At 73.8% G+C, this 55,800-nt stretch carries 59 protein-coding genes, 1 other RNA gene and 1 pseudogene (1 of these 61 only partly in view); 36 read left to right on the forward strand and 25 right to left on the reverse strand.

Annotated elements, in window-relative coordinates; genetic code table 11:
- Positions 1–126: 126 nt before the first annotated feature.
- The 4 genes and pseudogenes from ACI780_RS01545 to ACI780_RS01560 form a co-directional block, all read left to right on the forward strand.
- Positions 127–522: pseudogene (locus tag ACI780_RS01545) on the forward strand (IS982 family transposase); the annotation flags it as partial.
- A 384-nt stretch (positions 523–906) separates the two neighbouring features.
- The gene (locus ACI780_RS01550; protein WP_457000508.1) at positions 907–1,839 is read left to right on the forward strand and encodes a hypothetical protein; all 933 of its coding nucleotides are present in this window, start codon (positions 907–909) and stop codon (positions 1,837–1,839) included.
- Positions 1,840–2,018: 179 nt separating this feature from the next.
- Positions 2,019–2,840, forward strand: a complete 822-nt coding sequence (locus ACI780_RS01555; RefSeq protein WP_457000509.1) for a hypothetical protein — start codon at positions 2,019–2,021, stop codon at positions 2,838–2,840.
- A 115-nt stretch (positions 2,841–2,955) separates the two neighbouring features.
- On the forward strand, positions 2,956–3,192 hold the full coding sequence (locus ACI780_RS01560) for a transposase (protein ID WP_457000510.1): 237 nt from the start codon (positions 2,956–2,958) through the stop codon (positions 3,190–3,192).
- Positions 3,193–3,205: 13 nt separating this feature from the next.
- Here ACI780_RS01560 and ACI780_RS01565 read toward each other — a convergent pair whose 3' ends face one another.
- The 3 genes from ACI780_RS01565 to ACI780_RS01575 form a co-directional block, all read right to left on the reverse strand.
- Positions 3,206–4,474, reverse strand: coding sequence for a DNA cytosine methyltransferase (locus ACI780_RS01565; RefSeq protein ID WP_457000511.1), 1,269 nt, complete (start codon positions 4,472–4,474; stop codon positions 3,206–3,208).
- Between the two features lie 521 nt (positions 4,475–4,995).
- Complete coding sequence (locus ACI780_RS01570) at positions 4,996–5,904, reverse strand: HNH endonuclease (RefSeq protein WP_457000512.1); 909 nt, start codon at positions 5,902–5,904, stop codon at positions 4,996–4,998.
- Between the two features lie 523 nt (positions 5,905–6,427).
- A complete protein-coding gene (locus tag ACI780_RS01575) occupies positions 6,428–7,636 on the reverse strand; it encodes a hypothetical protein (protein ID WP_457000513.1) in 1,209 nt (402 codons plus the stop codon).
- A 632-nt stretch (positions 7,637–8,268) separates the two neighbouring features.
- Here ACI780_RS01575 and ACI780_RS01580 point away from each other — a divergent pair.
- On the forward strand, positions 8,269–8,589 hold the full coding sequence (locus ACI780_RS01580; protein WP_457000514.1) for a hypothetical protein: 321 nt from the start codon (positions 8,269–8,271) through the stop codon (positions 8,587–8,589).
- A gap of 284 nt (positions 8,590–8,873) precedes the next feature.
- Here ACI780_RS01580 and ACI780_RS01585 read toward each other — a convergent pair whose 3' ends face one another.
- The gene (locus ACI780_RS01585) at positions 8,874–10,304 is read right to left on the reverse strand and encodes a recombinase family protein (RefSeq protein WP_457000515.1); all 1,431 of its coding nucleotides are present in this window, start codon (positions 10,302–10,304) and stop codon (positions 8,874–8,876) included.
- Positions 10,305–10,327: 23 nt separating this feature from the next.
- On the opposite strand from ACI780_RS01585, the gene ACI780_RS01590 reads away from it, so the two are divergent.
- The 6 genes from ACI780_RS01590 to ACI780_RS01615 all read left to right on the forward strand — a co-directional run bounded on the left by ACI780_RS01590 (position 10,328) and on the right by ACI780_RS01615 (position 14,058).
- Positions 10,328–11,113 (forward strand): CpaF family protein, encoded by a 786-nt coding sequence (locus ACI780_RS01590; protein WP_457000516.1) that lies wholly within the window; start codon positions 10,328–10,330, stop codon positions 11,111–11,113.
- Positions 11,110–11,967, forward strand: coding sequence for a type II secretion system F family protein (locus tag ACI780_RS01595; protein ID WP_457000517.1), 858 nt, complete (start codon positions 11,110–11,112; stop codon positions 11,965–11,967). Before ACI780_RS01590 ends, ACI780_RS01595 begins: the two co-directional genes overlap by 4 nt.
- Positions 11,964–12,905, forward strand: a complete 942-nt coding sequence (locus ACI780_RS01600) for a type II secretion system F family protein (RefSeq protein ID WP_457000518.1) — start codon at positions 11,964–11,966, stop codon at positions 12,903–12,905. Before ACI780_RS01595 ends, ACI780_RS01600 begins: the two co-directional genes overlap by 4 nt.
- 28 nt (positions 12,906–12,933) lie before the next feature.
- Positions 12,934–13,140, forward strand: coding sequence for a hypothetical protein (locus ACI780_RS01605; protein WP_457000519.1), 207 nt, complete (start codon positions 12,934–12,936; stop codon positions 13,138–13,140).
- Positions 13,141–13,207: 67 nt separating this feature from the next.
- Positions 13,208–13,594, forward strand: a complete 387-nt coding sequence (locus ACI780_RS01610; protein ID WP_457000664.1) for a TadE/TadG family type IV pilus assembly protein — start codon at positions 13,208–13,210, stop codon at positions 13,592–13,594.
- The gene (locus ACI780_RS01615) at positions 13,591–14,058 is read left to right on the forward strand and encodes a hypothetical protein (protein WP_457000520.1); all 468 of its coding nucleotides are present in this window, start codon (positions 13,591–13,593) and stop codon (positions 14,056–14,058) included. The genes ACI780_RS01610 and ACI780_RS01615 overlap by 4 nt, the downstream gene beginning before the upstream one ends.
- A 9-nt stretch (positions 14,059–14,067) precedes the next feature.
- Here the strand turns inward: ACI780_RS01615 and ACI780_RS01620 are convergent, their stop codons facing one another.
- From ACI780_RS01620 to ACI780_RS01635, 4 genes are all read right to left on the reverse strand, one after another.
- Entirely contained in the window at positions 14,068–14,478 is a 411-nt protein-coding gene (locus ACI780_RS01620; protein WP_457000521.1) for a type II toxin-antitoxin system VapC family toxin, read from the reverse strand.
- Positions 14,475–14,717, reverse strand: a complete 243-nt coding sequence (locus tag ACI780_RS01625) for a FitA-like ribbon-helix-helix domain-containing protein (RefSeq protein WP_457000522.1) — start codon at positions 14,715–14,717, stop codon at positions 14,475–14,477. Before ACI780_RS01625 ends, ACI780_RS01620 begins: the two co-directional genes overlap by 4 nt.
- Before the next feature lie 69 nt (positions 14,718–14,786).
- Complete coding sequence (locus ACI780_RS01630) at positions 14,787–15,308, reverse strand: hypothetical protein (RefSeq protein ID WP_457000523.1); 522 nt, start codon at positions 15,306–15,308, stop codon at positions 14,787–14,789.
- Between the two features lie 303 nt (positions 15,309–15,611).
- Positions 15,612–16,124, reverse strand: a complete 513-nt coding sequence (locus tag ACI780_RS01635) for a DinB family protein (RefSeq protein ID WP_456869710.1) — start codon at positions 16,122–16,124, stop codon at positions 15,612–15,614.
- A 161-nt stretch (positions 16,125–16,285) separates the two neighbouring features.
- Here ACI780_RS01635 and ACI780_RS01640 point away from each other — a divergent pair, with 161 nt between their 5' ends.
- The 4 genes from ACI780_RS01640 (at position 16,286) to ACI780_RS01655 (ending at position 21,850) form a co-directional block, all read left to right on the forward strand.
- Positions 16,286–16,468: a hypothetical protein gene (locus tag ACI780_RS01640; protein ID WP_456869711.1), complete on the forward strand. Its 183-nt coding sequence runs from the start codon at positions 16,286–16,288 to the stop codon at positions 16,466–16,468.
- Between the two features lie 533 nt (positions 16,469–17,001).
- Positions 17,002–18,786 carry a glycosyltransferase family 2 protein gene (locus ACI780_RS01645; protein ID WP_457000524.1) on the forward strand — a complete coding sequence of 595 codons (1,785 nt, stop codon included), beginning with the start codon at positions 17,002–17,004 and terminating at the stop codon, positions 18,784–18,786.
- Positions 18,783–20,768 carry a galactose oxidase-like domain-containing protein gene (locus ACI780_RS01650; RefSeq protein ID WP_457000525.1) on the forward strand — a complete coding sequence of 662 codons (1,986 nt, stop codon included), beginning with the start codon at positions 18,783–18,785 and terminating at the stop codon, positions 20,766–20,768. Before ACI780_RS01645 ends, ACI780_RS01650 begins: the two co-directional genes overlap by 4 nt.
- The gene (locus tag ACI780_RS01655) at positions 20,765–21,850 is read left to right on the forward strand and encodes a glycoside hydrolase family 6 protein (protein WP_457000526.1); all 1,086 of its coding nucleotides are present in this window, start codon (positions 20,765–20,767) and stop codon (positions 21,848–21,850) included. The genes ACI780_RS01650 and ACI780_RS01655 overlap by 4 nt, the downstream gene beginning before the upstream one ends.
- A gap of 16 nt (positions 21,851–21,866) precedes the next feature.
- Here ACI780_RS01655 and ACI780_RS01660 read toward each other — a convergent pair whose 3' ends face one another.
- From ACI780_RS01660 to ACI780_RS01675, 4 genes are all read right to left on the reverse strand, one after another.
- Entirely contained in the window at positions 21,867–22,094 is a 228-nt protein-coding gene (locus tag ACI780_RS01660) for a hypothetical protein (protein ID WP_456869715.1), read from the reverse strand.
- Positions 22,095–22,225: 131 nt separating this feature from the next.
- The gene (locus ACI780_RS01665; RefSeq protein WP_456869716.1) at positions 22,226–22,822 is read right to left on the reverse strand and encodes a YdeI/OmpD-associated family protein; all 597 of its coding nucleotides are present in this window, start codon (positions 22,820–22,822) and stop codon (positions 22,226–22,228) included.
- 2 nt (positions 22,823–22,824) lie between these two features.
- Positions 22,825–23,946, reverse strand: a complete 1,122-nt coding sequence (locus ACI780_RS01670; protein WP_457000527.1) for an epoxide hydrolase family protein — start codon at positions 23,944–23,946, stop codon at positions 22,825–22,827.
- Between the two features lie 140 nt (positions 23,947–24,086).
- Positions 24,087–24,323, reverse strand: coding sequence for a hypothetical protein (locus tag ACI780_RS01675; RefSeq protein ID WP_456869718.1), 237 nt, complete (start codon positions 24,321–24,323; stop codon positions 24,087–24,089).
- Between the two features lie 50 nt (positions 24,324–24,373).
- Here ACI780_RS01675 and cutA point away from each other — a divergent pair, with 50 nt between their 5' ends.
- Positions 24,374–24,700 (forward strand): divalent-cation tolerance protein CutA, encoded by a 327-nt coding sequence (gene cutA, locus ACI780_RS01680; protein ID WP_457000528.1) that lies wholly within the window; start codon positions 24,374–24,376, stop codon positions 24,698–24,700.
- A gap of 25 nt (positions 24,701–24,725) precedes the next feature.
- Here cutA and ACI780_RS01685 read toward each other — a convergent pair whose 3' ends face one another.
- Both ACI780_RS01685 and ACI780_RS01690 read right to left on the reverse strand, forming a co-directional pair.
- Positions 24,726–25,625 carry an NADP-dependent oxidoreductase gene (locus ACI780_RS01685; RefSeq protein ID WP_456869720.1) on the reverse strand — a complete coding sequence of 300 codons (900 nt, stop codon included), beginning with the start codon at positions 25,623–25,625 and terminating at the stop codon, positions 24,726–24,728.
- 67 nt (positions 25,626–25,692) lie between these two features.
- Complete coding sequence (locus ACI780_RS01690; protein ID WP_456869721.1) at positions 25,693–25,980, reverse strand: DUF6343 family protein; 288 nt, start codon at positions 25,978–25,980, stop codon at positions 25,693–25,695.
- A gap of 61 nt (positions 25,981–26,041) precedes the next feature.
- On the opposite strand from ACI780_RS01690, the gene ACI780_RS01695 reads away from it, so the two are divergent.
- From ACI780_RS01695 to ACI780_RS01735, 9 genes are all read left to right on the forward strand, one after another.
- Entirely contained in the window at positions 26,042–26,461 is a 420-nt protein-coding gene (locus ACI780_RS01695; RefSeq protein WP_457000529.1) for a hypothetical protein, read from the forward strand.
- Positions 26,462–26,510: 49 nt separating this feature from the next.
- Positions 26,511–27,623: a peptide chain release factor 2 gene (gene prfB / locus ACI780_RS01700; RefSeq protein ID WP_456869723.1), complete on the forward strand. Its 1,113-nt coding sequence runs from the start codon at positions 26,511–26,513 to the stop codon at positions 27,621–27,623.
- Positions 27,624–27,759: 136 nt separating this feature from the next.
- Positions 27,760–28,449, forward strand: a complete 690-nt coding sequence (ftsE, locus tag ACI780_RS01705; RefSeq protein ID WP_089404684.1) for a cell division ATP-binding protein FtsE — start codon at positions 27,760–27,762, stop codon at positions 28,447–28,449.
- A gap of 47 nt (positions 28,450–28,496) precedes the next feature.
- The gene (gene ftsX, locus ACI780_RS01710) at positions 28,497–29,381 is read left to right on the forward strand and encodes a permease-like cell division protein FtsX (RefSeq protein WP_456869724.1); all 885 of its coding nucleotides are present in this window, start codon (positions 28,497–28,499) and stop codon (positions 29,379–29,381) included.
- Between the two features lie 67 nt (positions 29,382–29,448).
- Entirely contained in the window at positions 29,449–30,498 is a 1,050-nt protein-coding gene (locus ACI780_RS01715; RefSeq protein WP_457000530.1) for a hypothetical protein, read from the forward strand.
- Between the two features lie 9 nt (positions 30,499–30,507).
- Complete coding sequence (smpB, locus tag ACI780_RS01720; RefSeq protein WP_089404687.1) at positions 30,508–30,984, forward strand: SsrA-binding protein SmpB; 477 nt, start codon at positions 30,508–30,510, stop codon at positions 30,982–30,984.
- On the forward strand, positions 30,984–31,907 hold the full coding sequence (locus tag ACI780_RS01725) for an NADP-dependent oxidoreductase (RefSeq protein ID WP_457000531.1): 924 nt from the start codon (positions 30,984–30,986) through the stop codon (positions 31,905–31,907). Before smpB ends, ACI780_RS01725 begins: the two co-directional genes overlap by 1 nt.
- Positions 31,904–32,797, forward strand: coding sequence for an amidohydrolase family protein (locus ACI780_RS01730; RefSeq protein WP_457000532.1), 894 nt, complete (start codon positions 31,904–31,906; stop codon positions 32,795–32,797). The genes ACI780_RS01725 and ACI780_RS01730 overlap by 4 nt, the downstream gene beginning before the upstream one ends.
- Positions 32,798–33,178: a VOC family protein gene (locus ACI780_RS01735; protein WP_457000533.1), complete on the forward strand. Its 381-nt coding sequence runs from the start codon at positions 32,798–32,800 to the stop codon at positions 33,176–33,178.
- A 7-nt stretch (positions 33,179–33,185) separates the two neighbouring features.
- Here the strand turns inward: ACI780_RS01735 and ACI780_RS01740 are convergent, their stop codons facing one another.
- Positions 33,186–33,506 carry a GYD domain-containing protein gene (locus tag ACI780_RS01740; protein ID WP_456869729.1) on the reverse strand — a complete coding sequence of 107 codons (321 nt, stop codon included), beginning with the start codon at positions 33,504–33,506 and terminating at the stop codon, positions 33,186–33,188.
- A gap of 166 nt (positions 33,507–33,672) precedes the next feature.
- Here ACI780_RS01740 and ACI780_RS01745 point away from each other — a divergent pair, with 166 nt between their 5' ends.
- The 6 genes from ACI780_RS01745 (at position 33,673) to ssrA (ending at position 39,743) form a co-directional block, all read left to right on the forward strand.
- The gene (locus ACI780_RS01745) at positions 33,673–34,680 is read left to right on the forward strand and encodes a GNAT family N-acetyltransferase (protein ID WP_457000534.1); all 1,008 of its coding nucleotides are present in this window, start codon (positions 33,673–33,675) and stop codon (positions 34,678–34,680) included.
- Positions 34,681–34,690: 10 nt separating this feature from the next.
- On the forward strand, positions 34,691–35,575 hold the full coding sequence (locus ACI780_RS01750) for an SCO6745 family protein (RefSeq protein WP_457000535.1): 885 nt from the start codon (positions 34,691–34,693) through the stop codon (positions 35,573–35,575).
- Entirely contained in the window at positions 35,572–36,105 is a 534-nt protein-coding gene (locus ACI780_RS01755) for a carboxymuconolactone decarboxylase family protein (RefSeq protein WP_457000536.1), read from the forward strand. The genes ACI780_RS01750 and ACI780_RS01755 overlap by 4 nt, the downstream gene beginning before the upstream one ends.
- A gap of 45 nt (positions 36,106–36,150) precedes the next feature.
- On the forward strand, positions 36,151–37,764 hold the full coding sequence (locus ACI780_RS01760) for an SLC13 family permease (RefSeq protein ID WP_457000537.1): 1,614 nt from the start codon (positions 36,151–36,153) through the stop codon (positions 37,762–37,764).
- Between the two features lie 300 nt (positions 37,765–38,064).
- Positions 38,065–39,204 (forward strand): magnesium and cobalt transport protein CorA, encoded by a 1,140-nt coding sequence (locus ACI780_RS01765; RefSeq protein WP_456869734.1) that lies wholly within the window; start codon positions 38,065–38,067, stop codon positions 39,202–39,204.
- Between the two features lie 163 nt (positions 39,205–39,367).
- Positions 39,368–39,743: a transfer-messenger RNA gene (ssrA, locus tag ACI780_RS01770) on the forward strand.
- Positions 39,744–39,791: 48 nt separating this feature from the next.
- On the opposite strand, the gene ACI780_RS01775 is transcribed toward ssrA, so the two are convergent.
- The gene (locus tag ACI780_RS01775; RefSeq protein ID WP_457000538.1) at positions 39,792–40,403 is read right to left on the reverse strand and encodes a GNAT family N-acetyltransferase; all 612 of its coding nucleotides are present in this window, start codon (positions 40,401–40,403) and stop codon (positions 39,792–39,794) included.
- 152 nt (positions 40,404–40,555) lie between these two features.
- Between ACI780_RS01775 and ACI780_RS01780 the strand changes: the two genes are divergently transcribed.
- Complete coding sequence (locus ACI780_RS01780; RefSeq protein WP_457000539.1) at positions 40,556–41,623, forward strand: alpha/beta fold hydrolase; 1,068 nt, start codon at positions 40,556–40,558, stop codon at positions 41,621–41,623.
- Between the two features lie 39 nt (positions 41,624–41,662).
- Here the strand turns inward: ACI780_RS01780 and ACI780_RS01785 are convergent, their stop codons facing one another.
- Together ACI780_RS01785 and ACI780_RS01790 are read right to left on the reverse strand one after the other, a co-directional pair.
- Complete coding sequence (locus ACI780_RS01785) at positions 41,663–42,796, reverse strand: hypothetical protein (RefSeq protein WP_457000540.1); 1,134 nt, start codon at positions 42,794–42,796, stop codon at positions 41,663–41,665.
- Between the two features lie 169 nt (positions 42,797–42,965).
- Complete coding sequence (locus ACI780_RS01790) at positions 42,966–43,349, reverse strand: YybH family protein (protein ID WP_456869738.1); 384 nt, start codon at positions 43,347–43,349, stop codon at positions 42,966–42,968.
- Between the two features lie 147 nt (positions 43,350–43,496).
- Between ACI780_RS01790 and ACI780_RS01795 the strand changes: the two genes are divergently transcribed.
- A complete protein-coding gene (locus ACI780_RS01795; protein ID WP_456869739.1) occupies positions 43,497–43,673 on the forward strand; it encodes a hypothetical protein in 177 nt (58 codons plus the stop codon).
- Between the two features lie 19 nt (positions 43,674–43,692).
- On the opposite strand, the gene ACI780_RS01800 is transcribed toward ACI780_RS01795, so the two are convergent.
- From ACI780_RS01800 to ACI780_RS01820, 5 genes are all read right to left on the reverse strand, one after another.
- Positions 43,693–44,736: a potassium channel family protein gene (locus ACI780_RS01800; RefSeq protein WP_456869740.1), complete on the reverse strand. Its 1,044-nt coding sequence runs from the start codon at positions 44,734–44,736 to the stop codon at positions 43,693–43,695.
- 83 nt (positions 44,737–44,819) lie between these two features.
- Positions 44,820–46,562 (reverse strand): class I adenylate-forming enzyme family protein, encoded by a 1,743-nt coding sequence (locus tag ACI780_RS01805; protein ID WP_457000541.1) that lies wholly within the window; start codon positions 46,560–46,562, stop codon positions 44,820–44,822.
- 160 nt (positions 46,563–46,722) lie between these two features.
- Entirely contained in the window at positions 46,723–48,294 is a 1,572-nt protein-coding gene (locus tag ACI780_RS01810) for a long-chain-fatty-acid--CoA ligase (RefSeq protein ID WP_457000542.1), read from the reverse strand.
- Between the two features lie 70 nt (positions 48,295–48,364).
- Positions 48,365–49,198, reverse strand: coding sequence for a class I SAM-dependent methyltransferase (locus tag ACI780_RS01815; RefSeq protein ID WP_457000543.1), 834 nt, complete (start codon positions 49,196–49,198; stop codon positions 48,365–48,367).
- Between the two features lie 34 nt (positions 49,199–49,232).
- Positions 49,233–49,877: a TetR/AcrR family transcriptional regulator gene (locus tag ACI780_RS01820; protein ID WP_457000544.1), complete on the reverse strand. Its 645-nt coding sequence runs from the start codon at positions 49,875–49,877 to the stop codon at positions 49,233–49,235.
- A 108-nt stretch (positions 49,878–49,985) separates the two neighbouring features.
- Between ACI780_RS01820 and ACI780_RS01825 the strand changes: the two genes are divergently transcribed.
- From ACI780_RS01825 to ACI780_RS01835, 3 genes are read left to right on the forward strand one after another with little or no spacing between them, the layout of a single operon-like run.
- Complete coding sequence (locus ACI780_RS01825; RefSeq protein WP_457000545.1) at positions 49,986–51,206, forward strand: acyl-CoA dehydrogenase family protein; 1,221 nt, start codon at positions 49,986–49,988, stop codon at positions 51,204–51,206.
- The gene (locus ACI780_RS01830) at positions 51,203–52,195 is read left to right on the forward strand and encodes an acyl-CoA dehydrogenase family protein (RefSeq protein WP_457000546.1); all 993 of its coding nucleotides are present in this window, start codon (positions 51,203–51,205) and stop codon (positions 52,193–52,195) included. Before ACI780_RS01825 ends, ACI780_RS01830 begins: the two co-directional genes overlap by 4 nt.
- Entirely contained in the window at positions 52,192–53,088 is an 897-nt protein-coding gene (locus tag ACI780_RS01835; protein ID WP_457000547.1) for an enoyl-CoA hydratase-related protein, read from the forward strand. Before ACI780_RS01830 ends, ACI780_RS01835 begins: the two co-directional genes overlap by 4 nt.
- Positions 53,089–53,115: 27 nt before the next feature.
- Here the strand turns inward: ACI780_RS01835 and ACI780_RS01840 are convergent, their stop codons facing one another.
- Positions 53,116–55,590, reverse strand: a complete 2,475-nt coding sequence (locus tag ACI780_RS01840) for an FtsX-like permease family protein (RefSeq protein WP_457000548.1) — start codon at positions 55,588–55,590, stop codon at positions 53,116–53,118.
- Positions 55,591–55,593: 3 nt separating this feature from the next.
- On the reverse strand, positions 55,594–55,800 hold the 3' end of the coding sequence (locus ACI780_RS01845) for an ABC transporter ATP-binding protein (RefSeq protein WP_456869749.1). It continues 567 nt past the right edge of the window; the window shows 207 of its 774 coding nt (coding positions 568–774); its start codon lies off the right edge, out of view; its stop codon occupies positions 55,594–55,596.

Consider the following 55,800-nt stretch of genomic DNA (forward strand, 5'->3'; position numbering starts at 1 on the left):
AGCTACATCGAGGGCTTCTACAACCCACGGCGCCGGCACAGCCGGCTGGACAACCTCAGCCCGGCCGACTTCGAGAAGATGCTCACGACACAGAACGAGGCGTCCGCCTGACGGGGGTCACTTCAGAAGATCGACGAGCGCCAAGTGCTCCTCTGCGTGCTCGACGCCGACGCCGACCTGCTCGCCGCCCGGCCGGGACTGCTGCTGATCGCTGACAAGGGCTATGTCTCCGCCGAGCTCGACGACTACCTCCACCGGCGCGGCGCGGACCTGCTGCGGCCCTCCTACCGCAACCGCACGCCTCGGCCCGGACAGGCGCTGCTCGCGCCGATCCGGCAGCTGATCGAATCGGTCTACGACACCCTCAAAGGCCAGCTCGACCTGGAACTACACGGCGGTCGCAGCCTGACCGGGGTGGCCACTCGCGTCGCTCAGCGGCTGCTGGCGCTGACCGCCGCGATCTGGCACAACCGCGCCACCGGACAGCCGATCACCCGATCCCTGATCGCCTACGACCACTGATCGGGTTCGGACTTACTCATCTAGGGCTATGACAATCCGCGGGTCGCTGGTATCTGCGCCGCCGCGGCATCACCGCGCTGGCCCGCCTGGCCGTCACCCTCATCTGCGCCCGACGACTCCCGACGAACTCATGCAACGCCTTTTTGCGCCACCGGGCGGGACGTCACCCCGGTGGTGGCTCCCAGGTCTCAAGCGGACGCGGACCAAGTGTAGCTGGACGCGGTGGTGCCTCGGTGACGCAACGGTGACGGCCGCCTGCGAGCCTGAGCCCATCCGGTGGACGGTGGTCGGTCCCGTGTCGAGGAGCGCGCGTCATCCCCGTGTCCGGTGAGGTGAACACGGACAGCGCCTGTCGACCGCGGGGTCGCCGTACGAGGAGGCTCGATGCGCAGGATCTTCGAGTTCGGCGGCCGTTACGGCCGCTGGGCACTCATCGCCGCCTACGCCGCGTTGAGCGCCGTGGTGCTCCGCCTCAGGATCCGACCGATCAGGACCCGCAGGCTGCGCCGACCCGGTCCGTCGAGCGCCGCCGACCTGCTCGCGGCAGCCGTCACCATCGCCGCGGGGACGGGTGTTCTCGCGGCGTCCCTGGTCGAGGTGGTCAAGCGTCTCACGGGCGTGCGGGGTCGTTACCACGAGTACGAGCTGCGCGAGTACCTGCGGGAGACGGCGGAGCGGCAGGCCAGGCCTGTGGCCGGCCCAGCGGGTGCGCCACCCGGTGAGGAGGGCCGGCGCGGGGATCCGTGGAGACAGCTGGAGAGCGCGCTGGGGAACGTCTGGCCCACGGAGGAGGAGCTGGCGGAGGAACGACGGAGGCTCAGCCGCGGTGGACGCTTCGTCGCCCACCCCCGGAGGGATCCCCGGTACTTCTTCGATCTCCCGCTGGAGCAGCTTATGGGGCAGATCGCGGCAGCCCTGCAGGTGGCGCTCGCCACGCCGCAGCGCTACGTCGAGTTGCTCCGCTGCTTCGCCGGGACGGCCTTGCCCCCCGATGAACGCGACGAGGACGAACTCGAGATGCTGCTCCGTCCCACGCCTCCGACCGGCGACGAACTGGTCGCGGCGCAGGCGGTCGTGCACGAGCGGATGCAGCGGAGCATCGACGGGGTCCAGGTGATCGTCGGACACCGGTGGCGCTGGTTTGTCCGTGGCAGCGCGACCGGCGTCTGCGGGATCCTCGGGATCCTCGCGGTCAAGGCGGCGGGGACCCGTGGGAGTGCCCGGGTCTTGGTGTGGCTCCTCTGCGCTGGTCCTGGTTCGGCCTTCGCCTGGCTGGCGCGGGATGCCGCTGCGGTCGTCGAGCGCTGGCGGCGATGAGGATGGCGCTCTTCCTTCGGCCTCCCGGGCGCCCCGCGTCGGTGCGCGGGCGGGCCGTCGGCAGCATCAACGTGCGCCGATGGGGCGGTCTGCGCATGCGGTCCGCCGCCGAGGTGGGGATTGTGCCCGGGGGTGATGAGCACGGGGTCTTGGGACGCCCGGAGCTCCATCGGCGCCTCGTGCTCTTCGTCCACGGCTACGCGAACAGCGAGAGGACCGCGACGGCGAGCTACCGGAGCATGCTCGACCACCTCGGCGAGATGCTGGAGATCCCCAACGCCTGGCTCGGTGACGTCTTCCTGGTCTACTGGCCCGGTGACCTGCCCCTGCGGGGTATCTCGCAAGCGAGCTACCCTTACCAGATCGGACGCGCCACCAGAGCAGGCGAGGTCCTCGCCGACGTCCTCATCCGCTTCGCCGCGTCCGGTGGCGTGACGCGAGAGGTCGTTTTCGTCGCCCACTCCCTGGGGTCCCGGGTCGTCCTGGCGGCCACCGACCGGCTTCGACGCGTCCGGCAACAGGAGGTCGCGGCCGGCGTGACGGATCCGAAGGTCCCGCAGGTGCTCGGCATCGTGCTCATGGCCGGCGCGGTGCCCGAGGCCGAGTGTGAACCGATGCAACCGTTCGCCCGTGTGGGAGGAATCTCGGGATACCCGACCGAGATTATCCTTCACTCCGCTGACGATTGGGTGCTCGCCCGCACTTTCCCCGCGGGGCAGACGTTCCGGGTGGACCAGGTGGCACGGCCGTTCTTCCCGAGGGCCGTCGGGTTGCTGGGTGGTCCCGAGAGGCGATGGCTGGACACGCACAAGTTCGACATGAGGCCGTTCGGGCACAGCGACTACTGGAAGGGACGGTCGTCCGCAGACCGGGTCTCCGGGATGTTCGGCAGGCCTCCCGAGCGTTCGCTCAAGGAGCGGACGCCACCACAGTGGATCCACGAGCCCGGCGGCCGCCCTCTCGTCGAGCCCAACGTCGTGGATGAGCGAACGCTCTACTAAAGATCATCAACGGCGGGGGTACAGGAACGGTCCCCTAGATGTACTGACCGGAGACGTTGCGGAAGTGGGTCCTCGGCTCTGTCCGCCCCCGAGGCATCGGCACAGGCTGTGGCACATGTCGTCGTCGGCGTCTGCCCCGCCGCCGCGGCTGATCAGTGACGAGCTGTGGGCGCTGGTCGAGCCGCTGATCCCGCCACGCAAGCCGGCCGTGCACGGCCGCACCGGCCGGCCACGGACCTCCGACCGGGACGTCCTCGAGGGCATCGCGTTCGTGCTCTTCACCGGCATCGGCTGGGCCGACCATCTCATTCAGCGATGGGCGCCGACATCTACGTCTCGGGGTTCGACGTGAGCTTGCTTTCGCATTAGCTGATGCGTGCGCGCACTGATCTATCGGCGAACGCCTCGTGCCGTTCGTGGTCGTCCTGCCCGGTGAACGCCTTGAACGCCCCAAGCTTGTAGGCGGGACCGGACTTGGTGTCCTCAATGTCGATGGCGAAGTCCTTGCTGAGGTGGGCGATGCGCCGTTCGAGCTGGATGGGGTCATAGGTCACCGGGAGCTTCCTCAGGATGGCCGCCGCAGTGAGGGAGCCGTCTGCTTCCTTCAGCAGGCGGTACACGGGGTCGTGCATGGTGGCGCCTGCCAGTTCCGGCATGTCATGAGGTTGGCCGTCATGCTTGAGCGCCCGCATGATCGCGCTCGCTACACCCTCCGCAACGGGTGGCGGAAAGGCATTGCCCACCTGGCGGTACTGGGCGGTCTTGCGGCCGGCTAGCCGCCAGCCCCATGCCTCGTCGAAGCCCTGAAGCCGGGCGACCATCGGCACGGTGAGCTTGGGGAGCTTCACGTCCGGATGCGGGCTGTCTGGACCCGGTGCCTCGTCGGCAACCCCGAGTGCGTCAACGCCGAGCTCTCGCCAGGCTCTCTTGGCCCGGGTGGGGCCGAGGTCGGCGCCACCGTGCTTCTTGCTGCCACCAACGAGGGTGGGGGCGATGTCGTTGGCCAGCTTGACCCAGTCGTCGACGTACGGCCAGCCGTTGGCTCCCATGTGGTCACGCAAGGTCTCACCAACGGTCATGTGAGACGACGTCGTCTTCTCCGGCCATGAGAAGTAGGGAGCGTCGTCCTCCTGCAGAGCAACAAGGACGAAGCGCGGACGCAGCTGTGCAACGCCGAAGTCGGAGGCCTGCAGGAGCCGCCAGTCACCGACGTAGCCGGCCGAGGCCAGCCGGTCCAGCACGTGCTGGCGGTAGGCGGCGAACCGGGGCATCGACAGGCCGCGGACGTTTTCGAGCATCAGGACCCGGGGCTTGATCTCGGTGGCGCAGAGCTCGACGGCCCAGGCGAAGAGATCGCGCTCGTCGCTGGCACCCAGCTGCTTGCCGGCGATGGAGAACGGAGGGCAGGGCACGCCACCGGCGAGCAGGGACACACCTTTGTAGTCGGCGGGGGTCCAGAGGCCGCGGTCGGCGACGTCGCCTTCCAGGACCTTCCACTCGGGGCGATTCTGGCGCAATGTCTGGCAGGCGTAGCCGTCGAGCTCGATGGCCAGGGCGTGGCCGAAGCCGGCGCGCTCCAGTCCGATGGCCTGGCCTCCGGCGCCGGCGCAGATCTCGACAACCTCGTGGGTCACGGGGCGGGGAGTCGCAGGGGAGGGATCGAGCGGGGGCATGCATGGCTCCTGGGGGCTTGGGAGGAGAAGGGTAGGAGGGTTGGGGCTACTGCCTCACCGGGGCATCCCGGGATGCCAGGGTGTCTTCGGCTGCGCAGTGCTCTGCAGGTGCTGGAGCTCGATGACTGTGTCGGGGGAGGGCAGGAGCCCCAGCGTGTCGGCCGTGCGGTGACTGGCGCAGAGACGGCTGAGGGGAAGGCAGCGGCGGCGGATTGCCAGGTTCAGGTACCGGAAGGCCCGGAGCCAGGCGTCCACGGCCCGTAGGACAACTGCAGTCACCGACAATTCCAGTCCCGGGCGTGGCGTCTTGGCTGCTCTCAGGGCTGTGGGATGGGGGTATGACCCCTGCGAGGCTGTGACGTAGATCGCCCGTGCTCAGCAGCCGAGACTCCGCCACGGTGCCAAAGTCGATCAACCTCGAAACCGTGGTAGAAGCCGGGCCTCACCTTCGTGCGGCCGGGGCCCGCACGAAGGCCTGTGGCCTACTCGTCTAGGTCTGGATCGGCTGGCTCGGCCGGTATCGCGGTGATCAGGGGACGACCGCCGGGCCTCTCGCGCGGCACCTCCTGCAGTCGGCTGGCCAGCCAGTAGGCCAGCGGGACGAGCGGGACGAGCGGGACGACGGAGGCAACCGGTTGCTCGGGCGCCACCACCGGCTCGCGCCCGGCCAGCGCGGCACGAGCTTCCTCAGCGGACCGGGAGCCCTTGACCGCGTTGCAGTAGAGGTGGGCCAGGCGCACGTTGTCCAGCGTGTGGGCGCCGCCCTGCTGGATCGGGACCACATGGTCGAGCGTGGCGCTGGCCGGTTGCCCGCCGTCGTCGAGGTCACCGATGGTGGGGAGCCCGCAGAGGTAGCAGTGGCCGTTGTCGCGCTCGTAGACGTCCTGGAGCGTGAACGTCTCAACCGCCGCTCCGAAGCCCGCTTCGCGGACCCGCTGCGCGCCGACATGCAGCCGGGTCGCCAGGGCCTTTCTGGCTTGGCGGCACTCGGGGCGCTGGCAGTGGGTGTCCTGGCGCCTGAGGAGGAACAGGTCGCCGCATCGCCAGCACACCGCCCAGAGTTCCGAGCGGGCGTCGTACTCCCTGTCCCGTTTCGCTCGTGCGCGTTCCCGCGCGGCGCCGTTGCGCTTGTCCCGGTCGCGATCCCGGCGCGCTCGCTCCCGGCACAAGTCGCTGCACCACTTGGCTTGTGGCCGCCTGCCGGGCATGGCCTGCCCGCAGCGCTGACAGGAGTGCACTGGTCGTTCCTGCTTGCGCTTGTCCCGGTCGTGGGCGTCGTCGCAGGCCCGGTTGCAGTAGCGGCGCCGTACGCCGGCGGTCTCCGGCAGTGGTGTACCGCAGTACAGGCACTGCCAGCCCCGTTCCCGTTCCTGCGCGGTCGTCGTGGTCACTGGCGGCTGTGCTCCTTCCGGTCTGGTTCATGGGTTTGGATCCGGTCCCGGGCACGTCGGTCCTTTCGTGCCTATGGGCAAGGGCTGCAGGGGTGGCTATGACGGGATCAGGTGCAGACGATGGCGGAGGTCTGGGGCAGGACCCCCCCGCCGCGTGACGACCGCCCCTCCACCCACGCTTCTGGTCAGGCGTGGTCATTCATCCGGCTTCAGGCATGTCCCCGGCCAGGCCCTGTCCCTGGTGGTCAGGTCGTAGCCCAGCGAGGCGAACGCTGGGCAGTACGCCGACGAGAGTCGACCTGTTCACTTGCCCTGTAAGCGCAGCTGACTGGCTGGGGGAGTAGGAGGTTGGGAAATGCCCTTGACCGGCTCAGATGAGCTCTGAGGGCGTTTATGAGCCCCTCTGAAGGGGTGGCTGAATCCGAGATCTCCAGGAAGGCTCTTGTTCAGGAGGCGGTAGGCCGGGGTCGACGTGCCGAGGTCATGACTTTCGGATCAGGTGGCTCTTGGTTCTCCGGGGAGCTCAGATTTCCTTTCCATCGATCGTCAGCTCGTAGTTGTTGCAGTGGGACTTCCCACTGCTCCACGTCCCTGAATTCTGGTGGACTCGCACCGCCTTGTGCCTGGTCTGCATGATCTTCAGGACCCGTCCCACGTAGGACCGGTCGTGGCCGATGTTCCTCGCTGCCCTCATCTGACTCACGAGCGGCCGGGTGCTGTTGGTGACGATGGCCTCAAAGGCCAGCTCGTTGGCGATGTCCAGCATCACCCCGGAGAAGACGTCCTTGTGTGCCCCCAGCCAGACCTGCACCCGCTCGTACACCTCGGTCTCGGGGCGGTAGTCGAAGTCGATGTCGGCCTTGGCCTGGGCAATGGTGGCCCGCACTTCCGGGGGTTTCAGACCGCTGTCGATGGCTGCCTCCGCCAGGGCTTCCAGGTCACCACCGCACCGGTAGACCTCCAGGGCGTAGCGGTGGCACAGCTTGTTGCGAGAGCCCTCGGGCGTGTTCCGCATCTGCGCGGCGTAGGTCTTGGTGATCGTGTCCACTCTCAGGTCGAAGCCCAGTGCTGCCAGCTTCTCCCCGTAGTACACACACTCTCTGTTCTCACTCTCTGGCAATACTCCCTGGGTACAAGCTCTGGCGACATTCCCTGTGCCCACTATCTTCAAGGTAGAAGTAGACGTACAAGTACAGGCGCTAGTAGAAGTGCAAGTACGAGTCCTTGGGGCAGGGGCCTTCAAAGTCTGTCCTGACAGAGATGACAGCCAGCTCCAGACTGTTGCCGGGTCAGTGAAGGCTGAGGAGATGAACTTCTTGCCCGGGCCGGTGAAGATGGCGTAGCCGCCAGTGCCCAGGATGTCCACCCCTGTGACGGAGCTGCGCTGCCGGCGTTCTCCCTGCCAGGGGAGCCAGATGTGCCCGCCTTTCTCGGTCGTCACGTTGAAGGGCACCGGCGGGGTCAGGTCAGGCTTGTCGATGTCCACCACGACGACGCCGGACCGTTCGCCGTTGATGATTGCCAGACCCGCCCACGTCCCGATGAGCTGATTCAGGTCAACGCCGTTGTTGAACTCCCGGATGCCTGCGGCAGGCTTCTTGTCCGCCTGAACGGGCAGAATCGCCCGGTTGTTCAGCAGGTCATGACCAAGCGTTTCACCGAGCAGCTTGATGGTCGTCTGCGCTACGGCCGCCTTGCTCCCGATCCGCTCAGCGTGGGACAGCTCGCTCACCGGGGTGGCCGCCGGTCCCCGAGCCGCCCCGAGGCGGCGCGTCCGTGCGGCGCTGCCCGGACGGGGGGTGATGCCTTCGGTGCCTCGTCGCTGAGGTGCAAGCCGGGAGCCCCTCGTCTGGCGCCCTGGCGATCTGGCGCGAGTGCGCGTGCCGGCAGTGTCCGGTGCGAGAGGCCCACGATTCCCCCTTGTCTCGTACTGGTCCGGGGCCGGTGGACTGCCACCGTCGGCCCGGGGAGCAACATAAGACTACGCCTGACAAGGTCGACCCTGACAACTCCGGTCGTACGTGAGCTGGGTCACCACATGCCGCGTTGTCTTGCCCTCAGGTCCCCCGGGTGGCGGTTCATCGCGTGGGCTTGCTTGGCGTTGACTGGACGTCCGGTCAAGCTGTGCCCATGCCTGGTACTCCGCGCAGGGCCAGCAAGCCCCCCGCGACACTTCCCGCGGTCAGGCCCGAGCCGGACTGGTCGGTGGAGGTCCACCGGAGCGAAGCCGGCTGGCAGATCGCCGCCCGATGGTGGGGGCACGCCGACGATCCGCCAGGGGAAGTCCCTGGACCGCGTGAGGTGCTGATCCGGCCCAGTGAGGACATCAGGCCCGAGGTCCTGCGGCGGGGAGTGACGACTGGCGTGATGCGACGCCTGGAGCGGCACCTCGGCGACATGGCCGAGGAGTTCGCCGCCATGCGGGGCGAGCAGGCAGACCGGGAGTACGTCGACACCCTCGCCGCAGCCCTGGCGCAGCTGCCAGCAGGGCCCCGCTCGGCGCCGAACGTGGAGGCCTACTACAAGGCACTACTGCACCTGTTCGAGACCGTCGCTGCCACCCACACCGAGCCGCTCAACGTCCTCGCCCAGGCGATGGGCGTCCCCAGGAGCACGCTCAACAACCGCCTTGTCACCGCTCGCCGACTGCGCAACCGGAACCATCACGGCCGCGACGCGGGCTGAGTAGCGGGCGGGAGCCCGCCGTTCCTCAGCGCCCTGCGCCCACCTCTTGGCCGCAGCGCGCAGCGCTCCTTCAAGGTCCAGGGGCTGAAGGGTGCGACTCCTTGGCCGACGCAGGACGAGACGGACGTCGTCCGGGCGAGCTGCAGACTGCGCGGTCCTTTGGCGCTCACCCACTGTTGAGGAGGCAAGGGAGCCACTCTATCGAGCCGTGCTGAGCGACGGGTGCAGAGGCGGCGGACGACGCTGCTCCGGTGCTCAGGCTGGTTCCAGATGGCTGTCGACTGCTAGTGAATCGACCCAGCAGGGCGGATCTCGACCTTCACGCACTCGGGACTCAGCTGCTTCGTGCCCTTGGGGCGGGGGTGCAGGCTTACGCGCTCGACGATGGCTCGGATCAGTGCCCGGCGTTCGTCCTGGGTCATGTTCTCGATCTGCTCGTGAACGTAGTCGGCATCTCCGAGCATGGATGACAGGTCGTAGGTGTTGCCGATCCGGGTGAGCTCTTCCTCGATCTCTGCTAGTCGGCTACGTGTCTTCGTGGTGATCGTTCTGGCCTGGTCTCTGGTGAAGATGCCGGCCGCGTAATCCTCGGCTGCGTCCGTGAGCCTCTGGCGTAGCTGGCGGCTCTCGTCCTGCAGGGCTGCGATGTCGGCTTCCTCGGCCGGTCTCTGGTCGGTCCATGCGGCGTGGAAGGCGGGATCGGGCAGTGCCTTGGTGACGGCTCGCCAGACGCGGCCATCGACGTACTCCACGGGTACTGAGGCGCAGGACCGGTCCTTGCAGACATAGACGGCGTAGGACTGGTGCTTGTTCTTCCAGTGGTAGCGGCGGTTCTGCTTCACCTCGCCGCCACACACGCCGCAGGTGGCGATGCCGGTCAGCAGGGCGGCGGCGGCTGGGCCCTGGCCGCCCTTGCCCCGCGCGGGGTTGGTGAGAATCCGTGACGCGGCGCGGAAGACGTCCTCGGTCACGATGGCCGGCCAGGAGGCTGGGCCGATGACCTCGCCGTCGTAGGCCCGCAATCCTGCGTTCCTCGGGTTGAGCAGGACAGGGCGCAGGGACGCCGGTCCCCAGGCCTTGCCGAAGGCCGTGACATGCCCTGCCGCGTTGAGGCCGCGAGCCAGCCTGGCGACCGACTCGCCAGCGAGCACTCCGGCGTAGGCCTCCCGCAGCGCATCGGCTTCGGCTGCGCGGTGAGTGCCGTCCCTCTCGAAGCCGAAGGGGCGAGAACCCCACCAGGCCTTGCCCATGCTGGCGCGTTGCCGTCCGGCAGCCCGCTGCCGCTCGCCCTTGTGCTCGCTCTCGTACTCGGCGAAGTTGACGATGTTGCGCGCGTTCAGCCTTCCGCTTGGCGTGCTGAGATCTATCAGCCCGGCAGTGACGGCGTGGACGTCACATCCGAGGTCGATGACCCGGGCGAGGTCCGCGGTCCGCCGGACGAGGCGGTCGATGTGCCAGACGACGATGAACTCCGGGGCAGACGCCAGGAGTGCCTCGAACTGCGGTCGGCGACGACCGGAGTATGCGGACATGTCGTTGTCCACGAAGACGGCGGCCACCTCCCAGCCATGCCGCTCACACAGCTCCCGGCACGCCTGCTCCTGCCGCTCGACCCCGAGGCCCTCGCCTGTGCTGTCGAGGGAGATGCGGCAGTAGATCGAGGCCCGCAGGGGACCGGGTGAGGAGCCGGAGGGCCGCTGTTGCAGTGCGTACACCTGTGCATGCTAACCGTGACATCTTGCCCGACATCACCCGCCGGCACATGGCGGTCAACATCCGCAAGTTCGTGCTGCAGGCGCACTCCCTCGACGAACTGGTCGCCACCGGCACCCTGACCGCCCAGGCCGCCCGGTTCCTCGAGGCCGCCGTCGCCTCGGGGCTGAACGTGCTGGTCTCCGGCGGCACCCAGGCCGGCAAGACGACGCTGCTCAACTGCCTGGTGGCCGCGGTCCCCGCGCGCGAGCGGGTCATCACCTGCGAGGAGGTCTTCGAGCTGCGGGTGCCGCTGCCCGACGTGGTGGCGATGCAGACCCGCCAGCCCAACCTCGAGGGCGCGGGGGAGATCCCGCTGCGCCGGCTGGTCAAGGAGGCGCTGCGGATGCGGCCCTCGCGGATCGTCGTCGGCGAGGTGCGGCAGGAGGAGTGCCTGGACCTGCTCATCGCGCTCAACAGCGGCCTGCCCGGCATGTGCACGCTGCACGCCAACAGCGCCCGCGAGGCCGTGGTGAAGATGTGCACCCTGCCGCTGCTGGCCGGCGACAACATCGGCCACGCCTTCGTCGTCCCGACCGTGGCCGCCAGCGTCGACCTCGTCGTGCACGTGGCCACCGAGGCCTCCGGGCAGCGGCGGGTGCGCGAGGTCGTGGCGGTGCCCGGCCGGGCGGAGGACGGCGTGGTGGAGCTGGCCGACGTCTTCACCACCCGCGGGGGCCGGCTGGTGCGCGCCGAGGGCTTCCCGCCGCACGCCGAGCGCTTCGCCGCGGCCGGGTTCGACCTGCCCGCGCTGCTGGAGGCCCGCTCGTGACCGGTGCCCTCCTCGGGCTGCTGCTCGGCGTCGGCCTGCTGCTGGTCTGGCGCAGCGGCCCGCGCGCGCCGCAGCGCCCCTCCGGTCCGCGCCCGCCCGGCCGCCGGGCGCGACTGCTGGCCGAGGCCGGTCTCACCGGCACCACCCCCGCCCAGCTGGTGGCCCTGCAGACCCTGCTCGGGCTGCTGGCCGCCGTCGTCGTCCTGCTGACCACCGGCACGGTCACCGTCAGCGTCGCGTTCGGCGTCTTCGGGTTCGTGCTGCCGCACGTGCAGGTGCGCCGGCTGGCCGCTCGCCGCCGCGCCGATCTGCGGGAGGTGTGGCCGGAGGTCGTCGACAACCTGGCCTCCGCCGTGCGTGCCGGGCTGTCGCTGCCCGAGGCGCTGGCGGCGCTGGCGGTGCGCGGGCCGGAGGTGCTGCGCCCGCCGTTCGCCCGGTTCGCCGCCGACCACCGCTCCAGCGGCCGCTTCGGCGACAGCCTCGACCGGCTCAAGGCCGACCTCGCCGACCCGGTCGGCGACCGCATCGTCGAGACCCTGCGCGTCGCCCGCGAGGTGGGCGGCTCCGACCTGGGCCGGGTGCTGCGGACGCTGGCCGGCTTCCTCCGCGAGGACGCCCGCGCCCGCGCGGAGCTCGAGACCCGGCAGGGCTGGGTGGTGCAGGCCGCACGGCTCGCCGTCGGCGCGCCGTGGGCGGTCCTGCTGCTGCTGGCCACCCAGTCGACGACGCTGGCCGCCTACGACTCCCCGCTGGGCAGCGCGATCCTGCTCGGCGGCGGCGTCGTCTGCCTGGTGGCCTACCGGCTCATGATGCGGATCGGGCGGCTGCCGCAGGAAGTGCGGGTGCTCCAGTGAGCGCCTCGCTGGCGGGCATGCTGCTCGGGCTGGCGGCCGCCACCGGCCTGCTGCTGGTGGCCACCTTCGCGCCGCCGTTCCGCTCGGTGCGGCTGGTCGACCGGCTCGCGCCCTACGTCCACGACACCCCGCCGCCGTCGCGGCTGCTCGGCACGGCCACCGAGCCGGGCCTGCTGGTCGCCGTCCGCCGGGTGCTCGGCCCGCTGGTCGCCGACGGCGCCCGCCTCGTCGACCGCGTGCTCGGCGGGCGCGCGGCCGTCCGGCGCCGGCTCGACGCCCTCGGTGCGGAGCAAACCGTGGAGGACCTGCGCGTCGAGCAGGTCGTGTGGGGCGGCCTCGGGCTGCTCGGCGGAGCGCTGCTGGCCGGCGCCTCGTCGCTGGTCTCCGGCGGCGTCGACGTGCTGTCGGTCGCGCTGGTGTGCCTGGGCGGGCTGCTCGGCGGCGTGCTCGGCCGCGACTGGTGGCTGACCCAGCAGGTGCGCCGTCGGGAGGAGCTGCTGCTGGCGGAGTTCCCGGTGGTGGCCGAGCTGCTGGCGCTGGCCGTCACCGCCGGGGAGAGCCCGACGGCGGCCATCGCGCGGGTCTCCCGGCTCTCCGGCGGCGAGCTCGCCCGGGAGCTGGGCGGCGCGCTGGGCCGCGCCCGCGCGGGTGTGCCGCTGGTGGCGGCGCTGCAGCAGGTGGCCGACCGGACCTCGGTCGACGCGCTCGCCCGCTTCGTCGACGGCCTGCTCGTGGCCATCGAGCGCGGCACCCCGCTGGCCGAGGTGCTGCGCGCCCAGGCCGCCGACGCCCGGGAGGCCGGCAAACGCCGGCTGCTCGAGGCCGGCGGCCGGAAGGAGATCGCCATGATGGTGCCGGTCGTCTTCCTGGTGCTGCCGGTCACCGTCCTGTTCGCCCTGTTCCCGGGGCTGATCAGCATCGTCTCGCTGGCGCGCTGAGCGCCGGCACAACGGAGGAGGACGACGGATGCGGGCACTGGCCTGGCTTCTCACGCTCACGGCGGCGCTGGTCGCACGGCTGCGGGACGACGACCCCGAGCGGGGCGACGTGCCCGGCTGGGTCATGATCACCGTGATGACGGCGGCCCTGGTGCTGGCCATCCTGGTGCCGTTCCGCGAGGCGATCGTGGCGGCGGTGCAGAACGCGCTGGCCTCCGTCACGAACGGTGGGTGAAGGACCTCGCTGCCCCCCACCGCTCGCAGGCTCGCGGCGGGCCCCTGCAGCGAGGCCGTTCCATCACCTGACCGCCGAGAGGGGCGGTGCGGTCGTCGACTTCGTGCTGGTGTCGGTGCTGGTCGTGGTGCTGCTGCTGGCGGTGCTGCAGGTGGCCGTCTACGTGCACGTGCGCAACGTGGTCACCGCCGGCGCGCAGGAGGGCGCCCGGTACGCGGCCAACGCCGACGTGCCGACGTCGGCGGCCACCGGCCGGGCGCTGACCACGGTGGCGCAGGCGACGTCGACCGGCACCGCCGAGGGGCTGGTGTGCACCGCCACCGAGGAGGTCGACCCGACCGGGCTGGTGCTGGTGACGGTGCGCTGCGTCGGCGCGGTGCCCACCCTGCTGGCCGGGCTGGGCGACCTGCTGCCGATGGACGTGACCGGCCGCGCGGTGGAGGAGGCCGCGTGAGGTGGCTGCGGGCCCGGCTCGGGCAGGTCCGGGGCGAGCGCGGGTCGGCGCTGGTGGAGTTCGTGTTCATCGCGCTGGTGGTGTTCGTGCCGCTGGTCTACGTGGTGGCCGGGTTCTCCGCGGTGCAGCGTGGGGTGCTGGCGGCGACGGCGGCCGCGCGGGAGGCCGGCCGGGCGCTGGCCACCGCGCCGGACGCGACCTCCGGGCTGGCGCGGGCCGAGCGGGCCGCGCAGCTGGCGGTGGCCGACCAGTCGGTGGAGGCCACCGACGTGCGGCTGGCCTTCGCCCCGGCCGGCGCCGACTGTGCCGCGGCGGGGAGCTACGCGCCGTCGCTGGCGCCGGGGGAGGAGTTCTCCGTGTGCGCGACGGTGACGGTGCGGATCCCGCTGCTGCCGGAGTTCGTCGACGCCAACACCGCCACCGGCCAGTTCGTCGTCGAGACCGACCGCTACGTCGACCGCTGAGGAGGGCGATCAGCGGTCGAGTGCCTGCTCCGGGTTGAGGACCGCGCAGCGCGGACCGTCGGCGCGGCGCAACCGATCGTCCGCGGTGACCAGCGGTGCGCCGAGGGTCTCGGCCAGCGCGACGTACCAGGCGTCGTAGACGGTCACGTTCTCGCGCAGGTCCCACACCCGCTCGAGGAAGGGCTCGAACGGGTAGCGCCGCGCGCGCAGCCGTGAGGCGCGCACCGCGGCGATGCGGGCGTCCCCGGCGCTCAGCCGGCCGCGGAGAGCCATGCTCCGCAGCGCCGAGGTGATCTCCGCTCCCGCCACCGCCGGCAGGTGCAGCCACGACTCGTCGCGGACGAGGCGGCGGGCGCGGTCTCCGGTGGGCCCGGCGACGGCCATGGCGTCGATGACGACGGACGCGTCGAGGACCCTCACCGGGAGTCGCGGTCGGCGCGGACGACGTCGACCGAGGACGACCCAGCGAAGCCCTGACCGGCACTCCGCTCCAGGTGCTGCTCGACCTCCGCCACGACCTCGGCCGGGGTCTGGGCGCGCGCGCCCTCGACCAACTCGCCGAGCAGGTACTCCTGCAGGCTCATGCCGGCTTCCGCAGCCCGCCGCCGGTAGGTCCGGTGGACGTCCTCAGGGACATCGCGGACCTGGATCGTCGCCATGCATGCACTCTAGCGCTGTCAGCGCTGGGTCGACGCCGACCGCCCGGGCACCGGCGGCGCCGTCCGACGTCAGCCCGCCAACTCCGCGCAGACATCCGTGGAGCGGCCGTTCAGCCGGTAGCTGGTCGTCTGACCGTTCTCGTCAACGGTCAACCGCACGCGCCCGGTGGTGTACGCGAGGGGCAGTACTCCGGCGGGTTCGGTGTTCTCCACGGTTGTCCAGAAGAGGTTCGGGCCGGCTGCGTCGATGGCGAAGGAGCCATCGGGGAAGACGGTCTGCGTTCCTGGGCCGCTGACGTTGTAGGTGATCGACTCGCCCGTGTCGGCGTTGGTCACGATCGCTTCCGCATGGCCGGTGAAGCGGAACGCCGTGGCACCGTCGGGCAGCGTGGTCGCTGTGACCTGTTGGTCGCTGAAGAACTCGATGGTCACCGGGAACGGGCAGTAGCCCGCGTCGCCATCGGTGTCGGTCCCCGGCAACTCGATGGTCTGGGGCTCCGTCGGTAGCGGATCGGCCTGCGCGGGTCCAGTCGCGGCCACCAGCCCGGCGGCGGCCGCGACGATGACCACGGACGTGCGCGTCGTCTTCATGACTCCTCCTCGAGGACGGTGACGAGGCAGTCGCGCAGCAACACGTTGCGGAACGGGATCGTCAGCCGCCAGAGGTTCTCGCCTCGTCGGTCGCAGGTCCGGGCCTGGACGACGCGTCCTCACCCGTCCTCGGTCACGTGCCCACGCTGGGTCAGTACGGCAGGCGCGCGGTCGAGTCGAGCACCTCGTGGGCTCGGGGGACGAGCGTGTGCGCAGGAGCCGGGTCCCGCGGCATCGTCTGCGGCGTCGGCGCACACGCTCGGGGGCGGGGTTGCTCGATCGGGGCGCGTGCCCGAACGGAGGTCAGCCCATCGTCTTCTGGCCGTCGATCGACTCCCGCAGGATGTCGGCGTGGCCGGCGTGCTGGGCGGTCTCGGCGATCACGTGCAGGAACACGCGCCGGACCGACCAGCAGGCGCCCGGCTCGAACCAGGGTGCCTCCGGCAGCGCGTGCTCGGCGTCGAGGTCGGGCACGGTGGCGACGAGCTCGTCGGTGTGCCGGGCGACCTCCTCGTAGTGCGCCAGCACGCCGGCCAGCGTCTCCCCGGGCGCGAGGTGCCAGTGCCGGTTCGCGGCGTCGGGGCCCCAGTTGCGGTTCATCGCCTCGGCGCCGCCCTCGGCGAACCGCACCCAGCCGGCCTCCGTGGCCGCCACGTGCTTGATCAGCCCGGCCAGGTTCAGGGCACTGGCGGTCGGCCGCCGCGTCGCCTGCTCGTCGGTCAGGTCGCGGACGGTGAACCGCAGGAACGCGCGGTGCCGCCGCAGCGACTCGATCAGGTCGGCGCGCTCGCGGGTGAGGGTGGTCGAGCCGGTCACGGGGTCCCCTTCGGTCGTCCTCCGGTGGGTCGGCGCCGACGCTAGGGGGAGGGAGTGCCGGACGGAACGGATCGGCACCTGCCGATGATCCCGACGTATCAGAACCGTCACACCTGCGTCCTAACGTGCAGCTCACAGGCACCGTTGGCCAGGAGGTCGTCATGGGTCCGACCATCACCAGCATCGACCGGCTCGACCTCGACATCGCGGTCGCCTACATCGCCCTCGGCGTCGCGCGCAGCGCGTGGGACCGGTGCCCGAGCCCGCAGAACGCCTCCGCCGTCGACGAGGCGGAGGGCTCGGTCAACCGCCTGCTCGAGGAGCGGTTCGCCGCTCAGCAGTGACGAGGCGACACCCGCCGTCGGCGGCCCGGTCCCGGTGGTCGATGCTGGAAGGGGTCTGAGGGGCCTCTCTCGTATCGGAAAGTGACGAGAGTCACTCTCGTGACCTCAGTGATGGTCACGGACAGTCATCACGGACCCGCGAGTCGTGCCCGACACACCGCGTCGTCGGCGCCATGGTGCAGGTTCCCCCGATCGGTACGACATCCGACGAGCGCGCGTGCTTACCGTGCGTCAGGCACCCGGCCGGGTGCTGACCGAGAGGACCCGATCGGCTCCCCCCGATCCCGCGCACCGGCGCGCGGGTGCGGGACCGGACCGCCGGAGCCTGCCGCGACGCCGGCAGCCCCGGACGGCCCCGTTCCCCGGGTCCTCCGTCCTCGCCTGTCCACCGGCGGCGCGCACCCGCGTGCGTGCCGTTCCGCTCGACTGTCGAATGGGTCCCGCCTTGCTCGTAACCGCTCTGCCCTGCCGCGCGCCGTCGGCCCCGTCGGTCGCCTCCCGGGAAGGAGGCAGCCTCCCGGTCACGTCCCGGTGTGGCTGACCGCACCCCGGCCGCGACCTACCCCTACGCCGACTTCAGCGAGCTCGCCGGTCCCCTGCAGGAGCCGACGACGGACGGCCGCGTCCAGTTCCGGCTGATCACCCGAGGCTGGGCCCGGTTCCGCGCGCGGCTGCTGGTCCTCGGCGCCTTCGGCTTCGAGCTCGGCTTCCTCGTCTGGCTGCTGCTGCCCTCCCACCACGCGCAGTACGTCGGCGACTGGCGCTCGGTGCTCGCGTACGTGCTGCTCGGCAGCGTCGCCGTGATCGGCCTGCTGCAGATGGTCAACGTGATCACCCTGGCGCTGGCCACCCTCAACGCCCGCGACCCCGTCCCCATGACGCCGCTGGCCGGCCAGCGGGTCGCCTTCATCACCACGATCGTCCCCGGCAAGGAGCCGCTGGAGATGGTCCGGGCCACCCTCGAGGCCGCCTGCCGCATGCACTACGACGGTCGGCTCGACGTCTGGTTGCTCGACGAGGGCGACGACGCGGCCGTCCGGACGATGTGCACCGAGCTCGGCGTCCGGCACTTCACCCGCAAGGGGATCGAGCGCTGGAACCAGCCGACCGGCGGCTTCAAGGCGCGCACCAAGCACGGGAACTACAACGCGTGGCTCGACGCACACGGCGACGACTACGACCTGTGGGTCTCGGTCGACACCGACCACGTGCCCCACGCGAACATGGTCGAGCGGCTCGTCGGCTACTTCCGCGACCCCGACGTCGCCTTCGTCGTCGGTCCGCAGGTGTACGGCAACTACGACAACGTCGTCACCAAGGGCGCGGAGTCGCAGCAGTACATGTTCCACAGCGTGCTGCAGCGGGCGGGCAACCGGCTCGCCTCGGCGATGTTCGTGGGCACGAACAACGCCGTCCGCATCACGGCCCTGCGCGCCATCGGCGGGCTGCAGGACTCCATCACCGAGGACGCCGCCACGAGTCTGGTGTGGCACTCCTCGCGCAACCCGGAGACCGGCGCCCGCTGGAAGTCGGTGTACACCCCCGACGTCCTGGCCGTCGGCGAGGGGCCGGGGACCTGGCGGGACTTCTTCACCCAGCAGCACCGGTGGGCCTGCGGCGCGGACCAGACGATCCTGCAGCAGTACCGGCGTCACTTCCGGCAGCTGTCGTGGGCCGGCCGGGCGCACTACACGATGCTGCTGGCCTACTACCCGTCCGCGGCGGTCAGCTGGGTGCTCGGCGCGCTGAACCTCAGTGCCTTCATGCTCACCGGCGTGGGTGGCCTGGTGGTCACCGCGCAGCTGTGGCTGATGCTCTACGTGAACTCCGCGGTGCTCCACCTCGGCGTCTACTTCTGGAACCGCCGGCACAACGTGAGCCCCCACGAGCAGGAGGGCTCCTCCGGCGTGGCCGGGATGGCGATGTCGGCGATGTCGGCGCCGGTCTACGTCCAGGCGCTGCGGCAGGCGGTGCTCCGGCAGGAGCCGGGCTTCGTCGTCACCCGCAAGGGCGCGGTGTCCGGTGACCACCTCGGCGTCTTCCGGCGTCACCTGGCCTGGGGCGGCCTGTTCGTCGGGGTGGTCGTCGCCTCCGTGCCGCTGGGCCACGTGCACCCCGCCGTCCACGCCTGGGCGGTGCTCAGCGCCCTCATGTGTCTCTTCCCCGTCGCCTGCTGGCTGACGACCACCGCCGCCCGTCGCCAGGCGGCGCCCGCCTACCGGATCGAGGACAACGTCATCCCCGACACGCCTGCCATCGCCTCCGCCGTCGTCGCCCCCGTGCAGCTCGCGCGCGTCCCGCAGGAGAGCCTCCGATGAGCCGTCGGGTGGCCGGACCGCTGCGCCGGCTGCGCAACGCGGCGCTGGTCAGTGCCGCCGCCACGGGTGTCGTCGCGGCGAACGGGCCGGTCGTGGTCGACGTCGCCGAGCGCCTCCACTACGAGTACCAGCGCAACCAGGAGGACTACCAGGCGCAGAACGGCTTCTGGGAGACCGTCGAGCTGCCGGAGGAGTACCGGGTCTCGGCGATCCACGCGGCGCTGCTGTCCACCGGCAAGGTGCTGCTCATCGCCGGCTCGGGGAACAACGCGGAGCGGTTCGAGGCGGGCTCCTTCCGCTCGATCGTCTGGGACCCGGTGACGGGCGACACCAAGGAGGTCCCCACCCCCGAGGACCTCTTCTGCGGCGGGCACGCCTACCTGCCCAACGGCAACCTCCTCATCGCCGGCGGCACCCGCCGGTACGAGCGGCTCGACGAGCAGGTCGACCGGGCCGCCGGCGTCCTCACGATCACCAACGACCACGAGGAGGCGATCACCCTGCCCGTGGGCACGGAGTTCACCTCCAGCGGCCTGACCTACACCTCCACCGAGGAGGTCACGGTGCCGGCCTGGCACCAGATGCCCGACGGCTCGCCGATGAGCGGCGTCGCCGACGTGTGGGTGGAGGCCGAGGGGACCGGCGACGAGTACGTCGCCGAGGAGGAGCGCTCCTACGGGGTGCAGGGCCTCCCGGCCGCCCAGCGGGCGGAGCTGTCCATCCGCGGCGCCGGCGTGACCAAGCAGAAGCAGAACTTCCAGGGGCTCGACGCCTCCTACGAGTTCGACGTCGCCACCGAGACCTACCGGCCGACCGGCCGGCTGGACGAGGCCCGCTGGTACCCCACCCTCATCGGCCTCGAGGGGGGCCGCGTCCTGGCCGTCTCCGGTCTGGACGAGTACGGCCGGATCCTGCCGGGCGACAACGAGATCTACGACCCGGCCACCCGAACCTGGACCGACCAGCCCGACCTCTTCCGGTACTTCCCGACCTACCCGGGGCTGTTCCGGCTGGCCGACGGCCGGCACGTCTTCTACAGCGGCTCCAACACCGGGTACGGCCCCGCCGAGGCCGGGCGCCAGCCCGGCATCTGGGACGTCACGGACAACTCCTGGCAGGACGTCCACGGCCTCGAGGACCCGGAGTACAACGAGACCAGTGCCTCGTTCTTCCTCGCCCCGGTGCAGGACCAGCGGGTCGGCATCGTCGGCGGCGGCCTGGTCGGCGACAGCCCGGAGTCGACCGACCGGTTCAACGTGGTCGACCTCGACGACGGGGTGGCCCCGCGCTACGAGCCGGCGCCGGAGTACCCGAGCCCCGTCCGCTACCTCAACGCGGTCACGCTGCCCGACGACACGACGCTGCTCACCGGCGGCTCCGTGGACTACCGCGGCAACGAGGAGAGCGACCTGAACCTGACGACCCTCTACGACCCGGCCACCGGCACGCTGCGGGAGGTGGCGCCGAACTTCATCGGCCGCAACTACCACGCGACCGCGCTGCTGCTGCCCGACGGGCGGGTCATGACGATGGGCTCGGACCCGCTGTTCGCCGACGCGGAGGAGACCCGCAGCGGCACCTTCGAGACGCGGATCGAGATCTACTCGCCGCCGTACCTCTTCGCGGGGGACCGGCCGGAGATCACCGGCGCCCCGGAGGAGATCACCCGCGGGAGCAGCTTCGCCGTCACCACCGACGGCGCCGAGGTGGCCGAGGCCCGGCTGCTGCGGCCGAGTGCCGTCACGCACCAGACCGACACCGAGCAGCGGTCCGTCGCGCTCGAGGTCTCCCCGGGCAGCTGTCCCGAGGACGGCGGGGCGCACGCCGCGGCCGGGCACTGCCCGGACGGCTGCTGCGGGAGCGGGACCGTCGAGCTGACCGTCCCGGAGGAGGAGGGGCTGGCGCCGTCGGGCTGGTACATGTTGGTCGTGCTCGACGACCAGGGTGTGCCCTCTCCCGCCCGCTGGGTGCACGTCGGATGACCGCACCCACCCGCCGTCGGCGGTGGCTGCGCGGTGCGGTGCTGGGCACCGTCGCCGCCTCCACCGTCGCCTGCGGGGGTGGCGGGACGCCGGACACCGCCACCCCCGAGGAGAGCCGGGCCGGGAGCAGCGAGCCCACGACGGCGACGCCGACCGAGGACCCGAGCGACAGCCGGCTCGCGGGGCAGGAGCTGTGGCTCGACCCCGAGGGGCACGGTCCCGTCGCGGTGGAGCAGGCTCGGGCCGAGGGGCGCACCGAGGACGCCGAGGCGCTCACCGAACTGGCCGAGCAGCCGACCGCCGTCTGGATCGCCTCGCCGGAGAACCCGTTCCCGAGGGTGGAGCAGGTGTCACTGGCCGCCGCGGAGGAGGGCGAGCTCCCGGTGCTGGTGGCCTACAACGTGCCGGGGCGCGACTGCGGCCTGTACTCCAGCGGCGGCGCCTCCGACGCCGACGCCTACCTCTCCTGGATCGGCAGCTTCGCCGCGGCCCTCGGCGACCGCCCCGCCGTGGTCGTGCTGGAGCCCGACGCCGTTCCCCAGGCGCTGGTCGGCTGTCCGGGCGTGGACCCCGCGGCGCGTTACGAGGTCCTCTCCCAGGCGGTGGCCATCCTCGACCGGCAGCCCGGAGCGCGCGTCTACGTCGACGCCGGCAACGCCAGCTGGGTCCAGGACCTGCCGGCGCTCGCCGACGCGCTGCGCCGCAGCGGCATCGACGTGGCCGACGGGTTCGCCCTCAACGTCTCCAACTACGAGACGACCGAGGCCAGCACGGAGTACGGCACCGAGCTGTCCCGCGTGCTGGAGGGCGGTGCCCCCGAGGGGGCACCGCCCGCCCACTTCGTCGTCGACACCAGCCGCAACGGTGCCGGCCCGCCGGAGGACAGCGGCAGCGAGGAGGGCCGCTGGTGCAACCCGCCGGGGCGGGCGCTCGGCGAGCCGCCGACGACCTCCACCGACGTCCCCCGGCTCGACGCGCTGCTGTGGGTCAAGCAGCCCGGCGACTCCGACGGCACCTGCGGTGGCGGGCCCCCGGCCGGTCAGTGGTGGCCCGAGGCGGCCCTGGAGCTGGTGGCCGGCTGACGCACCGGCCGGTGCGTCAGTCGCCCCAGGGGATGTAGTTCGACCCGCCGCCGAGGGCGGTGAGCACGAGCATGCCGGTGAAGGCGAGCACGATGAACGCCACCACGACGGCGAACAGCAGCCATCGGCGGTCCTCGATGCCGGGCTTGCTGCTCTCCTCCGGGGCGGCGGGTGCGTTCGTCGCCTCGGTGGGCGGTGGGGGTTCCTCGGCCGCGGCGGGCGGCCGGTCGACGGGAACGGTCATGACGACTCCCTGACGTGGGCGTCCCGGGCGCCGGGTGGTCGGCGTCCGGGGACGACGCTAGGACGGTCACGGGTCGCCGGAACGGGTCGGAGGTCCCTGCTCCGCGGGCCCGAGGACACGCCCCCGGCAGGTCAGCGGGCGGTGCCCGGCTGCCGCCACTGGTTGGCCCGCTCGCCGCGCGCGGCCCGCTCGACGGTCTCGGTGAGCCGGCGGTCGCGGGTGTCCTCGGTCCGGGCGGCGAGCAGCCACTCCAGGACGGCCCGCCGCGTGCTCCGCGGGAAGGCGTCCCAGGACCGGCGCGCCTCGGGGACCGCGTCGAGCCGGGCGGCGAGGTCCGCGGGCTCGACCAGCTCCTCGACCTCGTCGAGCGCGCTCCAGCTGCCGTCGGCCTGCGCGGCGCGCACCGCGGCCAGGCCGGCGTCGGCCATGAGCCCGGCGTCGGTGAGCCGCGCCACCCGCTCCTTGTTCTTCCGCGACCAGTTGCTGCCGGGCCGGCGCGGGGTGAGCAGCAGCTGGCTGCGCCGGTCGTCCAGCGACCGCGGCCGGCTGTCCACCCAGCCGAAGGCCAGCGCCTCCTCGACGACGGCGTCGTAGTCGACGTGCGGCTCCCCGGAGCCCGTCTTCCACGTCACCAGCCAGATGCCGGGGGAGGTGGCGGAGTGCTCGGCGAGCCACGCCCGCCACTGCGCCCGGCTGGTGACCAGGACCTGCTCCCGCTGCGGCGCCACGGTCAGCGCAGCGGCTCGAAGAAGGCCCGGATGTCGGCGGCGAGCAGGTCGGGGACCTCGTGCTCGGCGAAGTGCCCGCCGCGCGGCAGCTCGGTCCAGGAGTCGACCCGGCCGGTGCGCTCGACCCAGGAGCGCGGGGTGCGGAAGAAGTCCGCCGGGAGCATCGCGTAGCCGGTGGGGACGTCGATGGTGCCCCAGCCGCCGGCCGCGTGGAGGTTCTCGTAGTAGAGCCGCATCGACGAGCCGATCGTCCCGGTCACCCAGTAGACGGTCAGCTCGGCGAGGATCTCGTCACGGGTGAACGCGTCCTCGACCGACCCGTCGTTGTCGCTCCAGGCGCGGTACTTCTCCACCAGCCAGGCGGCCAGGCCCGCGGGGGAGTCGTTGAGCGCGACGGCCGGGGTCTGCGGCGTCGTCCCCTGCAGGAGCGCGTAGGCGAAGTGCCGGTCCCGGAACGCCCGGGCGTCGTCGACCATCTGCCGCTCCTCGGCGGTGAGGTCGGCGGGCAGGGAGTCCAGGTCGGTCCACGGGTTGCTCCCGCTCACGTGCAGCCCGACGACCGCCTCGGGGTGGGCCATGGCCATCGCCGCGGCGACCCCGGCGCCGATGTCGCTCGCCCGCACGCCGTAGCGGGCGTGGCCGAGCTCCTCGGTCATCAGCCGGTGCAGCGCCTCGGCGACCGGCCCGTTGCTCACCCCCGGCGCGGTGGGCCGCGCGGAGAACCCGTAGTCGGGCAGGGACGGGACGACGACGTCGAAGCCCTCGGCGGCCAGCAGCGGGGTGATCTTGCGCATCTGCAGCGAGGTCATCGGCCAGCCGTGGAGCAGGAGCAGCGGCAGGCCCGGGGCGGTGGCGCTGCGCCCCCGCACGACGTGCAGCCCGAACCGCCCGGCGGGGGTGTCGACGTCGGCCCACAGCTGGTCGGCGTCGTTGAGCGCCTTCTCCTCGGCCCGCCAGTCGTAGCCGTCCCGCCAGTACGCCACGAGGTCCTGCAGGTAGCCGACGTCGGCGCCCCGGTCCCAACCGGGGGCCACGCTGTCGGTCCACCGCGTGCGGGCCAGGCGGTCGCGGAGGTCGGCGAGGACGGCGTCGTCGACCGCGACGGTGTAGGGACGCGTCGGCACCGTCGACCTCCGTCCGGGACGTCGGAGTGGCGTCCCCAGGGGGGCGACTGGGGACGCCGTGCCGGAGCGTCGCAGGCCCGCGCCGGGTGAGGCCAATGCCGACGGTGATGCGCAGCCGGCATGGCCCCTGCCGCCCCGGGTCAGCCGCCGCGCTCGACCTCGGCCTGCACGATGCCGCCGATCGCCGTCTGCAGGGCGGGGTTGGCCGTGTCGCCCTCGGCGAGCGCGGCGCGGGCGTCCTCCGGCAGCAGGGCCGGGTCGACCTCGTCGAGCCACCTCACCTCGCCGCCCACGCGGCGGCCGACCTGCAGCCCCTCGGTGCTCTGGCGGAGGACGTACTGGTCGCCGTCGATGTCGATCGTCAGGTCGTCGGTCATGGGCGGCCCCTACCCCGCGCGCACCCGGGCACGCCCCGCAGGATGGCGGCGTGGACACCGAGGTGGTCGAGGTCGTCGTCACCGGGCCGGACGCCGGCTGGCTGGCCGGCTACACGCGGACGCTGGTGGAGGAGCGGCTGGCCGCCTGCGGGCACCAGCTCACCGCGATCCGCTCGGTGTACCGGTGGGAGGGCGCGGTGCACGACGAGCCGGAGACCCGCGTGGCGCTGCACACCCGCCGCTCGCTGGTCCCGGCGCTGGTCGCCCGCACGCGCGAGCTGCACCCCTACGACGTGCCGTGCGTCCTCGCCGTGCCGGTGGCCGGCGGTGACCCCGACTACCTGCGCTGGGTGCTCGCCGAGACCCGCGAGCCCTAGACCTGCGAGCGCTGGACCCGCAGCGCTAGGGGGTCAGCACCAGCTTGCCGCGCACGTGCCCCTCGCGGCTGCGCCGCAGCGCCTCGGCGGCCCGCTCCAGGGGGTAGGTGTCGGCGACCGGCAGCCGCAGCCGGCCGTCGGCCGCCAGCCGCGCGACCTCGGCCAGCCGGGGCGCGGCGCCCTCGCTGCTGGTGGTCACGTGCACGCCGAGGTCGCCGGCACCGAAGTCGGCGACGGTGACGACCCTGCCGGGGTCGCCGGTCAGCGTCACCAGGTCGCGCACCGAGCCGCGGCCCGCGGTGTCGACGGCGCCGTCCACCCCGTCCGGGACGAGTCCGCGCACCCGGTCGGGCAGGCCCTCGCCGTAGGGGGTGTGCAGCGCGCCGAGGGACCGGACGTAGTCGGCGTTGGCCGGCGAGGAGGTGCCGACGACCCGCAGCCCCCGGCTGACGGCGACCTGCACGGTGGCCCCGCCCACGCCGCCGCTGGCGCCGTCGACGACGACGGTGGCGCCCTCCGGCAGCCCGAGCAGGTCGAGCACGCGGACGGCGGTCTCCCCGGCGACGCCGAGCCCGGCGGCCTCCTCCAGGCCGGTGCCCGCCGGGACGGGCGCCCAGGCGGTGAGGACGGCGTGCTCGGCGGCCGTGGCGCGGCCCAGCCCGAACACCGCGTCGCCGACCCGCACGCCGGTCACGCCCTCGCCGACCTCGTCGACCACCCCGGCCGCGTCGACGCCGGGCACGGCCGGCCCGTCCGGCGCGGCGCCGCGGGCCATCAGGCCGGTGACCTGCTTCCAGTCGATCGGGTTGACGCTCGCGGCGCGCACGGCCACGCGGACCCGGCCCGGTCCGGCGTGCGGCTCGTCGACCTCCCCGACGCCCACGACCTCGGGATCCCCGTACTCCGTGTAGACGACGGCGCGCATGGACGGCTCCTCCCGGACGGCGGTGACGTGCGGCTGCAACCGCCGTGACCGCCGACACCTTCCGGCCCTAGCCGGGTTCTCCGCGCAGCTTGCGCCGGGCCACCACGACGAGGTCGACCAGCGCCACCGCGGCCAGGACGAACAGGAGCACCGCGGGCCAGGCCGGCAGGTCGGTGCCCAGCCACAGGATCCCGAACACCGTGCACGTGACCAACCCGAAGGCGGCCAGCACCAGCCGGAGGGTGAGCGCCGACTGCGCCGGCGCCGCGCCGCCGATGCCCGCCGTCGGGTCGTGGTGGTCGGGCAGGCCGCGCTCGTAGTCCGCGCGGGTGCGCTTCCGCCGGGGCTCGCTCATGCCACCGGGGGTACCCGGCGCCGCCCCGGCCACCCGGCGGGGCGCTGCGAGGATGGCGGGCGTGACCCCGGCTGCCCGCGACACCCCCGCCGTCCTGCGCGACCTCGGCGCCGCCCTGCTGGGTGCGGTGCCGGCCGGCGCGGCGCGCGTCCGGTACCGCGCCACGGTGGTCGGGGACGTCCGCCGCGACGAGCTCGTCGCCGACCCCGGCGACGGGCGGCCGCTGCCGGTGGCGGTGCCCGACGCCGTCCGCGCCGCCGTCGAGGAGCTCAAGCGGGTCATGTGGACGCCGGAGCGCGGCACCTGGCTGCAGACCGAGATGGTCCTCGACCGGTCCACCGGCCGGCTGCTGCCGCTGTTCAACGGCGACGCCGAGCCCGCCGGCCCGCCGCTGCCGCGCGAGGCGCTGCTCGCGGAGCTGCGCGACTTCCCCCGCCCGCCCGGCGCCGTCCCCGGGTGGATGGCCGAGCGGACCGGCTGACCGCGCCGCCCCGCCCCCCCGGCGCGCGGGCGCACTACCCTGGATCGACGTGGCCGCAGACTTCTCCGTCGTCCTCGACGAACTCGACACGACCCTCAGGAGCATCGAGTCCGTCCTCGACGTCGACCGGCTGCGCCGGGAGGTCGCCGACCTCGAGCAGCAGGCCGCCGCGCCCGACCTCTGGAACGACGTCGAGGCCGCGCAGGCGCTGACCTCCCGGCTGTCCTACCTGCAGGGCGACCTGCGTCGGGTCGAGGAGCTGCGCAGCCGGCTCGACGACGTCGGCCTGCTGCACGAGATGGCCGCGGAGGAGGACGACGCGGACACCGCGGCCGAGGCCGAGCGGGAGCTGGAGAGCCTGCGCAAGGCGATCGACGAGCTCGAGGTCCGCACGCTGCTCAACGGCGAGTACGACTCCCGCGAGGCGCTGGTGACCATCCGCTCGGAGGCCGGCGGGGTCGACGCCGCGGACTTCGCCGAGATGCTCATGCGGATGTACCTGCGCTGGGCCGAGCGGCACCGGTACGCCGTCGAGGTCTACGACACCAGCTACGCGGAGGAGGCCGGCATCAAGTCGGCCACCTTCGCCGTCAAGCAGCCCTACGCCTACGGCACGCTGTCGGTCGAGCAGGGCACCCACCGGCTGGTGCGCATCTCGCCGTTCGACAACCAGGGCCGCCGGCAGACGTCGTTCGCCGGCGTGGAGGTGCTGCCCGTCGTCGAGCAGACCGACCATGTCGACATCCCGGAGAACGAGATCCGCATCGACGTCTTCCGGTCGAGCGGGCCCGGCGGGCAGAGCGTCAACACCACCGACTCCGCCGTCCGGATCACCCATCTGCCCACCGGCATCGTCGTCTCCTGTCAGAACGAGAAGAGCCAGATCCAGAACCGGGCCGCGGCGATGCGCGTGCTGCAGGCGCGGCTGCTGGCCAAGCGGCAGGAGGAGCAGCGGGCGGCCATGGACGCGCTCAAGGGCGAGGGCTCCAGCTGGGGCAACCAGATGCGCTCCTACGTGCTGCACCCGTACCAGATGGTCAAGGACCTGCGCACCGAGCAGGAGACCGGCAACACCGCCGCCGTGCTCGACGGCGACATCGACTCCTTCATCGAGGCCGGCATCCGGTGGCGCCGGCAGCAGGAGAGCGTGCCGGCCGGCTGAGCGTCGCCTCGGTCACACCGCGGCGCGGGTGGGAGCGCGATCCCGCTGGGTAGCGGGGGAGGTCGCAGAACCGCTCCCGGTGCGTCTCGGTGCCAACCGACCAGGGTGCGGCTCCGGACAGGTACCGTGGCCCCTCGTGATCGAATTGCAACACGTCACCAAGCTCTACCCGGCCAGCCCCCGGCCGGCCCTCGATGACGTGACGACGGAGATCGACAAGGGGGAGTTCGTCTTCCTCATCGGCTCCTCGGGCTCCGGCAAGTCGACGTTCCTCCGCCTGCTGCTCAAGGAGGACGACCCGACCCGCGGCACGATCACCGTCAACGGCAAGACGCTCAACGGCATGAGCAAGTGGCAGGTGCCCAAGCTCCGCCGCACCATGGGCTGCGTCTTCCAGGACTTCCGCCTGCTGCGCAACCGCACGGTGGCGGAGAACGTGGCCTTCGCCCTCGAGGTCATCAACAAGCCGCACCGCACCATCAAGCGCGTCGTCCCCGAGGTGCTGGAGATGGTCGGCCTCGACGGCAAGGCCAACCGGCTGCCGCACGAGCTCTCCGGCGGTGAGCAGCAGCGGGTGGCCATCGCCCGCGCCTTCGTCAACCGGCCGCTGGTGCTGCTCGCCGACGAGCCCACCGGCAACCTCGACCCGGAGACCAGCGAGGGGATCATGCTGCTGCTGGAGCGGATCAACCGCACCGGCACCACCGTGATCATGGCGACGCACGACTACCACATCGTCGACTCCATGCGCCGCCGCGTCATCGAGCTCAACGGGGGCCAGATCACCCGCGACCAGTCGCGCGGCGTCTACGGCGTCGGCCGCTGACCGCTGGTCGCCCCCCGCCACCTCCTGCACCTCACGACAGGGAACCCATGCGCGTCAACTTCGTCCTCTCCGAGGTGGCCACCGGGCTGCGTCGCAACCTGACCATGACGGTCGCGATGATCCTGACCACGGCCATCTCGCTCGGTCTCATGGGGACCGGCCTGCTCATCGCCGGGATGATCTCCGACATGAAGGAGATCTACTACGACAAGGTGCAGGTCTCCATCTTCCTGGCCGACGACGTCACCGACGAGCAGCGCAGCGCCATCGAGACCCAGCTCGCCGACTCGCCGGAGGTGGCCACCTACCTCTACGAGTCCAAGGACGAGGCCTACGAGCGCTTCCGGCAGCAGTTCTCCCAGCAGCCCGAGCTGGTCGAGAACACCCCGCCGGACGCGCTGCCGGAGAGCTTCCGCGTGGAGCTGGTCAACCCCGAGCGCTACGAGGTCATCGCCGCGGAGTTCCCCAACGGGCAGGACGGCGTCGACCAGGTGCGCGACGAGGGTGACTTCCTCGACCGGCTGTTCAGCCTGCTCAACGGCGCCCGCAACGCGACGATCGCCGTGGCGGTGGTGCAGGCGCTGGCGGCCCTGCTGCTGATCTCCAACACGATCCAGCTCGCGGCGTTCAACCGGCGCAACGAGACCAACATCATGCGGCTGGTCGGCGCCTCCCGCTGGTACACCCAGCTGCCGTTCATCCTCGAGGCGGCGCTGGCCGGGCTCATCGGCGCGATGCTCGCCGTCGGCGGCCTGGTGCTGACCAAGGTGCTCTTCGTCGACAAGACGCTGGCCGGGCCGATCAAGGCCGGGATCATCCCGCCGGTCGACTGGAGCGCGATCGCCACGATCAGCCCGATCATCGCCGCCGCCGGCGTGGGCCTGGCCGCCGTCGCCGCGTACGTCACGCTGCGGCTCTACGTCCGGCTCTAGTCCGTCCGGTGGCCGGGGTCCCGCGCCTCCCGTCGCGGCCGGAGCCGGAGGCGGGTAGGAAGCGGGCATGACGACGGCCGACGTCAGCGGGATCCACGAGCAGGCGGCAGCGGGGGCGGGGGACGTCGACGCCGGGCGCGCCGACGTCCGCCTGCACCTGCGGCGGCTGGGCGGCGTCGGTGCCTTCGGCACGGACGACGACGACCCGACCGAGGGGCTGCTGACCGCGGTGCGGATGGTGCGCCGGCTGGCGTCGGTGTCGCTGGCCACCGCCTTCGCCGCGTGGTCGCAGCGGATGGTGCTGGAGTACCTGCGCACCTCCCCGCCGGCCGCGCCGCTCGACGGCCTGGTCGACGGCCTGCGCGCCGGCACCGTCCCCGGCGCGAGCGCGATGGCCCCGGCGCTGGCCGACCTCGCCGGCACCGGCACGCTGCCGGTCACCGCCACCCGCGACGGCGACGGCTGGCGGCTGTCGGGCACGGTCACCTGGGCGTCGAACCTCTTCGACGACGCCGTCGTGGTCACCCCGGTGCGGACCTCCGAGGAGGGGCGGCTGGTGGTGTGCCTGCGCCGCACCGACGACGGCGTGACCCCCACCGAGCCCTACGACCTGCTCGGCCTCAACGGCACCGGCACCGGCGGGCTGGACCTCGACGGGGTCGCCGTCGGCGCGGGGCACGTGCTCAGCGACGACCTAGCCTCCTTCGTCGCCGTCTGCCGCCCGGCGATGGTGCTGCTGCAGACGGCGATGGCCGTCGGCGTCACCGACGCGGCGCTGACCGCCTCCACCGAGCACCGGCCCGCCGTCCTGCGCCCCGACGGCGACGCGCTGGGCGAGCGGCGCGACGACGTCGTCCGCCGGCTGGAGGACCTCGCCGGCGACCGGGTCGGCGTGCACCCCGGCGACCTCGCCCGGCTGCGGCTGACCGCCCTCGACCTCGCCGCCGAGGCGGTCCGGTTCGAGTCGGCGGTGGCCGGGGGAGCGGGTTACCTGGCCGGCAGCGACACCGCCCGCCGGGTGCGCGAGGTGGCGTTCCTGCCGGTGCAGGCCCCCACGTACGCCCAGCTGCGCCGGGAGGTCGCGGCGGCCGAGGGCGGGCGGGCACCGGCCCGGTAACCTGGGAGGATGCCGCGGGAACAGGGGCGCAAGCTCATCGCCCAGAACAAGAAGGCGCGGCACGACTACTCGATCCTCGACACCTACGAGGTCGGTCTGGTGCTCACCGGCACCGAGGTGAAGAGCCTGCGCGCCGGCCGGGCGTCGCTGGTCGACGGTTTCGCCACCGTCGACGGCGGCGAGGTGTGGCTGCAGCACGTCCACATCCCCGAGTACACGCAGGGGACCTGGACCAACCACGCCCCGCGCCGCAAGCGCAAGGTGCTCATGCACCGCGAGGAGATCGACAAGCTGATCGGCAAGACCCGCGAGGGCGGCCTGACGCTCGTGCCGCTGGACCTGTACTTCAAGGACGGCAAGGTCAAGGCCACCCTGGCGCTGGCCAAGGGCAAGAAGTCCTACGACAAGCGGCACGACCTGGCCGAGCGGGACTCCCGCCGGGAGATCCAGAAGGCGTTCGGCCGGTACGTCAAGGGCCGCCGCTGATGCGGGGCGTCGCCTACGACCGGTTCGGCTCCTCCGACGTCCTGGCGCTGCGCGACGACCTGCCCGACCCGCCGGTCGGGCCCGACACCGTGCTGGTGCGGGCGCACGCCGCCGGGGTCAACCCGGTCGACGTCGGCATCCGCGAGGGACACCTGGCCGGGGCCTTCCCGCACCACTTCCCGATCGTGCCGGGCTGGGACCTCGCCGGCACCGTCGAGGCGGTCGGGCCGGCGGTCCACGACCTCGCCCCCGGTGACGAGGTGTTCGGCTACCTGCGCCGCGACGACGTCCAGTGGGGCACCACCGCCGAGCTGGTGCCCGCCCCGCAGCGCTGCGTGGCGCGCAAGCCGGGCTCGCTGTCCTTCGCCGAGGCCGGCGCCCTGCCGCTGGCCGGGCTGACCGCCTACCAGGCGCTCTCCGAGGCGCTCGACGTCGGCGAGGGCGACCGGGTGCTGGTGCACCGGGCCGCCGGCGGGGTCGGGTTCTTCGCCGTGCAGATCGCCGTCGCGCTCGGCGCCCACGTGATCGGCACCGCGAGCCCCCGCAACCACGGCTTCCTGCGCGACGCCGGCGCCGCCGAGGTGCTCGACCACGCGGCCGGCCCGGTCAGCGGGCAGCTGTCCGAGCCGGTCGACGCCGTCCTCGACCTCGTCGGCGGCGACACGCTGGCCGACGCGCCGCGGCAGGTCCGCGACGTCTCCCGCGTCGCCAGCGTCGTCGACCCGGCGGTCAACGGGATGGGCGGGCGCTACGTCTTCGTCCGGCCCGAGCGGCACGACCTCGAGGAGCTCGGCCGGATGGCCGACGCCGGGCAGCTGCGGGTGTCGATCGCGCGGGCGTTCCCGCTGGAGCGCACCGCCGAGGCCCACGACCTCGTGGCCGGCGGCCGGGTGCGCGGCAAGGTCGTCGTCACGCTGCGATGAGCGTGCCCCCGCCGGTCGACGACGCCGACGTCCCGCGGTTCTGGCGCGAGCTGGGCCTGCCCGGCCTGGTCGACGTGCACGTGCACTTCCTGCCGCCCCGGGTGCAGGCCAAGGTGTGGGGCTACTTCGAGGCGGCGCGGGAGCACTACGGCACCGACTGGCCGGTGCACTACGCGCTGCCGGAGGACGAGCGGCTGGCCGTGCTCGGCCGGCTCGGCGTGCGGGCGTTCCCCACGCTGCCCTACCCGCACAAGGCGGGGATGGCCGCCTGGCTCAACGACTGGTCGGCCGCCTTCGCCGACGCCCACCCGCAGGTGCTGTCCTCGGCCACGTTCTTCCCCGAGCCCGAGGCGCCGTACTACGTGGCCGAGGCGCTGCACCGCGGGGCCCGGGTGTTCAAGGTGCACGTGCAGGTGGGCGGCTTCGACCCGCGCCACCCGCTGCTGGAGCCGGTGTGGTCGCGGCTGGAGGAGACCGGGACACCGGTGGTCGTCCACTGCGGCTCGGGTCCGCTGCGCGGCGAGCACACCGGCCCCGGGCCGGCGGCCGGCCTGCTCGAGCGCCACCCCGGGCTGCGGCTGGTGGTCGCCCACCTCGGGATGCCCGAGTACCGCGAGTTCCTCGACCTCGCCGAGCGGTACGAGCACGTGCACCTGGACACCACCATGTTCGCCACCGGGTTCACCGAGCGGCTCATGCCCTTCGACCGGGCGCTGCGGCCGCGGCTGGGCGCGCTGCGCGAGAAGGTGCTGCTCGGCAGCGACTTCCCGTCCATCCCGTACCCCTACGCCGAGCAGCTGGCGGCCCTCGCCGGGCTCGACCTCGGCGAGGACTGGCTGCGCGCGGTGCTGCACGACAACGGCGCCCGGCTGTTCGCCCTGGAGGACTGAGTGCCCACGTCCCGCCTCACCGCCGCCGTCCTCGGCACCCCGGACCCGCGCGGCCTGGCCCGCTTCTACCAGCGGCTGCTCGGCTGGCCGATCCGCGACGACGAGCCGGAGTGGGCGACGCTGCGCCCCGCCGACGGCAGCACCGGGCTGTCCTTCCAGCTCGAGGCCGGCCACGTGCCGCCGGTGTGGCCGCCGGAGCCCGGCACCCAGCAGATGCAGCTGCACCTCGACGTCGAGGTCGACGACCTCGAGGCCGCCTGTGCCCTGGCCGAGGAGGCCGGCGCCTCCCCGCTCGGCGGGCACGAGGACGAGCACGAGGTGGTGCGCGTCTACGCCGACCCCGCCGGGCACCCCTTCTGCCTGTTCACCCGGCGGGCCTGACCCTCGCTCAGCCGGTCGGCGGCTGGTAGGTCGGCTGCAGCCGGACCGCCTCGTCGACCTCCTCGGGGGTCATGAGGACCACGGTCCGCACGCGGGCCACCCCGCTGCTGTTCACCGTGAGCGCCATGGCGGCCGCGGTCCGCGCGTCCGGTAGTTCGGCGATCGCGTAGACGTCGTCGGTGCCGAAGGCGAAGTGGAAGGTCTCCAACCGGCCGCCGACCTCGGTGGCCATCCTCTCGATGGCCGCACGTCGCGCTGTGCCTCCCGCGGCGATGATGGCCTTCGTCGCCTGCGGTGTGTACTCGCCGATGAAGAGGAAGCGGGGCATGTCGACCTCCCGGGCTGACCCCCGTGCGCAGCGCATGCTCCGACGTCCGCTCCCTGGGGACAACGACCCTCCGCGCGGCCGGCCCTGCGGCGGCGTGGCGGCGACGTACCGTCGGCGCCCGGAACTCGCTCGCGCCCCCACCCCGCCCCACCTACCCTCCCGTCCCGTGGCCGCTCTCCCTGCCGACGTGACCGGCCTGCCCGAGGGCCTCACCGCCCGACCGCTCACCCTCGACGACGCCGACGCCGCCGCCGGGCTGCTCGCGGCCGCCGAGGCGCTCGACGGCACCGGGGAGCACGAGGACGCCGACGACCTCACCGAGTGGTGGGGCAACGAGATGGTGGACCTGCGGCGCGACGGGCGCGCGGTGGTGACGGCGGAGGGCCGGCTGGCCGGCTGGGCGACGTCGATCGCCTCCCGGGGCGGCCGCGACGCCCTCCGCGTCTGGTCCGAGGGCCGGGTGCACCCGGAGTTCCGCGGCCGCGGCATCGGGCGGGCGCTGGTCGACTGGCAGGTGCGCCGCGGCACCGAGCAGCACGCCGACCTCGCGCCCGCGGGGCTGCCCGGCCGGCTGGTCGCCTCGGTGTGGCCCGCCATGACGTCGCTGGAGTCGCTGCTGCGGCGCAGCGGCTTCGAGGTCGAGCGGCTCTTCGCCGCCATGGAGCGGCCGCTGACCGACCTGCCCGCCGTGTCCGCGCCGCCCGGGGTGGAGATCGTCCCCTTCGACCCGGACCGCGACGACGAGGTCCGCCGGGCGCACAACGCCTCCTTCACCGCCCACCACGGCTCCAGCGAGCGCGACGAGGAGGCCTGGCGGACCTGGTTCACCGGGCAGAGGGCGTTCCGCCCGGAGCTGTCGGTGCTGGCCCTCGCCGACGGCGCGGTCACCGGCTACGCGCTGGCCTACGTCTACGACGCCGACACCCGCGCGACCGGCGTCCGCACCGCCCACCTCGGCCAGATCGGCGTCCTCCCCGCGGCCCGCGGGCGGGGCGTCGCCTCGGCGGCCATCGCCGCCGCGCTGGCCGCAGCCGCTGCCGGCGGCTGCGGGCAGGCGGCGCTCGACGTCGACACGGAGAACACCACCGGCGCCTTCGCGCTCTACGAGCGCCTCGGCTTCCGCGTCGCCCGCACCTACCACTCCTGGGCCCACCCGGTGCCGCCGCTGGCCTAGGGTCGCCGGCATGGTCAGCGCCGATCCCACCGTGCCCGCCCTCGACCCGGCGGTGGTGGGCCGGTCGTACCGCTCCCTCGCGCCGCTGCACGACCACGTGTACTTCGTGCCCGAGACCGAGCAGCACCTGACGGCGGTCGGCCTGCGCCCGGGCCGGATGGTCTACTTCGCCGGCCGCGCGGCCCCGATGGGCGCCGTCGGCCCCGGGGTGGTGACGGCGACGTTCTCCAACTTCTCCCCGGCGATCGTGGCCCGGCACGTGCCGCGGGCGTGGACGCTGGCCACCCCGGAGCAGGTCGTCGCGGCCCGGCTCACCGCCGCCCGCGCCTCGCTGACCCGGCTGCTCGGCGGGGAGGAGGCCACGGCCGCGCCGGAGGTCGCCGAGCTCTCCGGCCTGCTGGCCGAGGCGTGCGAGGGGCTTCCCGCCGAGGGCCGGCCGCTCTACGCCGGCCACGCCGACCTCCCCTGGCCGGAGGACCCGGTCGGCCGTCTGTGGCACGCCGCGACGCTGCTGCGCGAGTGGCGCGGCGACGTGCACGTGGCCGTGCTGGTGCGTGCCGGCCTGTCCGGGCTGGAGGCGTTGATCACCCACACCGCCACCGGCCGCGGCTTCCTGCCTGCCTGGGCCAGGGCCACCCGCGGCTGGACCGACGAGGAGTGGGCCGCCGGGCTCACCCGGTTGGCCGATCGTGGCCTGCTCGACGGCGAGCAGCTCACCGACGCCGGGCGCCGGCTGCGAGCCGACGTCGAGGCCGAGACCGACGCGCTGTCCACCGCGCCGTGGGCGCACCTGGGCCCCGAGCGGACCGCCCGGGTGATCGAGCTGGGCAAGCGGTTGTCGACCACCGTCGTCGGCAACGGCGCCTATCCCTCCGGCATGTTCGCCGGCCGGTGAGCCCCCGTCTCCCCGAGGCCGCGGACGACGGGCCGACCGCCGAGCTGCTGCGCGGCCGCCGGGAGGGCGTGCTGACCACCCTCGACCGGCTGCTGCTGCACAGCCCGCCGGTGGCCGAGGGCTGGAACGCGCTGCTGGGCGCGCTGCGCCGCGGCACCACGCTCGCCGACGACCTGCGCGAGCTGGTGGTGCTGCGGGTCGCCGTCCTCACCGGGGCGGGGTTCCCGTGGGCCGCGCACGAGCCCATCGCCCGCCGCGCGGGGCTCACCGACGAGCAGCTCGAGGCACTGCGGGCCGAGGACGCCGCCGCCGAGCCGGGGTGGACGCCCGTGCAGGCCGCCGTCCTGGCCTTCACCGACGCCTCGGCCCGCGCCGTCACCGTGCCCGACGACGTGTTCGACGCCGTGCGCGCGCACCTCGACGACCGGCAGGTGGTGGAGCTCGCCGTGCTGGTCGGCGGGTACGGGATGGTCGCCCGCTTCCTCGTGGCGTTCGACGTGCCACTGCCCGGCGGCGAGGTGCCCGGCTGACCGGTCCTCCCTATGGTGTGGTTCACACCATCCGGGGGAGGCGTCATGGCCACGATCGAGCGCCCGGGCCAGCCGGGACAGCGCACCGACGTCGACGCCGCGTTCCGCGGCTCGGCCACCTACCGCAGCCTGGGGGAGCAGCGGCTCAGCCCGGCCGAGGAGCGCTTCGAGAAGGGCCGGCGCACGGTCGGGCTCTTCCTCGCCCCGGTCGTGACGATCGTCTTCGCCCTGCTGCCGCTGGACCTGCCGCGCGACCAGCACCTGCTCGCCGCGATCCTGCTCGGCGTCATCGTCCTGTGGATCACCGAGCCGGTGCCGATCCCGGTCGGCGGTCTCATCGGCGTCGGGGCGATCGTCGTCCTCGGGGTGGTGCCGGCCGACGACGCCGTCGCCCCCTTCGGGTCGACGACGGTGTTCACGTTCATCGGCGCGTTCATCCTCGCCGCGGCGATGCTCAAGCACGGCGTGGCCCGGCGGTTCGCGATGGCCATCCTGTCGATGCGCTGGGTCGGCGGCTCGACCGCGCGGGTGGTCATCGCCTTCGGGCTGATCACCGCCCTGCTGTCGGCGTTCGTCTCCAACACCGCCACCGTCGCGATGCTGCTGCCCACCGCGATCGGCATCCTGTCGGTGATCGCCAAGCTGCTGCAGGACAAGGGGCTCGTCGCCCCCGACTTCGACCCGCTGCGGCTGCGGGTGGGCGTCGCGCTGATGCTCATGCTGGCCTACGGCGCCAGCGTCGGCGGGCTGATCACCCCGGTCGGCACCCCGCCGAACCTCATCGGCCGCGGGCTGATCGAGGAGGCCACGGGGGAGCGCATCGGGTTCCTGCAGTGGATGCTCATGGCCCTGCCGATCTGCGCGCTGATGTTCGTGGCGCTGGCCGCCGTCCTGCTGCTGCTCAACCGGCCCGAGATCAAGCGGATCGAGGGCGTGCACGAGTACGTGCGGGCCGAGCGGGCCGAGCTCGGCCCGGTCTCCCGCGCGGAGAAGAACACGCTGGTCGCCTTCGGCATCACCGTGGCGCTGTGGATCTTCCCCGGCGTCATCGCGCTGACCGCCGGCACCGAGTCCGACCTGTACACGACGATCAGCGACCGCATCGACGAGGGCATCGTCGCCGTCCTCGGGGCCTCGCTGCTGTTCCTGCTGCCCACCGACTGGAAGAGCCGGGAGTTCACCCTCAACTGGTCCGACGCCGCGAAGATCGACTGGGGCACGATCCTGCTGTTCGGCACCGGGATCATCTTCGGGTCGCTGCTGGCCGACACCGGCCTGGCCGAGACCATCGGCAACGCCTCGGCCGACACCCTCGGGCTGACGAGCACCTTCGCGATCACGGTCTTCGCGGTGGTCCTGGCGATCATCATCTCGGAGACCACGTCGAACACCGCGTCCGCGGCGGTGGTGGTGCCGATCATCATCCCGGTGGCGGTGGCCGCGGGGATCAACCCGTTCGTGCCGGCGCTCGCCGCGACGTTCGCGGCGTCCTTCGGGTTCATGCTGCCGGTGTCCACGCCGCAGAACGCCATCGTCTACGGGTCCGGCGTCGTGCCGATCACGAAGATGATCCGGTCCGGGATCTCCTTCGACGTCCTCGGCGCGCTGCTGATCGTCCTGCTGCTGCCGCTGATGGTGGGCCTGGTCCTGGACGTGTGAGCCGGCGGCCGCCCCCCGGGTGAACGGAGGGGGAACTCACCCTCTCGGGGAGCCCGTGCCGCCGCGGTCGTGTCACGATGGACGACGGCCCGCGCGACGGGCACCGGCCGACGGGGAGGGAGGGCGAGCGCGTGCGCAGCGAACCGCCCAGTCCCAGTCCCGAGGCCCTCCCCACCGCTTGCTGAAGGACCCCGCTGCCCCCGACCGCTCGCACGCTCGCGGCGGGCCCCTGCAGCGGGGCCGCGCACGGGAGGGCCTCCGCTGAGTCCTGCCACCCAGCGTCCCCCGGGAGCCCCCGCCATGGCCGACCGTCGCCTCGCGCCCCTCACCGCCCTGTCCACCCTGGGCCGCCGCCCGCGCCCGCCGGTGCTGCGCCCCGCGCCGCCCGTGCCGGCGCCGGTGCCGCCGGTGCGGCAGTCGCGGCTGGTCGACAACGCCGTCTACGCCGGGGGCCGGCGCATCGCCACGCCGTCGTCGGCGGAGGAGAGCCACGACTGGCTGACGGAGGGCTTCGACGACCGGCTGGTGTGGTTGGGCCTCTACCGGCCCGAGCCCGCCGAGCTGGGGGAGCTCGCCGAGCAGTACGGGCTGCCCGAGCTGGCCGTCGAGGACGCCATCCAGGCCCACCAGCGGCCGAAGTTCGAGCGCTACGGCGACACGCTGTTCGTCGTCCTCAAGGCCGCCCGGTACCTCGACGCGACCGAGGAGGTGGAGTTCGGCGAGCTGCACCTGTTCCTCGGGGAGCAGTTCGCGGTCACCGTCCGGCACGCCGAGTCACCCGACCTCGCCCGCGTGCGCCGGCGGCTGGAGAGCGAGCCGGCGCTGCTGGCCAAGGGCAGCGAGGCGGTGCTCTACGCGATCCTCGACGCCGTCGTCGACGGGTACTCCCCGGTGGTCGCGGGCCTGGCCAACGACATCGACGAGATCGAGACCGAGGTCTTCCGCGGCGACCCGGGCGTCTCCCGGCGCATCTACGAGCTGTCGCAGGAGGTGCTGGAGTTCCAGCGGGCCGCGCAGCCGCTGACCGGCATCCTCGCCGCGATCACCGCCGGGTTCGACAAGTACGGCGTCGACGAGGACCTGCGCAGCTACCTGCGCGACGTCGCCGACCACGTCACCCAGGTCACCGAGCGCATCGAGGCCTTCCGGCTGCAGCTGCGCGACATCCTCACCGTGAACGCGACCCTGGTGGCGCAGCGGCAGAACGACGAGATCCGCGAGCTGACCGAGGCCTCGATCGCGCAGGGCGAGGAGGTCAAGAAGATCTCCGCGTGGGCGGCCATCCTGTTCGCCCCGACGCTGGTGGGCACGGTGTACGGGATGAACTTCCGGGACATGCCCGAGCTGTCGTGGCACCTGGGCTACCCGTTCGCGCTGGTGCTGATGCTGGGCGTGAGCCTGACCCTGTACGCGGTGTTCAAGCGCCGCGACTGGATCTGAGGCGCTGCCGCTGTTGCCGCTACCGAGTCGATCATCGGATGCGTGCACGACGACACGCCGTCGCCCGGCGTGTCACGCGGCACGCAGCCGATGATCGACGTGCCGGGACGCAGGGGGAACAACGCGGTGGCCGCCCCGGTTAAGATGGGTGCACAACTACACAGGGGGTGAATGGTCTCGACTGCGGTCGGGTGACCAGGGGAAGCGAGCCGAGGAAGCCGACGATGAGCTCGTTAACCACGCGTCGGGAACAACACAAGCGCCGACTCCAGTCGCGCTGACTTCGCTCTCGCTGCCTGAGTAGCTAGAGCGGGTCTGTCAGCCCGGGTTTCGTCATCGGCCCGGTGTCTGGCATCAGCTAGATGACTCACCGTGCGTGCCGGTCACGGGCGCACACGGGACACCTCACAGTGACTGGGCCCGTCATCCCGTCTCGTCCGTGAGATCGGGAGGGTCGAGCAGAGACGCAGCGGACTGCGCTCGGAGAAGCCCTGGTGATGCGTCGCAGGACGCGGGTTCGATTCCCGCCACCTCCACCCCTCGTCGAGAGCCCCGCCCGGACCCCGTCCGGGCGGGGCTCTCGCGCGTCAGGCGGGGTCCCGCCACATGGGGAACACCGGCGGCGCGGGGGCGGGCAGCGGCAGCGGCTCCCGGTCGGCGAAGCCCAGCCGGGCGTAGAGCCCGCGGCTGCGCTCGCACGTCGCCTCCAGGTAGGCGGGCAGTCCCTCGCGGTCGCACTCATCCAGCACCGGCCGCAGGAGCGCGCTGCCCAGCCCCTGACCCTGCCGGCCCGGGACGACGCCCACGTACAGCAGGTACCAGTGGTCCGGCAGCTCGAGGTGGTGCGCGTCCATGACGGTGCGGATCCGCACGCCCAGCGGGGCCTCCCGGGCGAAGGCGGCCACCGCGGCCGGCCCCTGCACGACGTCCTCCCAGGTGGTGCTCGCCCACCGGCCCGGCGGGAACCACACCGCCCCTGCTGCCCCGTCGTCGGTCATCCACGTGCCGCCGCGCCGCTCGCTGCGGGCCACCTCGAGACGGAACAGCAGCCGCATCCGGGCGTCCCGGGCCCGCGCCCCCGGAGGGAACGCGGCGGTGAAGACCGGGTCGTCGGAGAAGGCCGCGGCGAGCAGCGCCGCCAGCGGCCGGCGGTCGGCCCGCGTCGCCCGCCGGACAGCGGAGCGAGTGTCACCCGACATGGCCGGCATGCTCCCCACCCCCGGCCCGGCACGCCAGGTGCGGAGGTCCCGGGCGACGGAGCGGACGCACTCGTTCCCGCCCGGCTCTCGCGCGTCGGCCGTCGGGACGCCAGAGTGACCGGGGTCACCACCTGCCGAGACGAGGAGCCCCCGTGATCGAGAACCCGTTCTACACACGCGAGGTGCAGGGCGCCTACCACCTGCACTCGCTGGGCGGCTTCGACCTCGAGGAGGGCGGCCACATCCCCGACCTGCAGATGGCCTACGCCACCTACGGGGAGCTCAACGAGGCCAAGGACAACGCCGTCCTGATCCCCACCTGGTTCAGCGGCACCCACGCCACCTGGGAGCAGGTCTACATCGGCCCCGGCCGCGCCCTGGACCCCTCCCGCTGGTTCATCGTGGTGATCAACCAGATCGGCAACGGGCTGTGCACCTCCCCGCACAACGCCGACGGCGACATCGCGATGTCGGGGTTCCCGCACGTCCGCATCGGCGACGACGTCCGCGCGCAGCAGCAGCTGGCCGCGGAGCTGTTCGGCATCGAGCGGTGGGCGCTGGTCGTCGGCGGCTCCATGGGCGCCCAGCAGACCTACGAGTGGGCGGTGCGGTTCCCCGAGCGGGTGCTGCGCGCCGCGCCCATCGCCGGCACCGCGCAGAACACCCCGCACGACTTCCTGTTCACCCAGACGCTGATGGACGCCATCACCTCCGACCCCGGCTGGAACGGCGGGGAGTACCGCTCGCACACCGACGTCGCCGACGGGCTGCGCCGGCACGCCGACATCTGGGCGGTGCTGGGGCTGTCGACCGAGTTCTGGAAGACGGAGTTCTGGCGGACCATCGAGCTGCCCGACGTCACGTGGTCGACCTTCGAGGAGTTCCAGGAGCGGTTCGTCCGCGCGGTCTTCCTCGCGATGGACCCCAACGCGCTGCTGAGCATGGCCTGGAAGTGGCAGCGCGGCGACGTCGCCCGGCACACCGGCGGCGACCTCGCCGCGGCGCTGGGCCGGATCACCGCGAGGACCTTCGTCATGCCGATCGACGAGGACATGTTCTTCCCCGTCCGCGACTGCGCCGCCGAGCAGGCCCTGGTCCCCGGCAGCGAGCTGCGGGTGCTGCCGAGCATCGCCGGCCACTTCGGGCTCTTCGGCTTCGAGAAGACCTACCTCGACGAGGTCGACCGCAACCTCGGCGAGCTCCTCGAGACCCCGGTCTGACACGGGGGGCGGCTCCCCGGCCGGGAGCCGCCCCCGCCGTCAGTCCCGCGGCGGGACCAGCCGCCGCGGCACGCAGGAGTTGGTCAGCTCCTCCCCGGCGAGCTGCGGGTAGGTGGCGGCGCACCACGCCTCGACGTCGGCCCGGCTGCCGGCGCCCACGTCGACCACGGTCATCCAGAACGGGTCGCCGTCGGCGGTGCGGGCGTTCCGGCCGAAGTCGGTGCCGTGCAGCGTGAGGACGGCGGCCGGGTCGCCCACCGTGGCCAGCGCCGCCCGGTTCTCGGCCAGGATGTCGACGGCGCGGAAGGTGTGCGTGCCGTTCTGCGCGACCTGCAGCGGGTCGACGATCCCGACGTCCTTCGACGCCAGCTGGGCCACCCACCGGCCATCGGTGGCCAGCCGCGCGAGCGACTCCTGCCGCAGCACGGCGAGCTCGGCCAGCGCCCGCTCCTCGGCGCCGGCCGCCGGGGTGTCGGGCTGCTCCTGCGGCTGGGCCGCCGTGCCGGGACCGGGCGCCGGCTGCTCCTGGCCCGGGCCGCACGCGGGCGCGCCGGCCGGCCCGGGGTCGGGCGTGCACGGCCCCTGGTCCACCCGTGCCGCCGTGCCGGTCCACCACGAGGTCAACCCCAGCGCGCCGGCCCACGACAGCGAGACGTGCACGTGGTCGGTGTGCGGGTTCGGCCCGGTGTAGGGCTGCCACCCGCCCCGGGACGGCGACCAGATCTCGCGGTCCCAGATGACGTACATGACGCCGAGTCGCCGGGCGGCGGAGGCGGGTTCGCCGTCCGGCCCGGGTGCGGCCAGCCAGCCGACGAAGGCCCGCGCCACCGCGGCGTCGTCGGGGTCGGTCGCGTCGAGCATCCAGTCGAGGGCGCGGCCCTCCTTGTGCTCGCTGGTCCCGCCGGCCGCGCAGTCGCGCGAGATGCCGACGCTGCCGGTGGCGTAGTGGTCGAGCAGCGCGTCGGCGAGCGCGCGGGTGCCCGGCTTGGCGGCGGGGTCGCAGACGGCCTGGGCGACGTAGGGAGCCGGCGCCTCGACGGGGACCGGGGCCGGTGCCGGGGCGGCCGGGCCGTCGACGGCGGCGGAGGCGGGCGCGGGCAGCAGCAGCGCGCCGGCCAGGACGAGGGGGAGGGTGAGGAGGGCGCGGCAGCGGGGGAGCGGGGTCGGACGCACGGCGTCCTCCACGGGTCGGAGCGGCCGGGGCGCCCATCCCACGGCGCCGGTGCCGCGGCGGTCCACCCCCTCCGCACCACCGGCGTTCCGGCACCGGCGTGTCCGGCGGCCGGACGGCGTGGCGGCGACCGAGCGGGTGGGGTCGGCAGCGCGCCGTCCGCGCCGGGGCTCAGGCCGGGTCCGACGGCAGCGAGTGGTGCTCGTGGGTGATCAGCCAGCGCCCGTCCACCCGCCGCAGGCCCACGGTGAGCCGCACGTCGAACCCCTCACCGCCGGCCGGTCCCACCCGCAGCAGCCCGTGCGCGTAGGCGACGTCCTCCCCGGCGACGACGGTCAGCCCGGAGACGTCGAACTGCCCCTGACCCTGCGCGTCCCAGAACGGCCGCCACTGGTCGAGGTAGTCGGCCGTCCCGCTCACCGTCATCGGCGGCACGACGTCGAAGAGCACGACGTCGCCGGTGTGCACGGCCACCACCGCGTCGACGTCGGCCACGCGGACCGCGCGGGCCCAGGCCTCGAGCACCTGGCGCACGGTGAGCTCGGCGGCGGTCATGGGTTCCCCTCTCCTCGGCTACCCGGGGCCGACCGCAGCACGCCGCGGTCGGCGTCGCACCCCCTCGGAGGGGTGAGGGCACCCGTCCGGCTGCACTCCCGGGCCGCCGGTGCCGATCTCCTGGTCACGGACGACAGGAGGATCCCCGTGAACCCCATCGCGTGCCGCGCCGTGGCGCAGGCCGGTCTCGTCGCGGCCACCGCCTCCGCCGACGACGAGCGACCCTGGCCGCTGCTGCTGGTCGCCGGCTGGCACACCACCGCCGCCGACCTCGTGCTCGCCGACGCCCGGCTGGCCGCGGAGGTCGCCGCGCTGCCGGTCTGACGGCCCCGGCGCGGCCCGGCTACGGGGTGCGTGCGTAGTGGCCGGTGGGCCCGTGCGAGCGGACCACGACCAGCACGTCCTCGCTCTGCAGCGTGCCGATGAGGGGGTCGTCGAAGCGCAGGGTCCGCCCGCCGCGGGTCACCGACAGCACGATGTCGCGCAGGTCGCGGGGGCCCAGGCCCACCTCCCCGGCGGTGACCTCCCGCTGCGACAGGTCCAGCCCCTGCCCGCCGGTGAGCAGGTCCTCGACCACCGACACCACCCGCGGGCTGTCGGTGGACAGGCCCAGCAGCCGGCCCGACGTCGCCGAGGTGGTGATGACGGTGTCGGCGCCGGACTGCCGCAGCAGCTGGGCGTTCTCCTCCTCGCGGACGCTGGTGGTGATCGGCACGCTGTGGTTGAGCTGGCGCACGGTCAGGGTGATGAGCACCGAGGCGTCGTCACGGTTGGCCGCCACGATGACCGCCCGCGCGCGCTCCACGTGGGCCCGGCGCAGCACCTCGGTGCGCCCGGCGTCGCCGACGATCCCGGTCAGGCCGATGGAGTTGGCCTCGTCGATGGCCCGCTGGTCGGAGTCGACGACGACGATGTTCTCCAGCGGCGTGCCGGTGGCCTGCAACGAGCGGATGGCGCTGCGGCCCTTGGTGCCGTAGCCGCACACGATGACGTGCTGGCGCACGCGGGACCTCCAACGACGGATCCGGAACTCCTCGCGCGAGCGCGTGGTGAGCGCCTCGAGCGTGGTGCCGATGAGGACGATCAGGAACAGCACGCGCAGCGGCGTGATGACCAGGAAGTTGACCAGGCGCGCCTGGTCGGTGACCGGGGTGATGTCGCCGTACCCGGTGGTCGAGAGGGTGACGGTCGCGTAGTAGGCCGCGTCGAGCAGCGAGACGCCGCCGGTCGAGTCCAGGTCGCGGTAGCCGTCGCGGTCGACGTAGACCAGCACGACGGTCAGCACGAAGACGACCAGCGCGAACAGCAGCCGCTGGCTCACCTGCCGCGTGGGGGACGGCTCGACGTGCGCCAGCCGCACGCCCGCGTGGTCGGTGTCGCCGTTCACCCGCCGGACGATAGTGAGCCGACGGCCCCGGCGCGTGGCGCCGCACCCCTCGGGGGTGAGGCCGGGGGTGCGGCGCTCCCGGGTCAGCCGCCGGTGGCCTCCCGCTCCCGCGCGGCCAGCTCCCGCTTGAGGACCTTGCCCGCCGCCGACACCGGGATGGCGTCGATGAACACGACGTCGCGCAGCCGCTTGTAGGGGGTGACCCGGTCGTTGACCGCGGCCATCACCGACTCGGGCGTCAGTCCCCGCCCGGCGTCGTCGTCGCGGCGGACGACGTAGGCCACCGGCAGCTCACCGGCCGTCTCGTCGGGCCGGCCGACGACGGCGGCGCCGGCCACCCCCGGGACGCCGAAGAGGATCTCCTCCAGCTCCCGCGGGAACACGTTGTAGCCCTTGTAGAGCAGCATGTCCTTGGTGCGGTCGACGATCGACAGGTAGCCGTCCTCGTCGAGCACCCCGACGTCGCCGCTGTGGAACCAGCCGTCGGCGTCGATGGACTCCGCGGTCGCCTCGGGCCGGTGGGCGTAGCCGCGCATGACCTGCGGGCCGCGGATGCACACCTCGCCGCGCTCGCCGGCCGGCAGCGCGTCGCCGCCGCCGAGCGGGCGGATGGAGATCTCGGTGTCGAAGATCGGCACCCCGACCGTGCCGGCCTTGCGGGTGCCCGAGCGGAACGACGGGTTGCCGGTGGCCATCATGGTGACCTCGGTCAGCCCGTAGCCCTCGCCGATGACGGCGTCGGGCAGCAGCGCCTGCAGCCGCTCGATCAGCGGGACCGGCAGCGGTGCGGCGCCGCTGGAGATCCCGCGCACGGAGGAGAGGTCGGCGTCGTCGATGCCGGGCACCTGCAGCAGCGCCACGAACACCGGCGGGGCACCGCCGATGCTGGTCACCCGGTACCGGACGGCGTCCTCGACGTACTTCACCGGGTCGAAGCGCATGTGGATGACCGTCGTCGTCCCGGCCATGACCATGCCGTTGAGGTAGCCGATCGCCCCCATGGCGTGGAACCACGGGGTGAGGTTGACCAGGCGGCCCCCGCCGAGCCGGATCGGGTACTCGTCCTCGCCGAGCACCTGCCGGAGGGTGACGTCGCCGGCCTCGTCGAGCTCGGGCACCGACCCGGAGGTCCAGCACGCCGACTGCAGCACGTTGGTGACGACGTTGCGGTGCGGCAGCTCCACGCCCTTGCTCACGCCGGTGGTGCCACCGGTGTAGGCCAGGTGCGCGAGGTCGGCGGCCGGGTCGACGCCGGCGTCGAGGTGGCGGTCGGTGGGGTCGGCGGCCAGCAGGTCGGCGAGGTCGACGTCGCCGTCGTCGAGGCCCGGCAGCCGGGCGCCGAAGTCGAGGGTGTGCGCCTCGCCGGTCACGACGACGGTCCGCACCGGCGTGGCCGCCAGCGCGGAGCGCACGAAGGGCAGCACCTGGTCCCAGGTGACGAGCACCGTGGCGCCGGCGTCGGTGAGCTGCGCGGCGAGGTCGGCGGCCGGCAGCAGCGGGTTGGTGGGGGAGAAGACCGCGCCGGCCATGACCACGCCGTAGTAGACGGCCGGGTACTGGCGGCAGTTCGGGATGTGCACCGCCACCACGTCCCCGCGGCCCACGCCGTGCTCGGCGAGCCAGTTGGCGACCGCGGCGGCCCGCGCGCCGAGCTCGTCGAAGGAGAGCTCGACGTCGTGGTCGACGAACGCCGTCCGGCTGCCCCAGCGGCGCACCGCCGCGCGCAGGATCGACCCGACCGGCACCGCCGGGTACTCCAGCGAGCGCGGCAGCCCGGGCGGCCAGCTCGCGGCGGTGGGAGCAGTCGCGGGCTGGGTGGCGGTCATGCGGGTCCTCTCGGTCCGGTTTCCGGGTGGCGACAGCGTGGCCCAGGTCACAAGCGGCTGTCGAGGTGCCGGCGGCCCCGTCGTGGCGCCGGGCCGGTGTGCGCCGCGCACACCCGCGGGAGCGCCGGGCACCTCCGCGGAAGTGCCCGGGGGTCCTTCGTCAGACGGCGGGGTCGCTGACCAGCGAGCCGGCCCGGTGCTCGGTGCGCAGCGAGGTCTTGAGCACCTTGCCGCTGGGGTTGCGGGGCAGCGCCGGCACGAACGCGTACTCGCGGGGGTGCTTGTAGCGGGCCAGCCGCTCCCGGCACCACGCGGTCAGTTCCTCGGGCGTGGGCGGGGCCTCGGCGTCGCGCGGGGCGACGACGGCCAGCGGCGCCTCGCCGTAGCGGGCGTCGGGCACGCCGATCAGCGCCACCTCGGCCACGCCGGGGTGGGCGGCCAGGACGTCCTCGACCTCGGCGCAGTACACGTTCTCGCCGCCGGTGATGATCATGTCCTTCTTGCGGTCGACGACGTAGTAGTAGCCCTCCTCGTCCTGCCGGACCAGGTCGCCGGAGTGGAACCACCCGCCGGCGAACGCCTCCGCCGTCGCCTCGGGCTTGCCCCAGTACTCCGCCATCACCATCGGGCTGCGGTAGACGATCTCCCCGACCTCGCCCTGCGGCACGTCGTCCATCGCGTCGTCGACGACGCGGACCTCGACGTTGAGCATCGGGGTGCCGACCGAGCCGATCTTGCGCACCGAGTCCTCACCGCGCAGGAAGCAGGTGACCGGGCTGCACTCGGTCTGGCCGAAGGCCGTCACCACCTCGGCCTGCGGGAAGGTGTCGATCATGGCGCGCAGCAGCGTCGTCGACGCCGGGGCCGCGCCCCAGGAGATGCGCCGCAGGCTGGACAGGTCGCGGTCGGCGATGCCGGGGACGGCCACCACGGCGGCCCACATCGCCGGCACCAGGAAGATGCTGCTGACCCGCTCCCGCTCCATGAGGTCGAGGGTGGCCACCGGGTCGAAGCCGCCCGAGCGCAGGATCACGTGGGTGCCGCCGAGCAGCAGCGGCGGCAGCCCGCCGGCCAGCCCGGCGATGTGGAACAGCGGCGCGCCCGGGACGGCGACCCGGTCGTCGGGGTCCCAGCCGAGGTGGGTGACCTGGCTGAACACGTGCATGAGCAGGTTGCGGTGGGTGAGCACGGCGCCCTTGGGCCGGCCGGTCGTGCCCGAGGTGTACATGATGAACGCCGGCGCGGACTCGTCGACCACGACGTCGAGCGGCTCGGCCGACGCGGCGGCGAGGGCGTCCTCGAGGTCCTCGCCGATCGTGAGCACGGTGGTCACGCCGGGCGCCTGCTCGCGGGCCTTGGTGGCCACCTCGGCCAGCGCGGCGTCGACGACGAGGGCGGTGGCGCCGGAGTCGGCGAGCACGTAGGCCACCTCGTCGGCGACCAGCCGGAAGTTGACCGGGACGACGACCGCGCCCAGCCGCACGCCCGCCAGGTAGGCCTCCCAGACCTCCATCGAGTTGAGCCCCAGCACCGCGACGCGGTCACCGGTGCCGACGCCGCGGTCGGCCAGCGCCCGGGCGAGCCGGGTGACCCGCTCGTCGACCTCGGCGTAGGTGCGCCCGCCGCCGTCGAAGCGCAGCGCCCACGCGTCCGGGGTCCGGCGGGCCCAGCGGGCGAGCTGGTCGGCGGCGGTCATGCCGCGGCCCTGCAGCACGGGGATCGGGGCGCTCACGGGTCCTCCTCGGTCAGGGTGTGACCTGCGTCATGCTGTCGGCGCCCCGGGAGGCGGTCAACCCTGACCGTCAGGGCAGCCGGGCCACCGCGCCGACGAGCAGCGGGTTGACCAGCACCGCGCCGGCGGCGGCCGCCTGCGCCCGCAGCCGCTGCTCGAGGTCCTCCGGTCCGACCTCGGCGGCGGTGGCCACGCCGGTGCGCTCCAGGGCGGGCAGCAGGCTGACCGCGTCGCCGGCCACGACGGACCAGCCGGTCGCCGCGCCGCCCCGCTCCAGCGGCTGCCCGGCGGTGAGCACGGGGTCGGGCAGCCCGGCGGCCCGGTAGACGGCGGTCAGCCGCAGGCCGGCGTCGACCGGCACCCCGAGCCGGTCGAGGACCGTGAGCAGCCAGCCGTTGAACGTCGTCAGCAGCGGCAGCGCCGGCTGCGCGGCCCGGGTGGTGAGGACGACCTCCTGGAAGGCGACCACCCCGCCGGGGCGCACCAGCCCGGCCATCCGGGCGACGAGCGCGACCGGGTCGGGGAGGTGCATCAGGACGAGCCGGCCGAGCACCGCGTCCACCGGCCCGGGCGGGCGCCAGGTGGTGACGTCGGCCTGCGCGAAGTCGACCGTGCGGTGCCCGGCCGCCGCCGCCCGCCGCCGGGCCACCGCCAGCGGGCGCTCGGCGGCGTCGACCCCGGTCACCCGGCCGCCGGACCCGACCCGCTCCGCGGCGGCCAGCGTCACCGCACCGAGCCCGCAGCCGAGGTCGACGACGCTCGACCCGGGAGTCAGGCCGGCGCTGTCGAGCCAGGCCGCGGTGGCCGGCGCGTAGAGGCGGGACAGCGCGTCCAGCCGGGCCAGCGCCGGGTCCTCGTCGCCGAGCACGTACTCCGTTCCCGGCCCGCCCGCGGTGCCCGCCATGCCGGTACATGCTGGCCCGGCGGCGGCCGCGGCGTCAGCCCTCGCGAGGCGCGAAGAGCAGCCGCGCGGCGAGCCGCTTCCACAGCGCCAGGTGCGGGTCGGTGGCGGCGGGGCGGTCGGCGAAGGCGTACACGCAGGCCACCCCGCGCATGCTGGTGAACAGCAGCTCGCACAGCTCGGCGTAGAGCGGCGCGGCGGCGATCTCCGGGCCCCAGATGCCGTCGGCCACCCGCCGGATCGCCGCGCGCAGCCGCCGCTCCTCCACCTGCAGCGCGGTGCGCAGCCCGGGGTCGGTGCGGGCCGCGGTCCACAGCTCCATGGCGGCCCAGAACGGCGGCTCGTGGAACGTCGCCCACATCAGGTCGATGGCGCGGTCGACCCGCTCGGGGCCGGGCGGCTGGTCGGCCATGACCGCCGCGGCCCGCTCCTCGACCTCGGCCAGCAGGGTGGTCGACAGGTGGCCGGCGGCGGCCACCAGCAGCTCGGCGCGGGAGGGGAAGTGGTGCAGCAGCCGGCCCCGCGACACCCCCGCACGGGCCTGCACGGCGAGGGTGGAGGCCCCGGCGTAGCCGTCCTCGACCAGGCAGGCGACGGCGGCGTCGAGGATGAGCGCCCGGCTGCCCTCCGACCGGGCCGAGCGCGCCGGGGGTCCGCCGGGCGGGGCGGGGGCAGCGGTCACCCGGCGCAGGGTAGGCGCCGGGCGCCGCGCCGAACAGTCACCGTTGACCGTCGCAGGTGACCGGTGTCACGCTGCGGCGCGACCGGCCCGACGAGCAGGGGGTAGCGCGTGGACTTCGACGACACACCCGAGGAGGCGTCCTACCGGGCGCACGTGCGGTCGGTGCTCACCGACCGCGCCGCCGACCTGCTGCACGTGGCCCCCGGCGAGCCGGTGGACGCGCGGTCGCGGGAGGCCGAGCTGCGCGCCACGCAGCGGGTGCTGGCCGAGGCCGGGCTGGTCGGCGTCACCTGGCCGCGCGAGTACGGCGGGCAGGGCGGCACGCTGGTGCAGCAGGCGATCGTGGCGCAGGAGCTGGCGCGGGCCCGGGTGCCCACGCTGATCAACCACATCGGCATCGGCATGTGCGGGCCCACCGTCATCGCCCACGGCAGCGACGACCAGCGCGCCCGCTACCTGGCCCGGCTGCTGCGCGCCGAGGACGTCTGGTGCCAGCTGTTCAGCGAGCCGGCGTCGGGCTCGGACCTCGCCGCGCTGCGCACCTCGGCGGTGCGCGACGGCGAGGACTGGGTGGTCAACGGCCAGAAGGTGTGGACGACGCTGGCGCACGTCAGCGACTTCGGCATCCTGCTCACCCGCACCGACCCGGACAGGCCCAAGCACGCCGGGCTGACGATGTTCGTCGTCGACATGCACGCCCCCGGCGTCACCGTGCGGCCGCTGCGGCAGATGAGCGGCGGGTCGGACTTCAACGAGGTCTTCTTCGACGACGTCCGCATCCCCGACACCGAGCGGCTCGGCGAGCCCGGCGAGGGCTGGCGGGTCGCGCTGACCACGCTCATGAACGAGCGGGTGGCCATCGGCGGCGCCGGCAGCGACATCGGGCAGTCCGCCGAGGCGCTGGCCGCGCACGCCCGCGAGCGGCTGCCCGGCCTCGACCCGGAGCGGCAGGTGCTGGCCCGCCAGGCGGTCGGCCGGGCGCTGGTCGCCTCGCTGGCCACCCGCTACACCGGCTACCGGCGGTTCACCACGCTCTCGCAGGGCGGCGTCCCCGGGCCCGAGGCCAGCGCCGGCAAGCTCGGCGGCACCGCGGCGGCCCGGCTGGTGGCCGACGCCGGCGTCCGGCTGCTCGGCGACGACGCCGTCCTCGGCGCCACCGCCGACGGCGACGACACCTGGCAGCGCGCGCAGGCCTACGTCCCCGGCATCGCCATCGCCGGCGGCACCGACCAGGTGCTGCGCAACATCCTCGGCGAGCGGGTGCTCGGCCTGCCGCCGGAACCGCGCACCGACAAGACCGCACCCTTCTCCTCCGGAGGACGACGGTGAACTTCGACCTCTCCGACGACCAGCGGGCCGCGGCGGCCGGCGCGCGCGAGTTCTTCACCGGCTCGGTGCCGCTGTCGGCGGCGCGCGCCGCGCTCGACGGCGACGGCGTCCCGGCGCCCGGCCGCAAGGCGCTGGCCGACATCGGGTTCCTCGGGATCACCGTGCCCGAGTCGGCCGGCGGCGCGGGCGGCAGCGTCCTCGACCTCGCCGTCGTCGCCGAGCAGGCCGGCGCGGTGCTGGCCGGCCCCTCGCTGGTCACCGCCGCGCGGGCGGCGGTGCTGCTCGAGGGCGCGCCCGACCTCGCCGCGCAGCTGGCCGACGGGTCGGCGGCGATCGCCGTCCTCGACGGCCCGGTCCCCGGCTCGGCGCCGTCCATCGACGCCGTCGACGCCACGCTCTTCCTCGGCCTCGACGGCGGCGCGCTGGTGGTCGGCGAGGGCGAGGTCACCCCCGGCCGGCCGCTGGACGCCACCCGCGGCCTGGCCCGGGTCCGGCTCACCTCCCGCCGGGTGCTGGCCGAGGACGCCGGCGCGCTGTGGGGGCGGGCGCGGCAGGTGGCCGCGGTGGTGCTGGCCGCCGAGGACCTCGGTGCCGCCGACCGCGCCGTCATGCTGGGCGTCGAGTACGCGCAGCAGCGGGAGGCGTTCGGCCGGCTGATCGGCTCCTACCAGGCGGTCAAGCACATGCTCGTCGACGCGTGGGTCGGCGTGGACCAGCTGCGCTCGCTGGTGTGGTGGGCGGCGTGGGCGGCCGACGCCGCGCCCGACCAGCTGCCGCTGGCCGCCGCCGCGGCGAAGGCCTACGCCGCGGAGGTGACCGAGCGCGCGGCCGAGACGGTCGTGCAGGTGCACGGCGGCATCGGCTTCACCTGGGAGCACGACGCCCACCTGTACTGGCGCCGCGCCAAGACCGACCGGCTGCTGCTCGGCGACGCCGCCGAGCACCTGGACGCGGTCGCCCGGCTGGCCGTGGCCGGCGCCCTGGGATGACGTCGACCCAGCTGCGCTACGAGGTCGCCGACGGCGTCGCCACGATCACCCTCGACCGGCCCGGCCGGCTCAACGCGTTCACCCCGGTGATGGCCGCCGAGCTCGCGCGGGCCGCGGCGGCCGCCGACGCCGACGACGCGGTGCGGGTCGTCGTCGTCACAGGGGCCGGGCGGGCGTTCTGCGCCGGCGCCGACCTCGCCGCGGGTCCCGGCGGGCTCGGCGACCGCGCGAGCGGGGGCACCGCCGGCGGCGGCGAGCCCGGCCGCGGCCGCATCGACGGCGTCCCGCGCGACTGGGGCGGCATCGCCTCGCTGCCCTTCGCCGCGCTGCGCAAGCCGGTGATCGCCGCCGTCAACGGCCCGGCCGTGGGCATCGGCGCCACGATGCTGCTGCCGATGGACGTCCGCATCGCCGCCGAGTCGGCGCGGTTCGGCTTCGTCTTCGTCCGCCGCGGCATCACGCCGGAGGCGGCGTCGTCGTGGTTCCTGCCGCGGCTGGTCGGGATCAGCCAGGCGATGGAGTGGGTGGCCACCGGCCGGGTGTTCGACGCGGCCGAGGCGCTGCGCGGCCGGCTGGTGTCGCGGGTGGTGCCCGACGCCGAGCTGCTGCCCACCGCGCTGGGCCTGGCCCGCGAGATCGCCGACAACACCTCCGGGGTCGCCGTCGCCGCCGCCCGGCAGCTGCTGTGGTCGATGCTCGGGGAGGCCTCGCCGTGGGACGCGCACCGCGCCGAGTCCCGCGCGCTGGCCGAGCTGACCGCCGGTCCCGACGTCGCCGAGGGGGTGGCCGCGTTCCTCGCCAAGCGGCCCCCGGAGTTCACCGCCCCGCTCGGCGACGGCCCGGTGGCCGGCATCCCGCCCTGGCCCTCACCTCCGGACGACGTCGGTCCCTGACCGTGCACTTCCGCGGAAGTGCACGGCTCACACCGCCGCGATGGCGGCCACCGGGGCCGTGCGGGCCGCGCGGCGGGCCGGCAGCACCGAGGCGAGCAGCCCGGCGACGGTGGCGACGACGACGATCGCGGCCACCTGCAGCCACGGGACGTCGACCACGACCTCGCCGGCCATCCCCAGCACCGACGCGGTCCCGGTGACGCCGTAGACCCCGCCGAGGACGACGCCGAACACCGCCGCCACGCCGGACACCACGACCGCCTCCCACGCCAGCAGCCCGCGCAGCTGCCCGCGGGTGAGACCCACCGCCCGCAGCAGGCCGTTCTCCTGCCGCCGCTCCACCACCGACAGCGCCAGCGTGTTGCCCACGCCGATCAGCGCGATGACCACCGCGACGCCGAGCAGGCCGGTGACGACCAGCAGCAGCACGTCGAGCACCTCGTCCATCTGCTGGCGCAGGCTGACCACGCCGGTGACCTGCGCGTCGGGCACCACCGACCCCACCGTGTCGGTGACCGTGTCGACGACGGCGGCCTGCGCGTCCGCGCCGGCGTCGTCGAGCCGCAGCCACAGCTGGCCGACCGCGGCCCCGGGGGCCAGCACCGCGAGGTCGCCGGTGGTCAGCAGCACCGGCGTGTCGTCGCCGGTCACCCGGGCCCGCAGCGACAGCGCCCGGCCGTCCCCGGTGAGCTCCACCGACTCGCCCCCGGTGACCGACCAGGAGCGGGCCAGCCACCCGGGGAGGAGCACCTCGCCGGGCGCGGGCAGCGGGGTGTCGGCGGTCGACCGCAGGGTCGGCACGGCGGTCGCCGGGTCGACGGCGCGGACCGTCCACGGCTGGCCGTCGGGTCCGGCGACCTCGGCGACGGCGAGCGCGGTCCCGCGCGTGACGCCGTCGAGGCCCTCCAGCCGGCCCAGCAGGGTGGCGGGCAGCTCGCCGGAGGACCCCTCGACGACGACGTCGGCGGGGTACTGCGCGGCCAGCCCCGCGGTCGCCGTGGCCCGGGTGGAGGCGGTGCCGACCACCATCGCAGTGGTGAGCGTCACGCCGATGAGCAGCGCGGTCGCCGTCGCCGCCGTCCGCCGGGGGTTGCGGGTGGCGTTGCCGGCCGCCAGCCGGGCGGGCGCCCCGCCCACGCGGGCCACCAGGCCGCCCGCGGCGCGCACCACCGGCGGCAGCACCCGTTGGCCGAGCAGCACGACGCCGAGGAAGCTGGCCGCCCCGCCGGGCAGCGCCACGAACACGCTCGACACCGCGACGCCGAGGGCGAGCACGGCCGCCCCGGGCAGGAGCAGCAGCAGCCCGAGCACCAGCCGCGCGAGTCCCGGGCGGGTGCGCAGCGGCGCCGGGTCCAGCGGGCGCATCGCGGCCAGCGGCGCGACCCGGGTCGCCGCGCGGGCCGGCGCGACGGCGGCCAGCAGGGTGGTCAGCGTGCCCACCGCCAGGCCGGCGAGGACGGCGGTGAGCGGCACCGACAGGCCCGACAGCGGAACGGGGGACTCGACGCCCCCGGCCAGCGCGGACACCGCCCCGGCCAGCCCGATCCCGGCCCCGACCCCGACGAGCGAGGCGGCGAGCCCGGTGAGCGCGGCCTCGACCAGCACGCCGCGGCGCACCTGCCGCGCCGTGGCGCCGACGCAGCGCAGCAGCGCCAGCTCCCGGGTCCGCTGGGCGAGCAGGACGGCGAGGGTGTTGGCGATGACCAGTCCCGCGACGAGCACGGCGACGGTGCCGAAGACCAGCAGCACCGCGGCGAGGGCGGTCGCGTTGCCGAGCATCGACCCGGCGCGGTGCTCGGCCTGCCCGGTGCCGGTGCGCACGGTCAGCCCCGGCCCGGGGAGGGCGGTGGTGACGGCGTCGACCAGCACCTGCGGGTCGGTTCCGGGCCTGCCGGCGACCCGCAGCTCGGTCGGGTCCACCGCGCCCCACGCCTGCGCCTGCGCGGGGGTGGCCCAGGCCCGGCCGTACAGGCCCGCCTCGGGGTCGCCGCCGAGGTCGACGACGCCGGTGACGGTGACCGCGGTGGCGGTCCCGGTGCCGTCGGCGCTGGTCGCGGACACCTGCAGCACGTCGCCGACGTCCGCGCCGACGCGCTCGCTGACGGCCACCTCGCCGGGCCCGTCCGGCGGTGCGCCGTCGGCGAGCCGCTGCCACCGCAGCGCGGGGTCCTCGGCGACCGCGCCCACGACCAGGTACTGCACCCCGGTGCGGCCCGGTGCGACCGCCTGCACCGAGGTCTGCCACTCCGGGGCGACGGCGCGGACGCCGTCCAGCGCGGTGAGGACGGGCAGCTCGTCGAGCAGCGAGCTGCCGTCCTCGGAGGTGACGACGGCGTCCGCACCGACGTACCGGGCGCCGGCGGCGGTCAGCACCGTGCTGCGGGTGGTCTCGTTGAGCACGAGCGTGGCGACGACGAAGGCGACGGCCAGCACGACGGCCACGCAGGAGGCGACCAGGCGCGGCAGGTGCGCGCGCAGGCCGGCCAGGGTGGTGGACAGCACCGGTCAGCCCCCGAGCCCGCGCAGCGCGTCGAGCACGGACGCGGCGGTGGGCCGCTCGATCTCGCCGGCGAGGCGCCCGTCGGCGAGCAGCACGACGCGGTCGGCGTAGGAGGCCGCGGTCGGGTCGTGGGTGACCATGACGACGGTCTGCCCGGTCTCGCGGACGCTGCTGCGCAGCAGGTCCAGCACCTCCGCGCCGGCGCGGGAGTC

The sequence above is a fragment of the Geodermatophilus sp. SYSU D00814 genome, from assembly GCF_054050055.1.

Bases quoted from the DNA above. Each gene is read 5' to 3' on its own strand.
- ACI780_RS01550 (WP_457000508.1), top strand. From the start codon at position 907: ATGCGCAGGATCTTCGAGTTCGGCGGCCGTTACGGCCGCTGGGCACTC.
- ACI780_RS01560 (WP_457000510.1), top strand. From the start codon at position 2,956: ATGTCGTCGTCGGCGTCTGCCCCGCCGCCGCGGCTGATCAGTGACGAG.
- ACI780_RS01605 (WP_457000519.1), top strand. From the start codon at position 12,934: ATGCGGGCACTGGCCTGGCTTCTCACGCTCACGGCGGCGCTGGTCGCA.
- ACI780_RS01625 (WP_457000522.1), bottom strand. From the start codon at position 14,717: ATGGCGACGATCCAGGTCCGCGATGTCCCTGAGGACGTCCACCGGACC.
- ACI780_RS01630 (WP_457000523.1), bottom strand. From the start codon at position 15,308: ATGAAGACGACGCGCACGTCCGTGGTCATCGTCGCGGCCGCCGCCGGG.
- ACI780_RS01640 (WP_456869711.1), top strand. From the start codon at position 16,286: ATGGGTCCGACCATCACCAGCATCGACCGGCTCGACCTCGACATCGCG.
- ACI780_RS01650 (WP_457000525.1), top strand. From the start codon at position 18,783: ATGAGCCGTCGGGTGGCCGGACCGCTGCGCCGGCTGCGCAACGCGGCG.
- ACI780_RS01655 (WP_457000526.1), top strand. From the start codon at position 20,765: ATGACCGCACCCACCCGCCGTCGGCGGTGGCTGCGCGGTGCGGTGCTG.
- ACI780_RS01660 (WP_456869715.1), bottom strand. From the start codon at position 22,094: ATGACCGTTCCCGTCGACCGGCCGCCCGCCGCGGCCGAGGAACCCCCA.
- ACI780_RS01675 (WP_456869718.1), bottom strand. From the start codon at position 24,323: ATGACCGACGACCTGACGATCGACATCGACGGCGACCAGTACGTCCTC.
- ACI780_RS01685 (WP_456869720.1), bottom strand. From the start codon at position 25,625: ATGCGCGCCGTCGTCTACACGGAGTACGGGGATCCCGAGGTCGTGGGC.
- ACI780_RS01690 (WP_456869721.1), bottom strand. From the start codon at position 25,980: ATGAGCGAGCCCCGGCGGAAGCGCACCCGCGCGGACTACGAGCGCGGC.
- ftsX (WP_456869724.1), top strand. From the start codon at position 28,497: ATGCGCGTCAACTTCGTCCTCTCCGAGGTGGCCACCGGGCTGCGTCGC.
- ACI780_RS01715 (WP_457000530.1), top strand. From the start codon at position 29,449: ATGACGACGGCCGACGTCAGCGGGATCCACGAGCAGGCGGCAGCGGGG.
- smpB (WP_089404687.1), top strand. From the start codon at position 30,508: ATGCCGCGGGAACAGGGGCGCAAGCTCATCGCCCAGAACAAGAAGGCG.
- ACI780_RS01725 (WP_457000531.1), top strand. From the start codon at position 30,984: ATGCGGGGCGTCGCCTACGACCGGTTCGGCTCCTCCGACGTCCTGGCG.
- ACI780_RS01730 (WP_457000532.1), top strand. From the start codon at position 31,904: ATGAGCGTGCCCCCGCCGGTCGACGACGCCGACGTCCCGCGGTTCTGG.
- ACI780_RS01740 (WP_456869729.1), bottom strand. From the start codon at position 33,506: ATGCCCCGCTTCCTCTTCATCGGCGAGTACACACCGCAGGCGACGAAG.
- ACI780_RS01750 (WP_457000535.1), top strand. From the start codon at position 34,691: ATGGTCAGCGCCGATCCCACCGTGCCCGCCCTCGACCCGGCGGTGGTG.
- ACI780_RS01760 (WP_457000537.1), top strand. From the start codon at position 36,151: ATGGCCACGATCGAGCGCCCGGGCCAGCCGGGACAGCGCACCGACGTC.
- ACI780_RS01765 (WP_456869734.1), top strand. From the start codon at position 38,065: ATGGCCGACCGTCGCCTCGCGCCCCTCACCGCCCTGTCCACCCTGGGC.
- ACI780_RS01775 (WP_457000538.1), bottom strand. From the start codon at position 40,403: ATGTCGGGTGACACTCGCTCCGCTGTCCGGCGGGCGACGCGGGCCGAC.
- ACI780_RS01790 (WP_456869738.1), bottom strand. From the start codon at position 43,349: ATGACCGCCGCCGAGCTCACCGTGCGCCAGGTGCTCGAGGCCTGGGCC.
- ACI780_RS01805 (WP_457000541.1), bottom strand. From the start codon at position 46,562: ATGACCGCCACCCAGCCCGCGACTGCTCCCACCGCCGCGAGCTGGCCG.
- ACI780_RS01815 (WP_457000543.1), bottom strand. From the start codon at position 49,198: ATGGCGGGCACCGCGGGCGGGCCGGGAACGGAGTACGTGCTCGGCGAC.
- ACI780_RS01835 (WP_457000547.1), top strand. From the start codon at position 52,192: ATGACGTCGACCCAGCTGCGCTACGAGGTCGCCGACGGCGTCGCCACG.